Source organism: Acinetobacter sp. MF4640, assembly GCF_002018895.1.
In the GTDB taxonomy this organism is placed as follows: domain Bacteria; phylum Pseudomonadota; class Gammaproteobacteria; order Pseudomonadales; family Moraxellaceae; genus Acinetobacter; species Acinetobacter johnsonii.
Genome location: NZ_MVOM01000007.1, coordinates 1 through 57,671 on the forward strand (window position 1 = coordinate 1; position 57,671 = coordinate 57,671).

General features: G+C 42.8%; 55 protein-coding genes (1 of these 55 running past the window's edge). 23 read left to right on the forward strand and 32 right to left on the reverse strand.

Going from position 1 to position 57,671, the window contains the following annotated elements; all coding sequences use genetic code 11:
- Positions 1-588: 588 nt before the first annotated feature.
- From MF4640_RS03465 to MF4640_RS03490, 6 genes are all read left to right on the forward strand, one after another.
- Entirely contained in the window at positions 589-1,491 is a 903-nt protein-coding gene (locus MF4640_RS03465) for a VacJ family lipoprotein (RefSeq protein WP_078388697.1), read from the forward strand.
- Between the two features lie 98 nt (positions 1,492-1,589).
- Positions 1,590-2,558 (forward strand): RsbU family protein phosphatase GigA, encoded by a 969-nt coding sequence (gene gigA / locus MF4640_RS03470; protein ID WP_078388698.1) that lies wholly within the window; start codon positions 1,590-1,592, stop codon positions 2,556-2,558.
- 112 nt (positions 2,559-2,670) lie between these two features.
- A complete protein-coding gene (gigB, locus tag MF4640_RS03475) occupies positions 2,671-3,192 on the forward strand; it encodes an anti-anti-sigma factor GigB (protein WP_004692241.1) in 522 nt (173 codons plus the stop codon).
- A 23-nt stretch (positions 3,193-3,215) separates the two neighbouring features.
- Positions 3,216-4,040, forward strand: coding sequence for a carbon-nitrogen hydrolase family protein (locus MF4640_RS03480; protein WP_078388699.1), 825 nt, complete (start codon positions 3,216-3,218; stop codon positions 4,038-4,040).
- Positions 4,041-4,384: 344 nt separating this feature from the next.
- The gene (locus MF4640_RS03485; RefSeq protein WP_078388700.1) at positions 4,385-4,810 is read left to right on the forward strand and encodes an organic hydroperoxide resistance protein; all 426 of its coding nucleotides are present in this window, start codon (positions 4,385-4,387) and stop codon (positions 4,808-4,810) included.
- 103 nt (positions 4,811-4,913) lie between these two features.
- Positions 4,914-5,507, forward strand: a complete 594-nt coding sequence (locus MF4640_RS03490; RefSeq protein WP_078388701.1) for a hypothetical protein — start codon at positions 4,914-4,916, stop codon at positions 5,505-5,507.
- A gap of 46 nt (positions 5,508-5,553) precedes the next feature.
- Here the strand turns inward: MF4640_RS03490 and gspE are convergent, their stop codons facing one another.
- The gene (gspE, locus tag MF4640_RS03495) at positions 5,554-7,041 is read right to left on the reverse strand and encodes a type II secretion system ATPase GspE (RefSeq protein ID WP_078388702.1); all 1,488 of its coding nucleotides are present in this window, start codon (positions 7,039-7,041) and stop codon (positions 5,554-5,556) included.
- Between the two features lie 114 nt (positions 7,042-7,155).
- Here gspE and MF4640_RS03500 point away from each other — a divergent pair, with 114 nt between their 5' ends.
- Both MF4640_RS03500 and MF4640_RS03505 read left to right on the forward strand, forming a co-directional pair.
- Positions 7,156-7,968: a hypothetical protein gene (locus MF4640_RS03500; RefSeq protein ID WP_078388703.1), complete on the forward strand. Its 813-nt coding sequence runs from the start codon at positions 7,156-7,158 to the stop codon at positions 7,966-7,968.
- 9 nt (positions 7,969-7,977) lie between these two features.
- Positions 7,978-8,901 carry a mechanosensitive ion channel family protein gene (locus MF4640_RS03505; protein WP_004692251.1) on the forward strand — a complete coding sequence of 308 codons (924 nt, stop codon included), beginning with the start codon at positions 7,978-7,980 and terminating at the stop codon, positions 8,899-8,901.
- Between the two features lie 49 nt (positions 8,902-8,950).
- On the opposite strand, the gene MF4640_RS03510 is transcribed toward MF4640_RS03505, so the two are convergent.
- Positions 8,951-11,647 carry a DUF2339 domain-containing protein gene (locus tag MF4640_RS03510; RefSeq protein ID WP_078388704.1) on the reverse strand — a complete coding sequence of 899 codons (2,697 nt, stop codon included), beginning with the start codon at positions 11,645-11,647 and terminating at the stop codon, positions 8,951-8,953.
- Positions 11,648-11,809: 162 nt separating this feature from the next.
- Between MF4640_RS03510 and polA the strand changes: the two genes are divergently transcribed.
- The gene (gene polA / locus MF4640_RS03515) at positions 11,810-14,575 is read left to right on the forward strand and encodes a DNA polymerase I (protein ID WP_078388705.1); all 2,766 of its coding nucleotides are present in this window, start codon (positions 11,810-11,812) and stop codon (positions 14,573-14,575) included.
- A gap of 141 nt (positions 14,576-14,716) precedes the next feature.
- On the opposite strand, the gene MF4640_RS03520 is transcribed toward polA, so the two are convergent.
- The 5 genes from MF4640_RS03520 to ppx are packed head-to-tail and all read right to left on the reverse strand — an operon-like array spanning position 14,717 to position 19,832.
- Positions 14,717-15,286: a YggT family protein gene (locus MF4640_RS03520; protein ID WP_004979206.1), complete on the reverse strand. Its 570-nt coding sequence runs from the start codon at positions 15,284-15,286 to the stop codon at positions 14,717-14,719.
- Positions 15,287-15,311: 25 nt separating this feature from the next.
- On the reverse strand, positions 15,312-16,142 hold the full coding sequence (gene proC / locus MF4640_RS03525; protein WP_078388706.1) for a pyrroline-5-carboxylate reductase: 831 nt from the start codon (positions 16,140-16,142) through the stop codon (positions 15,312-15,314).
- A gap of 28 nt (positions 16,143-16,170) precedes the next feature.
- Entirely contained in the window at positions 16,171-17,517 is a 1,347-nt protein-coding gene (gene tilS / locus MF4640_RS03530; RefSeq protein ID WP_078388707.1) for a tRNA lysidine(34) synthetase TilS, read from the reverse strand.
- Positions 17,454-18,278: an acetyl-CoA carboxylase carboxyltransferase subunit alpha gene (locus MF4640_RS03535; protein WP_078388708.1), complete on the reverse strand. Its 825-nt coding sequence runs from the start codon at positions 18,276-18,278 to the stop codon at positions 17,454-17,456. The genes tilS and MF4640_RS03535 overlap by 64 nt, the downstream gene beginning before the upstream one ends.
- 30 nt (positions 18,279-18,308) lie before the next feature.
- Positions 18,309-19,832, reverse strand: coding sequence for an exopolyphosphatase (gene ppx / locus MF4640_RS03540; RefSeq protein WP_004692262.1), 1,524 nt, complete (start codon positions 19,830-19,832; stop codon positions 18,309-18,311).
- A gap of 263 nt (positions 19,833-20,095) precedes the next feature.
- Between ppx and trxA the strand changes: the two genes are divergently transcribed.
- The 3 genes from trxA to MF4640_RS03555 all read left to right on the forward strand — a co-directional run bounded on the left by trxA (position 20,096) and on the right by MF4640_RS03555 (position 22,676).
- Positions 20,096-20,422, forward strand: a complete 327-nt coding sequence (gene trxA, locus MF4640_RS03545; RefSeq protein WP_078388709.1) for a thioredoxin — start codon at positions 20,096-20,098, stop codon at positions 20,420-20,422.
- Positions 20,423-20,753: 331 nt separating this feature from the next.
- A complete protein-coding gene (rho, locus tag MF4640_RS03550; protein ID WP_078388710.1) occupies positions 20,754-22,022 on the forward strand; it encodes a transcription termination factor Rho in 1,269 nt (422 codons plus the stop codon).
- A gap of 411 nt (positions 22,023-22,433) precedes the next feature.
- The gene (locus tag MF4640_RS03555) at positions 22,434-22,676 is read left to right on the forward strand and encodes a hypothetical protein (protein WP_078388711.1); all 243 of its coding nucleotides are present in this window, start codon (positions 22,434-22,436) and stop codon (positions 22,674-22,676) included.
- Between the two features lie 141 nt (positions 22,677-22,817).
- Here MF4640_RS03555 and MF4640_RS03560 read toward each other — a convergent pair whose 3' ends face one another.
- The 3 genes from MF4640_RS03560 to pheS all read right to left on the reverse strand — a co-directional run bounded on the left by MF4640_RS03560 (position 22,818) and on the right by pheS (position 26,610).
- Positions 22,818-23,114, reverse strand: coding sequence for an integration host factor subunit alpha (locus tag MF4640_RS03560; protein WP_004649746.1), 297 nt, complete (start codon positions 23,112-23,114; stop codon positions 22,818-22,820).
- Positions 23,111-25,492 carry a phenylalanine--tRNA ligase subunit beta gene (gene pheT / locus MF4640_RS03565; RefSeq protein WP_078388712.1) on the reverse strand — a complete coding sequence of 794 codons (2,382 nt, stop codon included), beginning with the start codon at positions 25,490-25,492 and terminating at the stop codon, positions 23,111-23,113. The genes MF4640_RS03560 and pheT overlap by 4 nt, the downstream gene beginning before the upstream one ends.
- A 137-nt stretch (positions 25,493-25,629) precedes the next feature.
- Positions 25,630-26,610 (reverse strand): phenylalanine--tRNA ligase subunit alpha, encoded by a 981-nt coding sequence (pheS, locus tag MF4640_RS03570; protein ID WP_004979194.1) that lies wholly within the window; start codon positions 26,608-26,610, stop codon positions 25,630-25,632.
- 157 nt (positions 26,611-26,767) lie between these two features.
- Between pheS and MF4640_RS03575 the strand changes: the two genes are divergently transcribed.
- A complete protein-coding gene (locus MF4640_RS03575; RefSeq protein WP_078388713.1) occupies positions 26,768-27,784 on the forward strand; it encodes a hypothetical protein in 1,017 nt (338 codons plus the stop codon).
- 61 nt (positions 27,785-27,845) lie between these two features.
- On the opposite strand, the gene MF4640_RS03580 is transcribed toward MF4640_RS03575, so the two are convergent.
- The 4 genes from MF4640_RS03580 to rpmI form a co-directional block, all read right to left on the reverse strand.
- Entirely contained in the window at positions 27,846-28,058 is a 213-nt protein-coding gene (locus MF4640_RS03580; RefSeq protein WP_078388714.1) for a hypothetical protein, read from the reverse strand.
- Between the two features lie 129 nt (positions 28,059-28,187).
- A complete protein-coding gene (locus tag MF4640_RS03585; RefSeq protein ID WP_078388715.1) occupies positions 28,188-28,739 on the reverse strand; it encodes an adenylate kinase in 552 nt (183 codons plus the stop codon).
- A 152-nt stretch (positions 28,740-28,891) separates the two neighbouring features.
- Positions 28,892-29,251 carry a 50S ribosomal protein L20 gene (gene rplT, locus MF4640_RS03590; protein ID WP_004692276.1) on the reverse strand — a complete coding sequence of 120 codons (360 nt, stop codon included), beginning with the start codon at positions 29,249-29,251 and terminating at the stop codon, positions 28,892-28,894.
- A gap of 11 nt (positions 29,252-29,262) precedes the next feature.
- The gene (gene rpmI / locus MF4640_RS03595; RefSeq protein WP_004278281.1) at positions 29,263-29,457 is read right to left on the reverse strand and encodes a 50S ribosomal protein L35; all 195 of its coding nucleotides are present in this window, start codon (positions 29,455-29,457) and stop codon (positions 29,263-29,265) included.
- Between the two features lie 221 nt (positions 29,458-29,678).
- On the opposite strand from rpmI, the gene MF4640_RS03600 reads away from it, so the two are divergent.
- Positions 29,679-30,932 (forward strand): MFS transporter, encoded by a 1,254-nt coding sequence (locus MF4640_RS03600; protein ID WP_078388716.1) that lies wholly within the window; start codon positions 29,679-29,681, stop codon positions 30,930-30,932.
- Between the two features lie 104 nt (positions 30,933-31,036).
- Positions 31,037-31,768 (forward strand): energy transducer TonB, encoded by a 732-nt coding sequence (locus tag MF4640_RS03605; protein WP_078388717.1) that lies wholly within the window; start codon positions 31,037-31,039, stop codon positions 31,766-31,768.
- A gap of 104 nt (positions 31,769-31,872) precedes the next feature.
- On the opposite strand, the gene MF4640_RS03610 is transcribed toward MF4640_RS03605, so the two are convergent.
- From MF4640_RS03610 to MF4640_RS03620, 3 genes are all read right to left on the reverse strand, one after another.
- Positions 31,873-32,301, reverse strand: a complete 429-nt coding sequence (locus tag MF4640_RS03610) for a YqaA family protein (protein ID WP_078388718.1) — start codon at positions 32,299-32,301, stop codon at positions 31,873-31,875.
- A 1-nt stretch (position 32,302) separates the two neighbouring features.
- Complete coding sequence (locus MF4640_RS03615) at positions 32,303-32,596, reverse strand: hypothetical protein (protein WP_078388719.1); 294 nt, start codon at positions 32,594-32,596, stop codon at positions 32,303-32,305.
- Between the two features lie 115 nt (positions 32,597-32,711).
- Positions 32,712-33,332, reverse strand: coding sequence for a glutathione binding-like protein (locus MF4640_RS03620; protein ID WP_078388720.1), 621 nt, complete (start codon positions 33,330-33,332; stop codon positions 32,712-32,714).
- 323 nt (positions 33,333-33,655) lie between these two features.
- Between MF4640_RS03620 and MF4640_RS03625 the strand changes: the two genes are divergently transcribed.
- Positions 33,656-34,108 carry an Hsp20 family protein gene (locus MF4640_RS03625; protein WP_078388721.1) on the forward strand — a complete coding sequence of 151 codons (453 nt, stop codon included), beginning with the start codon at positions 33,656-33,658 and terminating at the stop codon, positions 34,106-34,108.
- 61 nt (positions 34,109-34,169) lie between these two features.
- On the opposite strand, the gene infC is transcribed toward MF4640_RS03625, so the two are convergent.
- Together infC and thrS are read right to left on the reverse strand one after the other, a co-directional pair.
- A complete protein-coding gene (gene infC / locus MF4640_RS03630) occupies positions 34,170-34,721 on the reverse strand; it encodes a translation initiation factor IF-3 (protein ID WP_050796974.1) in 552 nt (183 codons plus the stop codon).
- Positions 34,722-34,726: 5 nt separating this feature from the next.
- On the reverse strand, positions 34,727-36,649 hold the full coding sequence (gene thrS, locus MF4640_RS03635; RefSeq protein ID WP_005400751.1) for a threonine--tRNA ligase: 1,923 nt from the start codon (positions 36,647-36,649) through the stop codon (positions 34,727-34,729).
- Between the two features lie 509 nt (positions 36,650-37,158).
- Between thrS and MF4640_RS03640 the strand changes: the two genes are divergently transcribed.
- A complete protein-coding gene (locus tag MF4640_RS03640) occupies positions 37,159-38,802 on the forward strand; it encodes an acyl-CoA synthetase (RefSeq protein WP_078388758.1) in 1,644 nt (547 codons plus the stop codon).
- Positions 38,803-38,880: 78 nt separating this feature from the next.
- Here MF4640_RS03640 and yjgA read toward each other — a convergent pair whose 3' ends face one another.
- From yjgA to mazG, 9 genes are all read right to left on the reverse strand, one after another.
- Complete coding sequence (gene yjgA, locus MF4640_RS03645) at positions 38,881-39,414, reverse strand: ribosome biogenesis factor YjgA (RefSeq protein ID WP_078388722.1); 534 nt, start codon at positions 39,412-39,414, stop codon at positions 38,881-38,883.
- A gap of 2 nt (positions 39,415-39,416) precedes the next feature.
- Positions 39,417-39,686 carry an HPr family phosphocarrier protein gene (locus tag MF4640_RS03650; protein ID WP_010325935.1) on the reverse strand — a complete coding sequence of 90 codons (270 nt, stop codon included), beginning with the start codon at positions 39,684-39,686 and terminating at the stop codon, positions 39,417-39,419.
- On the reverse strand, positions 39,683-40,534 hold the full coding sequence (gene rapZ, locus MF4640_RS03655; protein ID WP_004692298.1) for an RNase adapter RapZ: 852 nt from the start codon (positions 40,532-40,534) through the stop codon (positions 39,683-39,685). Before rapZ ends, MF4640_RS03650 begins: the two co-directional genes overlap by 4 nt.
- 26 nt (positions 40,535-40,560) lie before the next feature.
- Positions 40,561-41,403, reverse strand: coding sequence for a pantoate--beta-alanine ligase (panC, locus tag MF4640_RS03660; RefSeq protein ID WP_078388723.1), 843 nt, complete (start codon positions 41,401-41,403; stop codon positions 40,561-40,563).
- Between the two features lie 3 nt (positions 41,404-41,406).
- Positions 41,407-42,216: a 3-methyl-2-oxobutanoate hydroxymethyltransferase gene (gene panB, locus MF4640_RS03665; RefSeq protein WP_004692301.1), complete on the reverse strand. Its 810-nt coding sequence runs from the start codon at positions 42,214-42,216 to the stop codon at positions 41,407-41,409.
- A gap of 36 nt (positions 42,217-42,252) precedes the next feature.
- Complete coding sequence (gene folK, locus MF4640_RS03670; protein WP_078388724.1) at positions 42,253-42,741, reverse strand: 2-amino-4-hydroxy-6-hydroxymethyldihydropteridine diphosphokinase; 489 nt, start codon at positions 42,739-42,741, stop codon at positions 42,253-42,255.
- Positions 42,738-44,207, reverse strand: a complete 1,470-nt coding sequence (gene pcnB, locus MF4640_RS03675) for a polynucleotide adenylyltransferase PcnB (protein ID WP_078388725.1) — start codon at positions 44,205-44,207, stop codon at positions 42,738-42,740. Before pcnB ends, folK begins: the two co-directional genes overlap by 4 nt.
- Positions 44,208-44,344: 137 nt before the next feature.
- Positions 44,345-44,743 carry a ComEA family DNA-binding protein gene (locus MF4640_RS03680; protein WP_078388726.1) on the reverse strand — a complete coding sequence of 133 codons (399 nt, stop codon included), beginning with the start codon at positions 44,741-44,743 and terminating at the stop codon, positions 44,345-44,347.
- An 18-nt stretch (positions 44,744-44,761) separates the two neighbouring features.
- Positions 44,762-45,523 carry a nucleoside triphosphate pyrophosphohydrolase gene (mazG, locus tag MF4640_RS03685; RefSeq protein WP_078388727.1) on the reverse strand — a complete coding sequence of 254 codons (762 nt, stop codon included), beginning with the start codon at positions 45,521-45,523 and terminating at the stop codon, positions 44,762-44,764.
- Between the two features lie 118 nt (positions 45,524-45,641).
- On the opposite strand from mazG, the gene MF4640_RS03690 reads away from it, so the two are divergent.
- The gene (locus MF4640_RS03690; protein ID WP_078388728.1) at positions 45,642-46,409 is read left to right on the forward strand and encodes an SDR family oxidoreductase; all 768 of its coding nucleotides are present in this window, start codon (positions 45,642-45,644) and stop codon (positions 46,407-46,409) included.
- Between the two features lie 39 nt (positions 46,410-46,448).
- Here MF4640_RS03690 and MF4640_RS03695 read toward each other — a convergent pair whose 3' ends face one another.
- Genes MF4640_RS03695 through cysM form a run of 4 tightly spaced genes read right to left on the reverse strand, consistent with a single transcriptional unit; the run spans position 46,449 to position 51,957 of the window.
- Positions 46,449-48,755, reverse strand: coding sequence for a RelA/SpoT family protein (locus MF4640_RS03695; protein ID WP_004979149.1), 2,307 nt, complete (start codon positions 48,753-48,755; stop codon positions 46,449-46,451).
- A 33-nt stretch (positions 48,756-48,788) separates the two neighbouring features.
- Positions 48,789-50,177 (reverse strand): 23S rRNA (uracil(1939)-C(5))-methyltransferase RlmD, encoded by a 1,389-nt coding sequence (gene rlmD / locus MF4640_RS03700; protein ID WP_078388729.1) that lies wholly within the window; start codon positions 50,175-50,177, stop codon positions 48,789-48,791.
- A gap of 6 nt (positions 50,178-50,183) precedes the next feature.
- Positions 50,184-51,005, reverse strand: coding sequence for a 3'-5' exonuclease (locus MF4640_RS03705; protein ID WP_004692313.1), 822 nt, complete (start codon positions 51,003-51,005; stop codon positions 50,184-50,186).
- Positions 51,006-51,027: 22 nt separating this feature from the next.
- A complete protein-coding gene (cysM, locus tag MF4640_RS03710; RefSeq protein WP_004692314.1) occupies positions 51,028-51,957 on the reverse strand; it encodes a cysteine synthase CysM in 930 nt (309 codons plus the stop codon).
- 153 nt (positions 51,958-52,110) lie between these two features.
- Here cysM and MF4640_RS03715 point away from each other — a divergent pair, with 153 nt between their 5' ends.
- From MF4640_RS03715 to rsfS, 5 genes are all read left to right on the forward strand, one after another.
- Entirely contained in the window at positions 52,111-54,924 is a 2,814-nt protein-coding gene (locus MF4640_RS03715; protein ID WP_078388730.1) for an ATP-binding protein, read from the forward strand.
- Positions 54,925-55,037: 113 nt separating this feature from the next.
- A complete protein-coding gene (locus tag MF4640_RS03720) occupies positions 55,038-55,826 on the forward strand; it encodes a crotonase/enoyl-CoA hydratase family protein (protein ID WP_005400765.1) in 789 nt (262 codons plus the stop codon).
- A 34-nt stretch (positions 55,827-55,860) separates the two neighbouring features.
- On the forward strand, positions 55,861-56,736 hold the full coding sequence (locus tag MF4640_RS03725; protein ID WP_078388731.1) for an NAD(P)-dependent oxidoreductase: 876 nt from the start codon (positions 55,861-55,863) through the stop codon (positions 56,734-56,736).
- Positions 56,737-56,751: 15 nt separating this feature from the next.
- Positions 56,752-57,546, forward strand: coding sequence for a hydroxypyruvate isomerase family protein (locus MF4640_RS03730; RefSeq protein ID WP_078388732.1), 795 nt, complete (start codon positions 56,752-56,754; stop codon positions 57,544-57,546).
- 75 nt (positions 57,547-57,621) lie between these two features.
- On the forward strand, positions 57,622-57,671 hold the beginning of the coding sequence (gene rsfS, locus MF4640_RS03735; RefSeq protein WP_004692321.1) for a ribosome silencing factor. The gene runs 355 nt beyond the window's last position; only the first 50 of its 405 coding nucleotides appear in the window; its start codon is at positions 57,622-57,624; its stop codon lies off the right edge, out of view.

Below are 57,671 nucleotides of genomic sequence, written 5' to 3' on the forward strand. Positions count from 1 at the left end.
CAGCGTTCAATCTGAGCCATGATCAAACTCTTCAGTTAAAAATCATTAGTAGCTTATGGCTACAAATCTTGGCTCATCAATTTTCTGACAAATATTTCTCAAATAAACTTCGAGTAATTTTTACCATTCAATCAATGAAATATTTTCGATCGATCAATCAGTAAAAATCCACACAAGTTGTTCTTCATAATCTCTTAATGATCTTCTTGCTGATTCGTCACCAGCAAGCTAGGTCGGCTATACTACTCTCTTTCAAGAGAAAGTCAACTGGTTTTGTTAATTATTTTTAAACCTATTCAAGACTTCCAGATTCTACCGCTTGGGCTAAATCCTTGTTTCTCAACAAGTTTTAATCAACATCACCGCCGATGGATGTGCATTCTACAGCATTTCACACCCAACACAACCCCCTTTCTTCAATTATTTATAAAAAAACTTCCACTTGTTTATTTATTCAGCAAAATGTCGCTTTTTTACTAACATTTCTTAAAATTTGATTTAACAATGAGCAATAAAGAGCTGTTAAGATAGTTAAAAGATTATTTTTTTAATTCACCTGCTGATTATAAAGTTCCGGAACTCTTTTATATGCAACACATTCGCCACTTATGTGCTGGTCTACTCTTTGTAGGCTTTACAACATTTGCATTTGCTGAAGATGTAGCGCCTACAGCTGCCAGCGAAATAGATACCAGTGCTGATCCGCAAACAGCTCAATCTTCTTCGCTTAAAGAATTAAAAAATATTAAAGCAAAAGATTTAAAAGTAGATGCCAATGCAGCACAACCTGATAATGTAAAAGATCCGCTTCAACCTTTAAATAGACAAATTTTTGCCGTCAATGATGCTTTAGACCGTGTGATCGTTCGCCCAATTGCGGTGGAATATAAAGAAAAGATCCCTTCACCGATTCGTGACTCTTATAGTGGCTTCCGTAAAAACCTCGGTGAACCTTGGAATGCGGTAAACCAACTTATACAAGGTCGTCCTGGCCGCGCCGCAAAAACTTTAGGTCGATTTACCATTAATACGGTAACCACTTTAGGCTTTGCAGATCCTGCTTCGCGTTTGGGTTTAGAAACTGAAGATGAAAATTTTGGTACAACCCTTGGCTATTGGGGTGTTCCATCTGGCCCATACCTAGTACTTCCTGTTTTTGGGCCAAGTACTTTCCGTGATGGCTTTGGCTTGGTTATTGACGGCTATGCACGCCCACAAAGATACATATTAGAAGATGAAGAAGGCCTGTATTGGGCGGAACAGACTTTACGTGGTATTGATGTGCGATCACAACTGATTGATATTGAGGGTGCGATTCAAGGCGACAAATATTCCTCAATTCGTGATATTTATTTACAACGTAAAAACTTCATTATTGCTGAGAAAAAAGGCCAAGAAGCTGAAGGGATGTTCATTGATGATGTCGGTGATGATGATTCTTCTAGCTCTCCATCAACCAATGAATCGCATCAAATGTTAGATACGGAATAACAATGTATTGCAGCTAGAGTTGAATTTTTTTTCTCTAGCTGTAATTTGCTTGTTATAGTAAAGCAATAGCTTAATGCTAAGGATAAGCCATTTTTTTTATGTATTTCATTCAACCTTCTCGCCATATTCCATATTTAGAACAGGTGCTAGATACACTACCAAGTGTGCAAATGATTCGCATAGAAGACATTGATCTTTATGACCCGACTATTATTGCTATTGCCGATATCCAAGATTATTTAGATTATAAATGGACACTGCCTACCATTGTCCTTGCCTTTGAAAATGAAGGTAGTGCTTTAGCCCAAGCTTGGGAATTAGGTGCTTTAGCAGGTTGGATGTGGAATAAACTGCCCAGTAACCCACAGCAATCCTTACTCAAAATTGATGCTCAATATAAGCGTAATCAAGACAGTCGCGATCTGCCTTCCGCAGCAGAGTTACAAAAACGACTTTTACCAAACCCTATAGAACTCCAAAACTACACCGTTGAAACGTTTTTTCAGCCTTCTGCTTATTTGTCTGGAGACTGGTTTGATTATTGGAAAATTAGCGATAAAGAAGTGATGTTCTATTTGGCTGATGTATCTGGTCATGGGGTCACCAGTAGCTTATTAACCTCTTGGATGGCGGCTTTTCATGGTCGTGCCAAAACACCGCGTGGGTTAATTAAGAAACTCAATGGCATGTTGGTTCAAGAGAATATTGAAAAGCATATCACCATGATTGCAGGGATTTTAAACCTCGAAACACATCAACTTCGTTGGTCGAGTGCAGGACACTATCCCCCCGCAATTATCTTTGAGCCAAATCAAGCTCCTAAAATATTACATACCAGTAGTTTTCCTCTGGGCCTGACTGAAGAGCTGGAAGTTGAAGAGCATGAATGTGTGCTCAACCGCCATGCCCGCTTCATTATTTGTTCCGATGGTGCACTCGAACCTTTCAATGGTGGACTGAATGATCAGTTCACACAATTGGTCTATCATTTGCAAAATCAATCCTTTGAAGCACCAGAGCATGTTGCAGACGATATTGCTATATTAAGTTTACGTCGAATGAATTAATCAAATTATCAATAACTTATTACAATATCCTATCTTCTAAGACTGTTAGATACTTGAGTAAGTATTTGCCCTATGGGATAATTTCCTATCCTTCTCTGCAAATGGCATTTATATGTCAACAGGTCATGTTGAATATGCAAGCTTGAATGGAACGCATATTTTTAAGCTTATTGGCGAAGTGCGTGCCCAATCTTGTATCAGTCTAGACAAACTTTTAAACCGTATTGAACAACAGTCAAATGTTGTTGGTGCAATCGTAGATTTAACCCAAACTACATTCATCGACAGCACAGTGTTAGGCATTTTGGCAAAGTTAGGCTTAAAGCTTAAACAGATCCATAATATCCAAGCTGTCATGTTGTCCACCAACTCTGATATCACTACCTTAGCCAACAGTATGGGGCTAGGGCAGGTTTTTGTGATTTTAAACTACTGTGGCGATCCAAACGTTTGTACCCTCGAACTGATGGAAGAGCACATTACACATCGTAATATGTTAAACACCGTACTAGATGCACATAAAACTTTGATGGAACTGAATCAAAGTAATCAAAATATGTTTGAACCTTTGGTCAAACAGTTGCAAAAAGAACAAGACAGCCTCGATCAAGTGTCACAGCAACAAAACGCATAACAACAAATTTTGTAGGCCCATTTATGACTTTACTTTCTGTTGTACAGATGAACTCTCAAAATGACATTGAAGCAAACTTCCTTGTCATTGAGTCTCTCATTCAACAAAGTAAAGCAAATGGTGCTGAACTTATTGTGTTCCCCGAAAACTTCGTTTGTTTTGCCGCAGGTAAACAACGTGAGACCGCAGCACAGTTTGAAGACATTCAAAAGCGTTTAGAAAATCTTGCTCATCAATATCAGATCTGGATCGTCGCAGGTACTCTCCCATGCCCGTTCCGTCCAGATGGTTCTGTTATTGAAGATGGTCGTGTTCGTACAGTCAGTCTTTGCATTAGCCCTGAACGGACCGAAGCACGTTATGACAAAATTCATTTGTTTGACGTACAAGTTAGCGATGCTGTGGGTGGCTACCAAGAATCTAAGTTTTTTGAACCTGGTACAGATGTCGTTGTGGCAAAAACACCTTTTGGTAATATTGGCTTAATGGTTTGCTATGACTTACGCTTTCCTGAACTGGCTTTAACTTTACGCGCGCGTGGTGCAAATATTTTGACTGCTCCTGCTGCATTTACCTACACCACGGGGCAAATGCACTGGCAGTTATTATTACAAGCCCGTGCGATGGATAGCCAAAGCATCGTGTTAGGCGCAGCGCAACAAGGTTGGCATGGTGAAAAGAGACAAACTTGGGGACATGCAGCAGCAACCAATAGCCGTGGTCAAGTTTTGGATTTGATTCTTAACCCAGGCGCGCAGTTGATTACTGTACCTTTTGACTTGGCAGAACAAGTTCAAATCCGTGAAAGCATGCCGTTGATGCAACACCGAAAATTAGTGCAGTTTTAATCACGCTGCGATCGTTTAAAACAAGGTTATTCTTCGAACAAAAACTTCATATTGATTCACTACTGCTCTTTCATTGAGTATCTCTAGCTCTCATAAAATACATGACTCTATTTACCTTTAAAAATTAATAATCGCTCGAATCGCTCTCAGTTTTCATTCACATCGACAAGCCCTGATTGCGAATGTTAAAAAACGATAATAGCATTCTATATCATTGATTTTTAATTAACTAAACCTTCAACCTAATCGTAAGCACACTCTGTATAAATTTACAAAAACACTGCTTATTCTTTCTGCAATTTAGGACAGGATAAGAACTCAAATACAATATTCTGGGAATCACAATGTCTTTAGAAAAAGTAGTTTATACAGCACATGCTAAAGCGACAGGTGGCCGTGATGGTCGCGCAACCTCTTCTGATGGAATTTTAGATGTAAAACTCACCGTTCCTAAAGAAATGGGCGGCGCAGGTGGTGGAACGAACCCTGAACAGCTTTTTGCCGCAGGTTATTCTGCATGTTTTCTAGGTGCAATGAAGTTTGTTGCTAACCGTGACCAATTAAAAATTACACCTGATGTTTATATCGAAGGTGATGTAGGTATTGGCCCGATTCCAACAGGCTTTGGTATTCAAGTGACCTTGAACATTCACTTAGAAGGTTTAGAGCATGCAGAAGCGCAAAAATTAGTGGATGCAGCACATATTGTTTGCCCTTATTCAAATGCAACGCGTGGCAATATTGATGTGACGTTGAATGTGATTGTTTAATTTTTAAATGAACATCCACTTAAAAAGAAAGACTAATTTTTAGGTGGATTTAATTTATTCAAATATTCTATATTGACTTAAACAATGTAGAAAAACACCTAAAATGAAACGTGACAAATCAAATGATGAAACTTTTCTTCAACTGACTAATATTGCAAATAATTTCAAATCGACTGAAGAAAATTATCTCCTTTCCTATCCTTATTTTTTAAATTACTTCCAAAATTTAGAATCTATCAATTTAGAGAATTTGGTTATCGGAATAAGTTTTACTTATTCTTGGATGCCCACGATCCTAAAAGCGCTAAATCTTAAAAATACAGAAAAAGTTGTCTTCATCTTAAATGAAGTCAAAAAAGGCAAACTTATCGATGAACAACAACTTACAACGCTAAAAACTACCTTTAACAATTCACTTGTTGGTACATCAAAACTCTTACATTTTATAAACCCAAAGCAATATGCGATTTGGGACAGCAGTGTTTTTAGATTTCTAAACAATGTAGAACCACATAAATACAGACTAGAAAAGCCCAGAGCTTATATTGAGTATTTAAAGCTGATCGAAGAGCTAAAAAATGAAAAAGCATTTACAGCATTTTTTGAGTTAATGAAACAAAAAGTTGGTTATGACATTACGGAATACAGAGCACTGGAACTTGCATTTTTTAAAGGCACTCCATTTCAAAATAAATGAGCCCACTAAAATTTCATTTTTTAAATTTAATCTTTAGCTTTATTCATTACTCTGCCGCTTCATTAGTCACACGTAATACTTCTTCCAGTGTGGTTTTCCCAGCCAACACTTTACGCAAACCATCATCACGAATAGAGCCTGAGTGTTGTCGGGCATAACTTTCTAATTCATATTCAGCGGCATTGCCATGAACTAAACGGCGCATCTGATCGTCCACAGCGACAATTTCATAAATCGCCGTCCGCCCTGTAAAACCTGTATGTGCACAACGTTCACAGCCATTCGGTTGAGGTAACTGAAGTTCTGCTTTTGGATTCAAATGCTGAAACAGTTGTGTTTCAAAAGTATCGGCTTCATGCCATGTCACACAGTGACTACATAAGGTTCGCACTAAACGCTGTGCAATGACACCAATCAAAGAACTCGACAGTAAAAATGGTTCAATGCCCATGTCTTTTAAACGAGTGACCGCACCAATGGCCGTATTGGTATGCAGTGTAGATAAAACCAAATGCCCTGTGAGCGATGCTTGTACCGCAATTTCAGCCGTTTCCAAGTCACGGATTTCACCCACCATGACTACATCAGGGTCTTGACGCAACATGGCCTTTAAGGCTCTCGCAAAAGTCATATCGACTTTGGTGTTGACTTGTGTCTGTCCAATCCCTTCCAGTTGATATTCAATCGGGTCTTCTGCGGTCAAAATATTTTTCGATCCGTCATTGAGGTCCGAAAGTGCTGCATAAAGCGTTGTGGTTTTACCCGAACCTGTTGGCCCAGTGACCAAAATAATCCCGTGTGGTCGATGCACCAATTGGGTTAAACGCTCATAGTCAGGTTTCAATAAGCCCAAATGGGTCATGTTCAAACGACCGGCTTGTTTATCTAATAAACGCATCACCACACGTTCGCCATGTGATGAGGGTAAAGTCGATACACGCACATCCACTTCACGCCCGGCTAAACGCAGTGAAATACGCCCATCTTGCGGAATCCGTTTTTCCGCAATATCCAGTTTTGCCATGACTTTAATACGAGACACCAACAGCGGTGCTAGTTCACGGCGTGGTTGCACAATTTCACGTAATTGCCCATCGACACGTAAACGCACCGATAGTTTCTTTTCAAAGGCTTCAATATGAATATCAGATGCGCCAACACGAATGGCTTCAGACAATAACGCATTAATCAAACGAACAATTGGAGCATCATCTTCTTGATCCATCAGATCTTCAGCTTCAGGCACTTGGTCGGCTAAACTGAGTAAATCGGGGTGATCCTCTAAACCTGCGGCCACTTGTTGTGATTCGCCACTATCCCCAGCATAACTACTGCTTAAAAGCTGGTGAAATTCTTCATCACTACACAGTTGATGTTGTGCTGCCACACCTAAAAAACGACGTGCCTCTTGCAAAGCCAACAACGGGGTACTTTCACGGCGCACAATAAAGGCTTGATCGCCTTCGTAACGTAACAGCACGCCATGACGCTTCGCAAAACTATAGGGAATTTGTAATTGTTTAAGCACTTGCATCTTAAAATTATAATAATGATGAAAAATATTATTTTGAGTGTACTCTAAGCATATGACAGCGTGAAGTCTGTTTTTCACTGATTTGCAATATAAGGAAATGTGCTGTTGCCTAATATGAATGAACTGTTTGAATCGGATAGCCCCAATTTAAAATGGTGGGGGGAATACAACTTTGAGTTGAATCAAGCCCGTGCGTGGCAGTTCGGCTCATTACTTTTTCGCCTCACCCGCGGTCTACAAGAGTGGCGTTTAGAGTTTCATCGTCCTCAAGTTCAATATGACTATGAGCAAAAATGGCATGCGATAGAAGACCCACATTTCGCCTTTCCACAACCCGTTGAAATTAAACGTTACATGTTTAAAAACACCCATCATACGATTCAGCTGATGCCACGTTTGGCCGATCGTTCAGTGGTGATTAAACCTGTCGATCCGATTTATATTCCAGCGGGTCAGCGCGGGACGCTGTATATCAGCACTCCATTATGGATTTCGGGTTTTATTCAAGGTCAGCGCGATCCCCTATTTGATATTCCTGTGATTTTACCCAAAGAAACTTGGTTTGGGCCAAACCACCGTACAGGTGAAATTGCCTACGCTACGGCTGTCGATGGTCGAACTGAATTGCATCAACTCAAACCACGTGCATTTCGTGCAGTGACGCCCATTGAGTTCCACAACACCAGCCATTTACAACTGCGTTTTGACCGCATGAACGTACCTGTTTCAGCCCTGCCTTTATTTTATAGTGAAAGTACGGATCGACTTTGGACATCGCAAATTAAAGTCTTACATGAAGGCGCCGATCGGCCACCGCGAATCCGTATCGAGAACCGTACGCCTCCGCATGCAGGCAAAGTGATTTATGTGCATCCACCGCGCTCTTCGGCGAGCGCATTATTTAATATGTTTGATTCATTCTTCTAAGGGGGACAGATGCCAAACTCAAATATTCCCCAAGAAATTACCAGTAGCCTAAAAGGCATTTTTACCAACATCAATACAGAACGACTAACGGAAATCTTAATTGCCTTAGTGCTGTGTTTTGTTGGGTTTCTCTTGGCACGTCTGGTTTCAAATACCTTTATCCGAACCATTGGCACCAAGTTTAACGCCCACCAACGACTGGTCTGGCGTCGTGGTATTTTTTACTTTATTTTTCTAATTTTTGTGATGGCCAGCCTCAAAGAAGCTGGTTTTAAACTCAGTGTGTTCTTAGGCGCCGCAGGTATTTTGACGGTTGCTTTGGGTTTTGCCTCACAAACCTCAGCATCCAACTTAATCAGTGGGTTGTTCCTGATTGGTGAAGGTTCTTTTGAAATTGGTGACACCATTTCAATCACCCTTATTCGTGGCAATACCATTGAAGGTGAAGTCATTTCAATTGACCTCCTCTCGGTTAAGCTACTCACTCAGGACAACATTTATGTACGACTACCAAATGAACAACTGATTCGAGCGCCTGTTCACAACCTCTCTAAGTTTCCAATACGGCGTATTCCCATCACCCTAGCGATTAACTTTCATGAGAACATCATTAAAGTACGTGAAGTGCTGATTGATGTGGCTAATAAATATCCTTTGGTGCTTGCAGACCCTAAACCTGCCGTCACCGTCACCGCCTTTCGTGAGTCTTCGATTGAGTTACTGTTTGCCGTGTGGTGTCAGCAAGAACACTTTTTGCAAGTGCGTGATGAAATGCAGGAACGTATTCGTAATGGTTTCTTAGATAACCAAATCGAAATTCCTGTGCCGAAAATGGGTTTTGTCGATCATCCGCTTTCGCGTCCATTATCCAATGAAGAAATTGATCAATATGCCAATGCGCAAGCCTTGAAACGAGAACCGAATATCAAATAAATAGCCTCAGCTCCTTATGATCCCTGCAGACATAAGGAGCTGAATTTGTTTAATTGGTCTTTTCCTCAAGTTCAGGCATCGGTGCAATATACGCAATCACCAACATCACCAAACCTGCACCTAAAAATGAAATCACGCGGGTGAGTGTCCCAATGTGAGATAAGTCAAACAAGACCAATTTCAGCGTCACAAGAACTAAAATACACCCACCAAAAATCCACAATGAACGCAAGTTCCGTTTGGTCGCCGTCAGCATGCAAATGAAAGCCAAACTGACCCAAAGCAAAGTAAAGCTCAGTTGCACCAAGGCGTTTTCCCACATTTTCCAGTCATTATAGGGTGTTGCAAAATAGACATGCAGCGCACGCAGCACCACATAACTACTGAGCCAAAGTAGACTCGACATCATCAAAATGGCACCCAGACTTTTTTCCAAACCCGCTTTCATTTGTAAATTCAGCATCCAAATGAAACCAATCAGCATCGCAATACTAACTAAGTCGAATGGATTGAAAATGGGTAACCAGTACCCTGCAAAAGCTTGTTGGCTAAAGATCTGAGAACACACGATCCAAAACAACATGAGCACTAAGGTATTGCGTGCTTGCCAAAACTGTCTCCATCGCGTTTGAGTCGGTTGTGTGTAGCACCATGCAGCAAAGGCCAGCGGTAAAATGACCATGCTCAAATACGGCATACTTGGAATGAGGGTTAAGCTGGTCAGCGCTAAACTCAGTAAAGCCCCCAAACTCACCCACTCCTGCTCATCCTCTACGCCCTGTAACGGGCGCAACCACAGCAACGTGAGTAATCCACTTGTTAAAGCAAAGAAGAGGCGATCTAAACCAGACGACCACATAATGATGCCATCATGGCTCAATCCCACCAAGAAAATGAAGGCAACGGCATACAGCGGAATCAGGCCAATCCATTTGGGTAATAGCCATGACCAACTGGCTTTGCGGTAGAGCAACCATTCATTCAGTACTGTATATAAAAGCACAATAATCAGCAGTGCCATCGTTACCTGACTTTTACTGTCGATTTCATCCAAAAGTAGGATAAACAACATGCTGGTTGCTGAAAGCAGTTGTAAGCAAAAAAAGGCAATGGTGGCAAAAGACAACTGTTGTCTAAAGCGCTCTACACTGTTGGCAACGGCAACCACAGCAAAATAACTCAGACATAGCGCCCAATAGACTTCCGTTGGAAAACGATTAAGCTCCACCACATAGTACAGGCTTGAGAGCCCTGCCATGGCCAATAAGCCCATCGCCAAATAACGACTCAGGGCAGAGTTTCGATATAAGGCATACATAAAGATCAGTGCACCCTCAATACTCCAACCCACCACACCCCACTGATCAGGCAGTAAAATAGGGGGAATCAGTGCCAAGAAGACCAAAGTCAAACTGAGATAACTTTGCGCAATCAGCTCAACGCTATGGGTTCTTTTTAGCAGTTGATAAAGCATGGCATAGAGCGCTGCAAAACTCAGACTAAAGCCTGCCTGCCAAATCGTTTCCTCAAAATACATCACATACAAAAAAGCAAAAGCAACAATAGGGGCAGCAAAAATCAAAGCCACATCCAAAATCGGTTTTAACTTAAACTGAGTTAAATCCTCACGCGCCAACAGTTGACTATAACGAAAACTCAACCAAATAAAGACCGCACTATGTGCCAAAACCAACACGGCCAGCATGTCTCGCTCAGACGCTTTACCCTGATAAAAGGCATAAGCTCCGCCTACGACCACCGTCATTAAAAAAGCAATTTGGTTAAGGACTTTCCACGGCCTGAACGTGCTTAAAACAGCAACCGCAATATTGATGACCAAATAGTAGGCCACCAGTTCTATCGCAGTGGCATTCCGTACAGGCAAAGTAAAAGGTGCCAAATAAGCAATGATCAGTGCCATCAACGCCAGCTCAATCGACTGCTGTTTTAAACTGAGCCAAAGTGTAAGCGCCATCACCACCACAAAGCACAGGCTTGCAATCACTAAACTTGCAATCACACCGTTGTAGTAAGCAAAAAATAAAGTCAAAAATAAACCTGACAGTCCAAGTGCTTCCAAAGCCAAAGCAAAACTACGGTTCTTTTGTAGGAGCGCATAACCAAAGACCACAACGCCCAGACTTACCGCAGCAACGAGACTCAGTTTAACAGCAAGACTCAACTGCCAATGTTCGGTGGCAAAGCGTAATAATAAAATAAGCCCAATCAGCAGTATCACAATCGCAACTTTTAAGACAGGATTGCCCTGCCAAAGCCAGCGTTTCACTTGCTCACTGAGACTTAAATCATCTGTGTTGTTTAGAGTAGTGGGTAAAGAGGGAGAATTTTCAGATTCTGTGAATCGGTCAGATATCACCTGATATGGCTGTGCTTGCACGGATAACAATAGATATTCTAGATGACGCAACCATCGAAAGAAAAAGAACAACCAGCCACTGATCCCCAATCCAATGAGTCCGCCCCATTGTCCCACCATACCGATCAAAATGACGAAAGCAGCAAGGTAAAGCGGCACTTTTGACGTTGGCTGAAAAGCAATGCCCCGTTGTTCCGCCAACCTCGCACTGGGGTTTTCAATGCTATCGACATAGTGCATAACACTCATGATCAAAGCAATTCCACACAATGCACTCAACAGCGGTACAGCCAGAAACCATGCTGCAATAGCAACAATCGTGAGCCCCATCAACCACATCATGCGAATTTCACGCTGTCCAGTTTGCATCCGTTCTCAATCTCTTTTTCTCATCTTCAAATAATACATCAGCTTGTAGTGCATCTTTAAGCGCATAACCGTAACCATCTATGCCAATCGGTACATCAATACACTTTGTTCTGCGTCAAAATCACGTACAATAAACGGGTTATTTGGATAAGGAATCTTGCAATGCCACCATTTGTCTTGGTCGATGGCTCATACTTTTTATTTCGTGCTTTTCATGCTTTGCCACCGCTCACCACGTCAACTGGCTTACATACCAATGCAATTCGTGGGGCAATTTCTGCCATCCAAAAACTGATGCGTCGTACCCAGCCAACACATATGGCGGTCATTTTTGATACACCAGAACCAACTTTTCGTCATGTGCTATCACCAATTTATAAAGGTGACCGCCCAAGCATGCCTGAGGAATTATCAGAACAAATTCCATATTTGCATGCCTTAATTCGTGCTTTGGGTATCCCCTTGTACATGCTCCCAGGTGCAGAAGCAGATGACATCATCGGGACATTAGCCAAACGTGCGGAAGCCGCGGGACAGCAAGTGCTGATTTCCACAGGCGATAAAGACATGGCACAGTTGGTGACCGATAAAGTCACCTTAGAAGACAGCTTTAAAGACAAGCCGATGGATGTGAATGGCGTGTTTGAAAAGTTTGGGGTGTGGCCAAACCAAATTATTGACTATCTGACCTTAATGGGCGATGCCTCTGACGGCATTATGGGGGTTCCGGGTGTCGGGGCTAAAACTGCAGCAAAACTATTAACAGAATATGGCTCAATTGGTGGCATTTTAGAAAATGTCGATCAAATTAAAGGCAAAGTCGGTCAAAACATCAAAGAACATGCCGATGGAATTGCGCTTGATCACCAACTGGCAAGTATTGTCTGTGACTTGGAGACAGGATTGACCTTTGACGATCTGAAACTCCAAGATCCGAATACCGAAGCCTTACGTTCACTGTATACCGAGCTTGAATTCCGTCAGCAGTTGCAATCGCTCGATCATCCAAACAATCCCAATAGTGCAACCTACAAACAAGCGACGCAACACATTGCCAAATCAGCGCAGTCTGAAACCGTCATCAATACAGAAGATCAGGCCGTTCAAAGCAGTGTCGATGACCAACTGGGTCAAGCGAATTACCATACTGTGCTCAGTGCAGAACAGTGGACTCAATTATTCAAACGTTTAAGTACAGAAAAACGTTTTGCCTTTGATACTGAAACCACCAGTTTAGACTATCGCATAGCGCAAATTGTTGGTTTCTCGGTCGCGTTCGATGCGCAAGATGCATATTACGTTCCACTTGCGCATGATTATGAAAATGCACCTGCGCAGTTAGATCGTGAACAGATCTTGGCGCAAATTAAACCTATTTTAGAAGATGAGTCGGTTCAGAAAATCGGTCATCATTTGAAATATGATGCACATGTCTTAGAAAATCATGGCATTGAGCTAAAAGGCTGGTATTTCGATACCATGTTGGCATCTTATGTACTCAATGCTGTGGCGACTCGTCACGGGATGGATGACGTTTCGCGTCTCTACCTCAGCCACTTAACCACGACATTTGAACAAGTGGCAGGTAAAGGTGCAAAACAGAAAACCTTTAACCAAATTGAGATCGAAACCGCCGCGCACTATGCCGCTGAAGATGCCCATGTAACCTATCGCCTATTTGAAGTGCTCGATGCCAAACTACAAAAGCATCCCGAACTGGTCAATATCTTGCACAATGTCGAAATGCCAGTTGCCCGTGTCCTGACCATCATGGAAGAAAATGGCATTGAATTGGATCTAGGCTTCCTTGACCAACTTGGTGTTGAGTTTGCCAATACCATGGCCAACCTTGAAAGCCAAATTACCGAACTGGCAGGACAAAGTTTCAATGTCAGCTCGCCTAAGCAAGTCGGTGAAATTCTGTTTGATAAACTCGGACTCAAGGGCGGCAAAAAAACCGCAACAGGTCAGTACAGTACCTCTGAAAGTGTTTTAGAAAAGATTGACCACCCAATTACCGAGCTAATTTTGGACTATCGCGGTTTATCCAAACTAAAAAGCACCTATACCGATGGCTTATTAAAACAAGCCAACAGTGATACCCATCGTGTGCATACCAGTTACCACCAAGCACTGACCGCAACTGGTCGTCTGTCTTCGACCGACCCCAACTTACAGAACATTCCTGTGCGTGAGGAAATTGGGCGTCAAATTCGTAAAGCCTTTATTGCACCACAAGGTCGCGTATTATTGGCAGCCGATTATTCACAAATTGAACTGCGTTTAATGGCGCATTTCTCACAAGATGAAGCCTTGGTCGATGCCTTTAATCATGGACAAGATGTACACCGTCGTACAGCGGCTGAAGTCTTAGGTGTTGCACTTGAAGATGTCACGTCAGACCAACGTCGTCAGGCCAAAGCAGTCAACTTCGGTCTACTCTACGGCATGTCTGAGTTTGGCTTAACCCGTCAACTCGGTTTTAGCCGCGAAGAATCGCGTGGCTATATTGCGAAATACTTCCAACGTTATCCGGGCGTGCTCGACTATATGGAACGTACCCGTCAAATTGCACGTGAACAAGGTTTTGTCGAAACCATTTTAGGCCGTCGCTTGTATACGCCCGATATTATGGCAAGCAATAAAATAATCAAACAAGCGGCTGAACGTGCCGCAATTAATGCACCGCTGCAAGGTTCTGCTGCGGACATTATTAAAATGGCGATGATTACAGTTGATCAAATGCTGCCTAAAAATCAAGCCAAAATGCTACTTCAAGTACACGATGAATTGGTTTTTGAAGTCGATAAAAGTATTGCTGATGAACTGGCTTCGAAACTGGCAGACGTGATGCAATCTGTTTTGAAAATTTCTGTGCCATTGTTGGTTGAAGTCGGCAAAGGTCGAAACTGGGATGAAGCCCACTAAAACATTTGCACCTTCCTCCTCCTAGGAGGAAGGCTGGGATGAAGCTCATTTACTTCCTAGAAGAAATATCAACGTCTTCACCTAAAAATTTCAACAACAAAAAAGGACTCACAATCGAGTCCTTTTTTATTCGCTAAAAGCTTATAAACCAGTGAGCAGAACAATCGCCACTTCATTCATAATCATTTCAGCTATATACAGCGCCAAGAACGCCACGATTGGAGAAAGATCAATCATCCCCATATTGGGCAATAAACGGCGAAACGGTGCCAATAATGGTTCAGCAAGCTCTTGAATCACTTCGATATAAGGCGAGCGTGATTGCGTAAACATCACCACCCAACTTAAAATAATCGTTGCAAAAATTAGGTAACGACAAAAACGAATCAAGTCCTGAATCATGGTCACAAAAGTTAGAATGACCAAATGCACAGGACTATTCGGCATCGCTCCAGAGAGATACATGACGCCAAAAATTTTCAGTAAGTACAATAAAACCAAAAGCACTAAAGCCGCTAAGTTAACGCGGCCTTTCGCTACATTTGGAAAAATACGACCAAACATATCCACAATTTTTGTGGCTTTTACGGTCGACATCACCACTGGGTTATAAAAGTTAACCGCTGCCAACTGCATGAGAAAGCGGAAGAACACCAGTAAAATTGCAACGTTAATAATGATGCCAAAAATTAGCGCAGAGTTTGCACCCATACCTGAACTTTCCTAAATAAAACGATTATTTGCTACTTTCACTCAGCTCTTGAGCAAGTTCCTGACTGCGCTTTTGAGCAGCAGCCAATGCAGCTTGGATATTTTGTGAAATTTGTGCACGATCAAACACTTCAAGTGCCGCTTGAGTTGTACCATTCGGTGAAGTGACATTTTTACGCAATTCAGCTGGTGTATTTGAGCTCGTGATTGCCATTTGTGCCGCACCCAATGCAGTTTGCAACGTCAACGCCGTTGCCACTTTTTCATCTAGACCGAGGTTTTTACCTGCACGGATCATGCTTTCCATCATATAGAAAAAATACGCAGGACCTGAACCAGACACCGCAGTCACAGCATCAATTTGCGCTTCCTCGCCTACCCATAAAGTCAAACCTGTCGCAGCAAGTACTTGGCTCGCCAAATCACGGTCTTCTTTATCTACAGCATCAGTGGCATATAAACCATGCGCACCTGTTTGTACTAAAGCAGGCGTATTGGGCATCACACGAACAATACGATTACTGCCAGCTAATGCAGCAATCGTTGCAATTTCAGCACCCGCAACAATCGAAATAATCAACTTACCGTCAAATAAACCGTTTAATGGCTTTAAAACATTGGCTAAAACTTGAGGTTTAACCGCTAAGACCACGACATCGGCTTCACGAATAGCAGATGCGTTATCCTCAGTCACCACCAAGTCTTTTTCAGCCAATAAATGACGAACTTGTTCAACAGGATCAGAAACCGTAATGCGAGTTGAAGGTAAACCACGTGAAATCAAGCCACCAATGAGGGCTTGAGCCATGTTACCACCGCCGATAAAACAAATATTACGATTCAACACTGCGCTCATGATTATTTCTCTATCCTGAATTTTTTAACTAAGCGATTAAATTTGGTTGCCATCCACCCGCTTCACAATAAGCCGACTCGACCAACCAAAATCCTTTAGGCGTAAAAACACCAAGCATAACATTATCTATGCTTAATATTTGTATTGTATGACGTTGCCACGGAAAAATTTGTGCGCTCTGAATGGCTTTTTTCAACGGCCATGCCCCAACACGTCCATACAAATGCAATTTTTCTCCACCTAAACGTGGTTTTATCTGTAAAGGCTGCTCTAATAATGCAGAAGACAGTCCATATTTTTGTGTTTCAATGCGAAATTGCCCTGAAGCCAATGCATAAGCTTGATCTAAACTAAACCGTTGCTCAATTGACTCAATCGTCTGAAATTGTTCCGCCAAATACTCGGCTTTACTGACACGAAAGAGCTGTTGTTGATAGCGTACATAATAATATTGGTTCCAATGCAATGCGGCTTGAGCATCCACTTTGGATTCAATCACTTCATCAAACAAGCGTTGCACCATATCAAAAGCAGGACGATATATATCCTCACCTTTCATCCAAGCGGACAACAACTGTCGCTGTCTCGGGGCAGATAACTGACGAAATGAGGTTAAGTTTAAAACCGCAGCATTCCCGCAACTGGCCCAATCTTGGGCCAACACATCAGCCAAAATCGTTTCGGCATCTTGCATCAAATAACTGGTGCGTGCCAAAGCTTGTTGCATTTTCGGAAAGCGTTGTTCTAAAATTGGCCACAATTCGGCTCGGCACCATGCCCGATCATAACTGGTATCAAAATTGGTTTGGTCTTGAATATTTCTTAGTTGCATCTCAGCGGCCCACAGCTCAATTTGCTGTCTGGACAAAGCCAATAGCGGGCGCCAAATTGTAAATTGCTCTCGTATGTCGATGCTCTGCATGGCAGCAAGTCCATGAATCCCCGCACCAGAGAGTAAACGGAGTAAAACGGTTTCGGCTTGATCTTGTTGATGATGGGCGAGAACTAAAATTTCATTGGCAAGAAGATGCTTCTGAAAGGCCGCATAACGTGCACTACGCGCTTGGCTTTCTACATTGCCTAGATCAACATCCACCGCTTGAATCACACATGGGACATCCAAGACATAACATTGTTCTTGAACAAAGCTACCCCACTGCGGACTAACATCCTGCAATTGATGATCAATATAGATGGCGCGAATGCGCTTGGGAAATAAATGAGACATCAAATGCAGTAGCAGCATGGAATCCATGCCACCACTACATCCGATTAAAAAATGAGGCTGTTCAGGCGTATCCTGAAACTCAGTTAAGACACTAGCCCTAAATTGTCGCTGCCAAACTTCATTAAACGTTGGTAACGTGCTTCGCATCGTTCATTCGCATCCATTGGTTGCAACTCAGCCAATGCATCTTTTAAAACGGTTTTTAAAGCATGCATGACTTGTTCTGGGTTGAGATGAGCGCCCTCACCTTCATCGACCACATATTCAACAATACCAATTTTCTGTAGTTTTTCAGCAGTCAATGCCAAAGCTTCGCTGGCTTGTTCTGCTTTTTCAGCTGTTTTCCATAAAATAGATGCACAGCCTTCAGGTGAAATGACTGAATAAATACTATGGGATAACATCACCACACGGTCAGCCACACCAATGCCCAGTGCGCCACCTGAACCGCCTTCACCGAGTACAGTTGCAATTACAGGCACTTTCAAGCTTGAAAGTTGTGCCAAAGATGTTGCAATTGCTTCAGCCTGACCACGTTCTTCTGCACCCACACCTGGATATGCACCCATGGTGTCAATAAAGGTAAAGACGGGTAGATTAAAACGTTCAGCCATATCGAGTAAACGTTGTGATTTACGGTAACCTTCTGGGTTACTCATACCAAAGTTATGTTGTAACTTTTCACGCGTACTGCGACCACGGTGTTGACCCACAATCATGACTGGCTGACCATCAAAGCGAGCTAATCCACCGATCATTGCACCATCATCACCAAATAAGCGATCACCATGCAAAGCATCAAATTCGGTAAAAATTTCACTCACATAATCTAAAAATTGCGGACGCTCAGGATGACGTGCAATTTGAACCGTCGTCCATGCTTTGGATTGCGCAGCTTTATTCTTCATAGCTCAACCATAAATCCCTAATTGACCAATTTATTCATCGACAAATTGTTCTGATTGGATATCCAGCTCAACATCCCAATGCTTAAATTGCGCTTGCTCATCATGCAAGTCTGCAACCAGCAAAGGCCATTGCGCGGCATTACCAGAAACACTCAACTGCCATTGTTGCGCATTGCCTACTGTTAATTCAATGGCAGGAAGCATCTGATCGCTACGACTATGATTGAGTAAAACTGCGAGGCGAAGTAACAAACACAGATAGACTAATTTGTTGCCACCGACCTTCATCACATCAACACGTGCGTCACTGCGCAGCTTACGACGGTGATGGGCCACCAAATGTGATAGATGGTTTTGATCAATTTGCGAGAATCCCGCAATGTCAGAATGTTGCAATAAATATGCGCCATGACGATGGTAGCCCGCATGGCTAATCGCTAAACCAATTTCATGCAGATAAGCCGCTCGACGCAGTAAATCACTGTCTTCTGTGGTTAATTTTAGCGAATCCGCCACACCATCAAACAAATGCTGAGCCATGTTCACGACCCGTTCAGCTTGTTTTGGATCGGCGTTATAACGGCCCATTAACGCTTGTACAGAACGATCTCGAATATCTTCATGTTGAAAACGTCCCAGCAAGTCGTACATCACCCCTTCACGCAGGGCACCATCCGAATACACCAGTTTATCCAGTTCGAGTACATCAAAAATGGCATACAAAATAGCGATTCCGGCTGGCAAAACTGCTCGACGGTCTTCTTTTAGGCCATCAAATTCCATCTCAGCGACGTGTTTATATTTGAGCAATTTTTCTTTGAGCTTATCTAAACCGTCACGGGTGAGTTCTTCTTTTTCATTACTCCAGCCCATATTCACGGTAATTTGACGACACGCTTTGATGGTTCCACTCGAACCGACCACCGTATCCCAACCCGCTTCTTTATAGGTATTGGCAATACCCGACAGCTCCTTACGTGCTGCAACCACGGCTTTATCAAAACTTTTTTGGTTAATTTCACCATCAACAAAGAAGGCTTTGGTAAATGCTACACAGCCCATTTGTAAAGATTCGGTATGAATGGGCTCAAATTCTTCACCAATAATCAACTCTGTCGACCCCCCACCAATATCAATCACAAGGCGGCGCCCACTGTTTACCATGGTATGAGATACACCCAAATAAATCAGTCGAGCCTCTTCACGACCCGCAATAATTTCGATGTGCTTCGGCAAAATTTCTGCCGCTTTTTGAATAAATTCATGTCCATTTTTGGCTTGGCGTAGCGCATTGGTCGCCACAATTCTTAAACGATTCGGCTGAACCGAACCTAAACGTCCGACAAAGCGAGATAAACAGGCCAAACCACGCTGCTGTGCGGCTTCTGTTAAGTTTTTGTTTTCATCTAAACCCGCTGCTAACTGTACTTTTTCTGACATTGACGCAACTTTTTTCACTTCGCCATGGTCCACTCGCGCAATCGCTAAGTGGAAGCTGTTCGACCCCATATCGATGGCAGCAAGTAACTCTTCATCAATCAAAAAATCAGACATGATTTAATATAAACCTATACAGAATTGTGCTTAGATTAATTCACCTCCATGCAATTTAAAAGCCATTTATGGTCAGAAATTGACGAGCTTTTAAAATTTCAGCATATATGACAATTGTGTTACACGATCAGTAACATCGTGAGCATCAATTAGACAAACTCAAACTAAAGGTTGAAAATTTAGGAATCCATCTACTCAGTGATAGCAGGCTATGACATACTATTAGCCATAAAACTATCCAAAAATTGAAACTGGAGTTATCCATGTCTGGCAATATCGTAAATACAACTGATACAAACTTCGACGCTGATGTACTGCAATCAGACGTTCCTGTGCTCGTTGACTTCTGGGCAGGTTGGTGTGCACCGTGTAAAGCCATTGCACCTGTATTAGAAGTATTGGCGAACGAATACGAAGGTAAAGTGAAAATTGTTAAAGTTGACGTCACTGCTTGCGAAGCAACGGCTGTGAACTATAACATCCGTAACATTCCTGCATTACTGATGTTCAAAAATGGAGAAGTTGTCGCTCAACAAGTGGGCGCTGCACCAAAATCGAAACTAACGGCTTTCATTGAAGAAAACATTTAAGCATCTGTTTAGATCAAAAAATGAAATACGCTGTTTAAACAACAGCGTATTTTTTTCGGCTATAAATTGACAAGTCTAACTTTCTCTCTTATATTGCATGATCAAGAGATAAAGGATTATTCAATCCTGCCATTTTCTTAAAAGACACAACACATAAGATCGCCGCTCGGCAATACAAATTGTTTTGACACATTTTTCTTTAAACAATGAATCAGTCCTCTGAATTGTTATTGTGCAAATACAATTGCGTTACTTCATTGCATGTCTGCGGCTAAATGTTGCTTCCTTTTCATCCTGTATTTTAGAATTTTTGATTCTTATCTGACCTCCTATGAATTTAACCGAACTCAAGAAAAAACCGATTGGCGAACTCATCAAAATTGCCGAATTTATGGGCCTGGAAGGAATGGCCCGTAATCGTAAGCAAGACATTATTTTTGCCATCTTAAAGCGCCATGCGATGAATGGCGAAGAGATCTTTGGTGATGGCGTTTTGGAAATTCTGTCAGATGGCTTCGGCTTCTTACGCACTGCAGCGGGTTCTTACCTTGCAGGCCCAGATGACATTTATGTTAGTCCATCTCAAATTCGTCGTTTCAATCTACGTACTGGCGACACCATTACAGGAACCATTCGTCCACCGAAAGAAGGCGAACGTTATTTTGCACTGTTAAAAGTGAACCAAATTAACTACGACACTCCTGAAAACTCACGCAATAAAATCTTGTTTGAAAACCTAACACCACTTTTCCCAACCGAGCAATTGGTGATGGAACTTGGTAATGGGACGACAGAAGATTTAACCGCACGTGTGGTTGACTTGGTTGCACCTATCGGTAAAGGCCAACGTTCAATTATCGTAGCACCGCCAAAAGCGGGTAAAACCATGTTGTTACAAAATATCGCTCAGTCGATCGTGCGTAACAACCCTGAATGCTTCCTCATCGTTCTTCTGATTGATGAACGTCCTGAAGAAGTGACAGAAATGGAACGTACTGTTCGTGGTGAAGTTATTGCATCAACGTTTGATGAATCTCCAGCTCGTCACGTTCAAGTGGCTGAAATGGTGATTGAAAAAGCAAAACGTTTGGTTGAGCACAAGAAAGACGTTGTGATTCTACTCGACTCCATTACCCGTTTAGCACGTGCTTACAACACGGTTGTGCCTTCATCTGGTAAGGTTTTAACTGGTGGTGTGGATGCACATGCGCTGGAACGCCCTAAGCGTTTCTTCGGTGCAGCACGTAATATTGAAGAAGGTGGCTCACTAACCATCATCTCTACTGCCCTGATTGAAACTGGCAGTAAAATGGATGAAGTGATCTACGAAGAATTTAAAGGTACAGGTAACCAAGAAATTACACTAGATCGCCGTATTGCGGAAAAACGTGTCTTCCCTGCGATGAACATCAAAAAGTCGGGCACCCGTCGCGAAGAGCGTCTAATGTCTGAAGACAATCTACGTAAGGTTTGGATTTTACGTAAGTTACTTCATACTCAAGATGAACTTGCAGCAATGGAGTTCTTACTTGATCGCATGAAAGAAACCAAAACCAACGATGATTTCTTTGATCAAATGAAGCGTAAAGCGACCAGCTAATCCGACCTGCTTTACCTAAAAAGGCTGTCTTAACGACAGCCTTTTTATTTGGTTGACTTAGCTTACACAAAGCAACATTTCACCCGATTCTCTGTAAACTTATTTGCAAGTTTTTGATAAACAAAAATTTGAAATAAATAACCTTCATCTTTTTAAATGTTTATTTGGCACTTCTCCAATACAAACCTCATCATTGATTGTTATTTTCTGTTAAAAAAGCCCTGTTTTTAGACCTTTTTTATCAATTTTTTCATCCCAGCTAGTAGCAATTCAAAATGCGCAGTGATAGCATATTTGCAGACCAGTTAGGCTGCTCCTGCATTGTTAGTCCCTAGCAAAATTAGGAACAATAAAAGCACACAACAGACTAACGTCGGTTTTTTTTAATCTCATATTTTAGAGAGTGATGCCATGTTATTCAAAAAAATTGCTATTGCTGCTGCAGTTGCTACTACTTTAGCTTTCGTTGGCTGTGCTAAGAAAGAAGAAGCTCCTGCTGCTGAAGCTGCATCTGAAGTTGCTGCTGCATCTGAAGCTGTTGAAGCTGCTTCTGAAGTTGCTGTAGACGCTTCTGAAGCTGCTTCTGAAGCTACTGTTGCTGCTTCTGAAGCTGTTGAAGCTGTTGAAGCTGCCGCTTCTGAAGCTGCTCACTAATCTTTTCGATTAGTAATAAAAAAAGAGAGCCCTTGGCTCTCTTTTTTTATGCTCAAAATTTATCAAAAAACGACGTTCCGTTATCTGGCAAGAATTTAATCAACCAAACGTCACCAAAATTTTAAGCAAAAAAAAAGCAGATCAATCGATCTGCTCATTTCCCACACGCTGGCGGAATTTCTGCCCTGCGCGGAAGGTCACTACACGGCGTGCAGAAATCGGAATTTCTTCACCCGTTTTCGGGTTACGACCTGGACGTTGACGTTTATCACGCAACTCAAAGTTACCGAAACCAGAAAGTTTAACTTGCTCACCAGAGATTAGCGCTTGGCTAATCTCATCAAAGAACAACTCGACCATTTGTTTAGCTTCACGACGGTTTAAACTCGTGAGCTCACTAAGATGGTCAGCCATTTCCGCTTTTGTTAATGCTGTCATGAAGCCCTCAATGTCGCCTGATAAGTGTTTTCCAACACTTGTAAAATATGATCCATACCGGATTTAATTTCAGCATCTTCGAGCGTACGTGATGGGTGTTGCCAAAGAAGTGCAAATGCCAATGAGCGCTTACCGTCTTCAACACCTTGCCCAGTGTACACATCGAACAACCAAGTCGAGTCTAAAAGCTCACCACCAGTTTTTTCGATAAGTTGCTGAATTTCACTTACATTTATCTTATCACTAATTAAAAGCGCAATATCACGTCTAACCGACGGAAAACGTGATAATTCTGTAAAATTAGATACATAAGTTTGCAAAACAGCCGATTGATCAAGTTCAGCCACCCAAGTTGTACTCAAATCCAGTGCATCTTCTAAAGATGGATGTAATCGACCAAAGTAACCAATAGATTGACCATCGACTAAAACCTCAGCAGACTGTCCTGGATGCAACCAGCTACGCTCAGAACGAACATAGTCTACTTGCACACGACCTGCTGCCAATACTTCTTCAATTTCACCTTTGAAATCAAAGAAATCCATAGCTTGAGGTTTAGCATGCCAAGTTTCTGAAGTTTTTGCACCTGTTGCAATCACTGCAAGGGTAGGAATTTGTTTCAAATCATGAATAGATTCAGCGTCTTGATAGTCAAAGCGTAAGCCTAGTTCAAAGAAACGTACACGACTTTGTTGGCGGTTTACGTTGTATTGCACACAAGGAATCAAACTAGAGAGCAGTGTTGAACGCATCACCGCTAAATCGCTTGAAATTGGGTTAGCCAAAGCCAAAGGATTCACAGCCGCATTGAGTTGCTTCTCAAGCTTTAAGTCTGCAAAGCTAAAGCTAATCGCTTCTTGATAACCCAAAGTCACGAGGGTTTGACGAAGCTGAGCTATTTCAAATTGGTCTTGATATTGAGCCAATTTCGCTTCAATTTTTGGCAAACTGATTTGAATATTGTCATAACCATGAATACGCGCGACTTCTTCAATCAGGTCTTGGTAGATCGCCATATCATAACGGTGTGAAGGCGGCACTACAGACCACTGGCCTTCTGCTTTAACCGTCACAGCACAACCTAAACGGGTTAATGCATCCGCAATAAATGCAGCATCTACGCGATAACCCAACAGTTGATCGACTTGTGTTTGTTCTAGCTCAATCGCTTCGCGCCTAGGCAAAACTTCAGCTTGTTCAGCAACAGTAATCGGACCAAATTCACCACCCGCCAAATCAGCAATCAATTGTGATGCACGATGCATTGCCAGCATTGGGAGTTCAAAATCCACGCCACGCTCATAACGCTGCGACGCATCGGTATGTAAGCCAAAGCTACGGGCACGACCTGCAATGGCTAATGGGGCAAAGAATGCAGACTCTAAGAAAATGTCTTGGGTTTCATCGGTAACAGATGAAGACAAGCCACCCATGATGCCTGCAATCGCCAATGCTTTTTCATCATCCGCAATCACCATGACTTTTTCATTGAGCTCAACTTCTTGTTCATTCAGTAGAACCAATTTCTCCGCCGTATTCGCTTGACGAACTTGGACTGAACCTTGAATTTTTGCCGCATCAAAAGCATGTAGCGGTTGACCCAACTCCATCAGTACATAGTTAGTAATATCAACCAAAATACTGTGCTGACGAATCCCTGAGCGAACCAAAGCGCGTTCCATCCACTCTGGGGTTGCTGCTTTGGTATTCACATTTTTAATTACACGACCTAAATAGCGTGGGCAGCCTTCAGTGCTCACCACAACTTTTTTCTCATCAGCAATGGTCGCAGCAACGGCATTAATTTCAGGTGCAGTCACAGTCAGTTGGTTAATCACCCCAATTTCACGGGCAATACCACGAATACTGAAACAGTCACCACGGTTTGGCGTGATGCTGATATCAATCACATGATCATCTAAATTTAAATATTCACGAATATCCGCACCTACGGGTGCATCAACGGCTAACTCTAAAAGACCATCAATTTTATCTTCTAGATCAATTTCAGACGCACCACATAGCATACCTTGTGATTCAATGCCACGAAGTTTGCCTTTCTTGATTTTGAAGTCACCTGGAAGCACAGCACCAATGGTCGCCACAGGGGCTTTCATACCGACACGTACGTTTGGCGCACCACAAACAATTTGTAAAGGTTCACCTGAACCAATATTCACCGTGGTCACACGTAAACGGTCTGCATCGGGATGTTGCTCTACAGTCAACACTTCACCAACAACCACGCCAGTAAACGGTTTTGCCGCAGGTGATAAATCATCGACCTCTAAACCCAGCATGGTCAGTTGGTCAGATAATGTATTGCTATCAACGGCTGGGTTAACCCATGTACGCAACCAATTTTCGCTAATTTTCATAAATTCAATGTCCTTAATCTCCCCTAACCCCTCTTTTAAAGAGAGGAAAACACACCACCGTTTTAGGTAGACCAGTCCCCCTTTATAAAGGGGGATTTAGGGGGATTTCAATAATTCTAAAATAACTGTTTAAACTATTAAGCAAATTGGCGTAAGAAACGCACATCGTTTTGGTAGAACATACGTAAGTCATTGATGCCATAACGAAGCATCGCAAAACGTTCCACACCTAGACCGAAAGCAAAGCCTTTGTATTTTTCAGGATCAATCCCTGCTGCCTGCAAGACATTTGGATGTACCATGCCACAACCAAGCACTTCTAACCATTTACCACGCTCATCCATAATATCCACTTCAGCACTTGGCTCTGTGAATGGGAAATAAGATGGACGGAAACGTACTTTTAAGTCTTTTTCGAAGAATTCATTTAATAGATTAACCAATAAACCTTTCAGTTCTGCAAAGCTAGTATTTTCAGCTACATACAAACCTTCAATTTGATGGAACATTGGCGAATGCGTTTGGTCAGAGTCACAACGATATACACGCCCCGGGCACACAATACGAATCGGGGGTTGCTGGGTTTCCATGGTACGAATCTGTACACCCGAAGTATGAGTACGTAGTAAATGTGTCGCATCGAAATAGAAAGTATCGTGCATTGCACGCGCAGGGTGATGCCCTGGAATATTTAAAGCTTCAAAGTTGTGATAGTCATCTTCAACTTCTGGCCCAGTTTCAATCACAAAGCCCGCTTTGGTAAAGAACTGACAAATACGCTCTTGTACTTGAGTAACAGGGTGAATACTACCAATCGTTTGACCACGACCCGGTAAAGTAATATCCACCGTTTCACTTGCAAGTTTTTGCGCCAACGCCGCTTGTTGTAATTGTGTTTGGCGTTCAGTTAAAGCACCGGTAATCGCTTCGCGGACTGCATGAATTTGCGCACCAAAATTTTTACGCTCTTCAGGGTCCATTTTACCTAAAGCTTTTGATTGCTCAGCGAGCTGGCTTTTCTTACCCGTAAACTGCACTCGTACTTGATCGAGTGTAGCAAGGTCCTCTGCTGCTGCAATCGCAGCAAGCGCTTCAGTGGTCAGGGCTTCCAGTGACATAGTAACTCTCAAAGCAACAATTTATAAAATTAATAAAACCCCATATTCTATCAGTTTTTAAGCACGTTGATGAAGCTCTACGATCAGGAAAATTTGTTTAGTACATGGTTTTATAATCAGGTTAAGATAGGGCCATCACAGAAGAGAACAACAAACGATGTCGCTTGATCCTATTTGGCAACAACAACTTACTTTAGTTACTTATGGCAATGAATATTTACGCCACAACCTAAGTTTCCAACGTTGGTTAGAACATGCCATTTTTGACCGACATTGCTTTCAGTTTCGTGATCTGAATAGCCAACATTTGCTGGCTCAGCATTTTCAGGTCTGGCTTGAAGCCTTAAAAAAACAAGGGGTCAAACAGCTCAGTCTGCATAGCTCAACATTGCTAGCAGATGAAAAGAACCCCAACTCAAATATTGAACTCCTCGCTACACCACATATTATTGTGAGCCATCAAGCACAGCAAAAAACTGCTTGGATTTTTGGTAAAGAACTGGCTGAGTGGTACAGCGCTGAACATGATTTTATAGTTCCAAAGGCACAACAAAGCTCAATCCGTAGCGAAAATTTATGGCGTTTTGAACTGAATCACAAACTCAGCAAACGCATTGAAGCGGATTTACAAACGCCGAAATGGGATGAAATCGAGAACTTTACCGAACAAGAACTATTTAGTGCGCCATTTGCACAAGATTTAGTAGAGCCAGAGACGGCAAACTTACCTTACTATGGGCAACAAGATGCCACAGATGCAGTCCACCGTCTCGCTCTTTTACCAACAGATTACGCTGCTGATTATGCACACCAAACGCTGTATCGTTTAGATACACTATCAGCATTGATCCAGACTAAGATTCAACATCCTTATAATGCAGAAGGCCAAGTACTCACGCCAGATGAGCAATTGAACTTACGTCATTTTGAGCAAAAGATTGATGATTTAAGTACCAAGTTTATCGTAAAAGTGGCCAATCACTATCAAACCGCGCAGCTCACACCCAAAGACACAACTACACCACTGGATGCACGTAATCATCCAACACCTAAATTAAGTGCGATAGAGAGCAAGCCTCATGAAATACACCATAAATCGGGGAAAACTGGGGTGTTTGCTTTAATCGTGATTACGATTTTGATCTGCCTAGTTGGCTATTATTTTGGCTTATAAGTTATTACCGAGATATCTAAGCGCTCCTCTCAATGAGCGCTTTTTTATGGATTCAATTTCTTTAGGCAGTAATTAGAAGATTGAAGGGCCGAATCTTGATTTGTACCTTATGCTGATTGGCATGTTGATTAATATAATGATTAACTGAAACCACCTCGCCTTCTAGCTCCGCATCAGGTCCATACATAATTTTAACTGACTCGCCTTTTCTGGGAATCATTTCTAATTCCACCGTAATACTTCCCTGTCCCATCCCAGTAATTTCTGCAAGCATATCCTGCTCCTTTTCTTTTTAATCTTTTTATTTATTAGGCATCGACCACCTTTGAGATTAAAGCAGATTTATGTAACTAAAGCTTAACAATTCATCTTGATCGCTGAGTATGCACTGATATTTTTTTATTTAAACGTTATGCTTTTCAACAGCCAACTGGTCTAAAAAACGACTCACCTGTTTTGGTGTCTTTAAATGAATCCACTGTATATGTTGATATTCAGGCATCTGCATCATTTTTAAGTATTTCTGTCGGTTTTTAGCATGTGTTTTGATCATCCACCAAATAATCGAGTCCCGACCAAACATCCGTAGCAAGCTTTCCCGATTATTCGAGTTTTTCCATAAATCCTGTTGCGCCCATGCCCGCTGAACCGCACGCTTCACAGAACGGTAAAGATTGACTGGAAACGGTAAGTCCAACCAAATGACAGTATCAATTTCCGCCCATTTCACAGGAATGGCGCGGGTATAGTTACCATCGATCACATAGCCCTGTGTCGCCTTTTGTACTTCCGACTCAATCTTGGCAAAGAACACCTCATCGGGACATTCTTGCCAGTCGTCTAACCAAAACAAATTATCCAACTCAATATAATGCAAATCTAACTTTTCGGCCAAAGCTCTGGAAAATGTAGATTTTCCTGTAGCAGAAGTTCCTACGACATTGATTCTTTTCATTGTACTGGCCTAACGCTGATGCGGTCTTTCTTATCATATGTAATTATGGTTGTATCACAGTCTCACCTTTGACCCATAAAAAATTTGATTCAAAAAATAATCGGCCATAAAAAAGACCGCTAAAAAGCGGTCTTTCTTTAAGTCTTAAAGACTTATGCAGCTAATGCATCTTTAGCTTTAGAAGCTAAAGCAGCAAATGCAACTGCGTCATGCATAGCGATGTCAGCAAGTACGCGACGGTCGATAATCACTTGAGCTTTTTTCAAGCCAGCGATCATACGGCTGTACGATAAACCATTTAGACGAGCACCAGCATTAATACGCGCAATCCATAGAGCACGGAATTGACGTTTTTTCTGACGACGGTCACGGTAAGCGTATTGACCCGCTTTGATTACTGCTTGGAACGCTACGCGATATACGCGTGAACGAGCGCCGTAGTAACCTTTAGCACGAGCAAGAATTTTTTTATGACGGCGATGAGCCTGTACACCACGTTTTACACGAGCCATTTATAATCTCCTTAGATGTATGGGCACATACGACGAACTGAAGCAACGTCACTCACGTGAACCATTACACAGCCGCGTAATTGACGAATACGCTTAGCAGATTTTTTGGTCAAAATGTGGCGTTTGAACGCTTGTTTACGCTTGAAACCGTTAGCAGTAGCTTTAAAACGCTTAGCTGCACCACGGCGAGTTTTCATCTTAGGCATAACAACCTCTTTTGAACACCTGTTCGGAACGTTTGCACCATTGCAAAACGACCTGCAGGTAAGGGAGCGAATATTCTAATCGAACTTTGTCTAAAACAAAAGCAAATAATCAACAATAAAAGCAAGCTTAGTTTATTTCCCGATAAGCTTTAAGCGATGAATTTATAACCGAGGTTTAGTCCAAGTCGTATAATGCCTCATCCATTCCATACTGTACCCTTATGAACGCTACACAGGATGCTTTTGCCGCACTCCGATACCGAGACTTTTCTATTGTTACACTCAATCAATTTTGCCTGACGCTTGCCATTTTAATCCAGGAAATTATTGTGGCGTATTCTTTGTATAAAATCACCAAAGACTCACTCACTCTAGGCTTGATTGGTCTGGCAGAAGCAATCCCCTTTATTGCGCTCTCCTTATGGGGCGGCTATTTTGCCGATCGCTTTAATAAGCAGACCATCATGAAAATCTGCTTATTCTTTGCCATTCCTCTTCCCTTAGTTTTATGGGGGTTATTTCATGCTTATGGCTTAAAGCACATTGAAGTCTCCACCCTGTCAGGGGGTGTCTATGCCGTGATCTTTGGCCTAGGAACAATTCGGGGGTTCTATAATCCATCTGCAACATCACTCAAACCTTTTTTAATTCCTCGGGAAATTTATGCTAATGGTGCCACATGGACCACCATTGGTTGGCAAAGCGGGGTGATTATCGGCCCGATGCTCGGTGGATTTATGCTGGCGTTTTTAGGCCGTGAAACCAGTTTCATCAGTGTAGCTATACTGCTCAGCCTATGCTTCTTACTCGTCAATCTTTTAAGCAAACGCACTTTTCCTAAAATTGAAACGAAACGTGTACTACAAAGTTTAGGTGTAGGTTTTCGCTTTATTGCTAAAACTAAAATCGTCCTCTGGGCCATCTCACTCGACTTAGTTTCAGTGCTGTTCGGCGGTGTGATCGCTTTACTCCCGATCTTTGCTGAAGATATTTTGAAAATTGGGCCTGAAGGATTGGGCTATTTACGGGCAGCACCATCGATTGGTGCACTCATCACCATGATTGAGCTGACGCGTTTTCCGCCCACCCGACATGCATGGCGCAATATGCTGCTTGCTGTTGCAGGTTTTGGCCTATTCACCTTATTGTTCGCTTACTCAAACTACCTCTGGTTGTCTTTGTTTGCTCTTGCTATGACGGGTGCATGTGACAGTATTTCAGTGGTAATTCGTCAGACCATTTTACAAATTTATCCTCCTGAGAATATGCGAGGCCGTGTTGCAGCGGTAAATGGCATGTTTGTGTCGAGTAGTAATGAACTGGGAGCATTTGAGTCAGGTCTTGCAGCAAAATATTTAGGCCCTGTGATTGCAACGGTTTTTGGCGGCAGCATGACGCTCTTGGTGGTCGCACTCAGTTGGGCTAAAACCAAAGACTTATTTGGTGTAGACATCACCCAAGCCGAGCAAAAATAGTTTTAATTTAACAATATAACTTGCGAGTCTTTCTAATTCAGGAAATACTCGCAACAATTATTTAAGTCATGCGCACTGGATGCGTTATAAAAGAAATCGATCATATGAAACCACTCTTCTTGCTCGCATTATCTACACTGCCCTTTCATCTCAGTCATGCAGCTCAGCCACCATTAGAACTCACCATTCAAAAAAGTTCAGCTCAATCGGCGCATTTGACCACGCGTATTCAATGGGTAGATTTTCCCAAACCCCAATATAAAAATAGTGATTTAAACCAGCAAAACCGTGCAGCGATTATTCGTGTGTATGCAGATGAAACAGGTGATGTAACCAAAGCGACAGTCCAAGAAACAACTGGACTCAAAGCTTTGGATGAAAAGCTGGTAAATGCCGTGCTTCAAGCCAAAGTAAAACCGTTTATAGAGGACGACACCGCTTTAGCTGTCATTGGTTATCAAGTTTTTAATTTAAACTTGACCCCAGATGATGCCGAAGCATGTAGCTATAGCTTTGACTCGAAGAATTGGCGTGCGCAACAACAGCAGCAAAAAGTGCCTTTTCAATATCAGGCTCAACCTACGCTTGCGCTAGATTCAACCCAGTTAAATGATCATGACCGTCAAATTAAATTTAGCTTTAAAGCCGATAAACACGGCAACATCAAGAAGCCTAAAATTATCAAAGGTTCAGGTATTTACGCGCTTGATCAACAAGTTTTACAAGCCGTTGCAAACAGCAAAGTCAGTGTTAAACGCACGGCAAGTACACTGTGGCTCTATAAAAAGTCTAAATTTAAAGATGCAATTGAATTCGATCTGAATGCTTGTCGTTAAAAATTTAGCATGACACGAGTTTTCACTCACTCGTGTCATCTCTATATCAACTTTAAACCCATTCAGCCAATATAAGCATGTGGCCAGTTGGTCTCTGAAAATAATTAGAACTGACTAAACATCCAATACACAAAAAGATAGCGTCCTATTTTTGCAATACTCACCATCACGACAAAACGAACAAAGTGTTCCTTGAGTAATCCTGCAATGAGGGTAATCGGATCACCAATAACGGGCACCCAACTGAGCAATAAAGACCAAAAACCATATTTTTGATAAATGCCCTGCGCCTGCAACATCTTTTGCTCTGAGACGGGAAACCATTTTTTGTTTTTGTATTGCTCAACTTTCAAGCCGAGCCACCAATTCACACAGCTACCTAAGATATTACCTAGACTGGCAACAGCTACCAATAACCACACTGGATACTGCGTCTGAGCCAACAATCCCACCAAGACTGCTTCTGACTGTAATGGAAGCAGTGTCGCCGCCCCAAAAGCAGAAAGGAAAAGTAGTCCTAAGGCCCACATCATTTTATGATTTTAAACCCAGCTTTTTCTTGGTTGAGCTATAGGCAAAACTTGACCAGATCAATGCCAGAATCAACAAAGACCAACGTGACCATGAATATTTATTGGCAATCGGTTCAATTGCAGCACGCAGTACCACCTGATCTTTAGTATTCAGCAGTTCAATGATTTTTTGAATGTGTACCGCTTCAGCTACAAATAGCACCAAACATCCTGCAATCCCCACAATAATACTGAGATAGATTTTAGGATTCGCTTCAATAATACGGGTTAAATTGAGGAAAAACTCTTTTTTCATTACGCTGATGTCCAAACAACCTTTCAACAAAAAAGCCACCCATCGGTGGCTTTAAAGAATGGCTTATACCTTGAAGGCGCTAAGCTTAACACAGTTCAAGTCAGCGCTTCTGTAACTAATTAACTCGAAGCGCCAACGCACGCTGAACCGCAGGACGCGCTTGAATACGCTCCATATAAGCCTTCACATTTGGATAGTCATTTATGTCAATTTGCTGCCACTCATAACGCAAAATCCATGGGAAAATTGCCATATCCGCTATCGAATACTCTCCAGCCACATAGTTTTGACCAAAAAGCTGCTTGTCGAGTACACCATACAAGCGTTTGGTTTCATTGACATAGCGTTCAGTTGCATACGCAATACGTTCGGGAGCAAATTTACTAAAGTGATGGTTCTGTCCAAGCATTGGACCGAAGCCACCCATTTGCCACATCAACCACTGCTCAACCTCAACACGAGACTGTTCATCGCTTGGATAAAACTGCCCTGTTTTACGCCCTAAATACTGCAAAATCGCCCCTGACTCAAACACAGAAATGGCTTCACCTTTAGGACCATCTTGATCCACAATCGCAGGGATTTTATTGTTGGGTGAAATGCGTAGAAAGTCGGGTTGGAACTGATCATTTTCTAAAATATTGATGGGAAAGACTTGATACTCCAAACCCATCTCTTCTAATGCAATGCTAATTTTATGTCCGTTGGGTGTTCCCCAATAGTACAAATCGATCATGTGGTTATCCTGTTACTTTTCTCGTTTTAGTTCATATTGTCGAGGTTTAATACTGTTTATAGCATGATTCCATGCTTAGAAACATCAGGTTAAACTGAAATTGAAATCCTAAAATATGCATGATTAACTTCATATAAATAGAATAATTATCAACCAAAGAGAATTTTAAAAAAATCTTTTTTTTAATCTTGAAATTTTATAGAGCATCCAAATATTAAAAGTACAGCAAACATCCACACCGATTATTGCTGTGACAACCATGCTAACCGAGTCGCATAGGTTGCTTATTTATATCACTTTTCCTAATAGTGGAGGTTTTATCAATGAGTAATTTAAGCTTAATGCCATTATTCCGTCGTAGTATCGGCTTTGACCGTTTAAACGATTTGTTTGATCATGCAATGCTCAGTGAAGCACCACATTATCCTGCGTACAATATTGAAAAAGTCGGTGATGATCATTACCGCATTGTCGTAGCTGCGACTGGTTTTAACCAAGATGAGCTCGCGATTGACTTAGAGAATCAGGTACTTAATATTTCAGGTCAACATGCTGATCAGACCAAAGACAATCATGCTGAGTTCTTGCATAAAGGTATCACACAGCGTTCATTTAAATTATCTTTACGTTTAGATGAACACATTGAAGTACAAGAGGCCAATTATGAAAATGGCTTACTCACCATCCAGCTACAACGGATTGTTCCAGAAGAAAAAGCGCCATGCCGAATTCCAATCGGACAGAAGAAATTAACAACTGAAAACACTTCGGCATAGTCAATCAACAAAATAAAAAAAGCACTGCATATGCAGTGCTTTTTTTAAGATCAATGGATCATTACTTTTTCTTTTTAGGACCAAGCAACATACCCATTTGACGACCTTCCATTTTTGGTGATTGCTCAACAACACCAATTTCAGCCACATCTGCTTCAACTTTTTGAAGTTGAGCCAAACCAAGCTGTTGGTGCGCCATTTCACGACCACGGAAACGAAGAGTAATTTTTACTTTGTTGCCTTCTTCAAGGAACTTAGTGATTGCACGTAGTTTTACGTTGTAATCACCAACATCAGTACCCGGGCGGAGTTTGATTTCTTTCACCTGTACTTGATGCTGTTTTTTCTTCGCTTCTTTCTGCTTTTGCTTTAGATCAAACAAATGCTTGTTGAAGTCCATGATTTTACAAACAGGCGGTTCAGCGTTTGCTACGATCTCAACAAGATCAAGCTCAACACTTTCAGCAGCGCGTAATGCTTCTGCCAAGCTAACAATACCTTTTTGCTCACCATTTTCGTCTACAAGACGGACTTCTTTCGCACGAATTTCATCATTCAAAGCAGGACGGTTTGATTTGTTACCGCCCTGTTGATTACGGTCAGGCTGTTTAATCGCTGTTACTCCACAATGTACCGGCCGCGTTCGGCAACGGCTGCTTTTACTAGGTCAACGAAAGCGTCGATTGACATAGTACCCAAATTTGTTCCTGAGCGGGTACGCACGTTCACTGTACCTTCCTCTACCTCACGATCCCCAAGTACCAGTAAGTAAGGAATACGCTCTAATGTACGTTCACGAATCTTAAAGCCGATTTTCTCATTTCTCAAGTCTGAAATCGCACGGAGACCGTTTTCTTTAAGTTTAGCGACGACTGACTCACATGCTTCTGCTTGTGAATCGGTAATGTTCATCACACATGCTTGGATTGGTGTTAACCAAGGTGGCATAAAGCCCGCATAGTGTTCGATTAGTATACCAATAAAACGTTCAAAACTGCCAAGTATTGCACGGTGCAACATTACCGGTTGATCACGATCATTGTCTTCAGTGACATATGACGCATCTAAACGTTCTGGCAAATTGAAGTCACATTGGATTGTACCACATTGCCATACACGGCCTAAGCAGTCTTTCAGTGAGAATTCAATTTTCGGACCATAAAATGCGCCTTCACCCGGTTGAAGTTCCCACTCCAAACCAGCAGCATCTAAAGCATCTGCTAAAGATTTTTCAGCCATATCCCAAAGTGCATCATCACCCACACGTTTCTCTGGACGTGTAGACAACTTCATTTGCACGTCTTCGAAACCGAAGTCTTTATACACATCTAAAGTCAGTTGAATGAAGTCAGCCACTTCTTGACCAATTTGCTCTTTGGTACAGAAAATGTGTGCATCATCTTGAGTAAAGCCACGAACACGCATAATGCCGTGCAATGAACCCGATGGTTCGTTACGGTGACATGAGCCAAACTCAGCCAAACGAATTGGCAAATCGCGGTATGATTTTAAACCTTGGTTGAACACTTGTACGTGACAAGGACAGTTCATCGGCTTAATTGCATAGTTACGGCTTTCTGAATGCGTCGTGAACATGCCATCTGCATAGTTTGCAGCATGGCCTGATTTTTCCCAAAGCGTGAAATCAACCACTTGTGGGGTACGAATTTCGAGGTAGCCATTGTCTTGTTGTACTTTGCGCATGTATTGTTCAAGTACTTGATAAATGGTCCAACCGTTTGGATGCCAGAACACCATACCTGGTGCTTCTTCTTGCATATGGAACAGGTCTAAAGCTTTACCAATTTTACGGTGGTCACGCTTTTCAGCTTCTTCAATACGTTTGATATACGCTGCAAGCTGTTTTTTGTCTGCCCACGCTGTACCATAAATACGTTGTAACTGTTCATTCTTCGCATCGCCACGCCAGTAAGCGCCTGACATTTTAGTCAACTTGAATGCTTTTAAAAATTTAGTATTTGGCACGTGTGGACCACGGCACATATCCAAATAATCTTGATGGTAGTACAAGCCCATTTCTGTTTCTTCAGGCATGTCTGCAATCAAGCGTAATTTATAATCTTCACCACGCGCTGTGAATTCTGCAATCACCTCATCACGTGGTGTCATTTTTTTGATGACATCATAGTCTTGATCGATGAGCTTTTTCATGCGCTCTTCAATGGCTAGCATGTCTTCTGGCGTAAATGGCTTTGCGCTAAAAATATCGTAATAGAAGCCATCTTCAATGACAGGACCAATCACCATTTTCGCTTCAGGGAACAATTGCTTAACCGCATGTCCCACCAAGTGAGCGCAAGAGTGACGAATGATTTCGACACCTTCTTCGTCTTTAGGCGTAATAATTTGAAGGCTGGCATCCGTGGTAATCAAGTCAGATGCATCAACTAAACGACCATCGACTTTTCCTGCAACTGTATTTTTCGCAAGACCCGGACCGATGCTCAGTGCAACGTCCATCACAGATACAGCTTGATCAAATTGTTTTTGATCGCCATTTGGCAAAGTGATAATTGGCATAAAAAATCCTTAAGGAGTGATGCCCCGTACCATGGAGCATATCACCGCGAGATTATGATCGAGGTAAAACCTCAAAAGATAAAAACGGTGGATAAATAAAATCAGTCGAATTTTACACGTGTTATCCACAGGATTAAACCTTTTCCCCTATAAAATTCACGTTTCAGCGCATTTTGAATTTATTTGCCAGTCCCACAGCATCACTAAAATGAGGGAATTGATGTGCCGCAATCCTTATCGCTACATTTTATAATGACTCTATCGGTCACTTTTTATTGAACAATACAGCAACACAAGCATACACATTTTGCTTAAAAAGCAGGCTAAAATCTAACTAAAAGGGTTTATATCGCACAGAATCCATAGATTCAGTTTAGATAAACTAAACAAAAAAAATTCAATAAATTCATCTAAAAAGAGCAACTCGACTAAAGCATAAATGCAAGATGGCTGAAAAATGCATATCTTTTAATCAATGGAAAAATAATACTGAATTTGGAGTGATCAACATGGTGAGTGCTTATGATGAGTTACCAAGAACCCCCGCAAACTTTGTGGCTTTGTCACCGCTGCGTTATTTAGAACGAGCTGCTTATATTTACCCTCATCAAGATGCCATCATTCATGGGCACCGCCATATTTCATGGCGTGAAACTTACCTTCGCTGCTGCCAATTTGCCTCACAATTACAAAAACTGGGAATCACAAAAAACGATACTGTCTCTGTTTTGCTGCCCAATGTCCCTGCAATGATCGAAGCACATTTTGCAGTCCCAATGGCAGGTGCTGTCCTCAACACATTGAACACGCGCTTAGATGCCAAAACCATCGCATTTATGCTTGATCATGCAGAAACCAAAGTCTTATTGGTGGATCCAGAGTTTGCATCGGTTGCACAAGAAGCCTTGGCTTTGGTCGGACGCGATATTTTCGTGATTGATGTAGATGATGCTGAGTACGAAAACTGTTTTGCAGCCCCGATTGGGCAAATCGAGTATGAAGACTGGTTAACCGAAGGCGATGACAACTTTGAATGGCATTTACCTCAAGATGAATGGGATGCCATTAGCCTTAACTACACCTCTGGCACCACAGGCAACCCAAAAGGCGTGGTTTATCACCACCGTGGCGCTTATATCAATGCAGCCAGTAACATCATTGCTTGCGGCATGACACCACGTGCGACCTACTTGTGGACCTTACCTTTATTCCACTGTAACGGCTGGTGCTTTGCATGGACCATGGCAGCCAATGGGGGCACCAATATCTGTTTACGTAAAATTGACCCTGAACTCATTTTCAAAGTCATCGCTGAGCATAAAGTCGATTATTTCTGTGGTGCGCCAATTGTGCTATCCATGCTGATCAACACCCCTGAAGAGCAACGGATCCACTTTGAGCATCGCGTTGAAGTGATGGTGGCAGGTGCTGCACCTCCTGCTGCAATCATTGAAGGCATGCGCCATATTGGTATAAATGTCACCCATGTTTATGGACTGACTGAAACCTATGGACCTTCTGCGCTTTGTGCCTCTCAAGCGGGTTGGTCTGACTTATCTATTCAGGAACAAGCGCAGTTGCACTCACGCCAAGGTGTACCTTACCCACTGCAAGATAATATGAAAGTGCTGGATCCAGACACGATGCAACCTGTACCGCATGACGGTCAAACTATGGGTGAAATTATGTTCCGAGGTAACATTGTGATGAAAGGTTATCTCAAAAACCCTGAAGCCACGGCAGAAGCCTTTGCTGGTGGTTGGTTCCATACAGGCGATCTTGCCGTTTGCCAACCTGATGGCTATGCCAAAATTACTGACCGCTCTAAAGATGTCATTATTTCTGGAGGTGAGAATATTTCATCACTAGAAGTTGAAGAAATTCTCTATCAACATCCTGCTATTTTAACGGCTGCGGTGGTCGCGAAACCCGATCCTCGCTGGCAAGAAGTGCCATGCGCATTTATTGAACTCAAAGCAGGGAAAGAAACCACACCTGAGGAAATCATTGAATTCTGTAAGCAACATCTGGCACGTTTTAAAGTACCGAAAGATGTAGTGATTACAGAAATTCCAAAAACGTCGACAGGCAAGTTACAAAAATTTGTTCTACGCGATTGGGCCAAAGAGCGTGCAACGGGCGAGTTTAGCTAAACATTCAGCAGTCTATACAAGCAAATATTCTCAAATAAAAAAGCGACCTTGAAGGTCGCTTTTTTATGTCTAAATGACTTAATTATCTGAAATTAAAGCCACTTGCTGAATGTAGTTAAACAACTTCAAACGCGAAGCTTTAAGTTGTTCTTCATCCGTCTGTTGTTTCATATCACGGTGAATACGCAATACATGCTGACGAATGGTATGACGTTCCGCGGCATTATAAGTTTTGGAAAACTCATTAATGACCACATCACCATCTTTGATCATACGATCAACCCAACGCTGCAATTGAGCGGTTTTTTTCGCGCCTTGTTGCGGTGTCAAATAAGACAAAATCACCGTTTCATCTTCATTACGCAACAACTTACCAATGCGTAAAAATTGGCGACGACGAGCTTCATTTGATGTAATCAGTTTCACATCCAAAAGAGCTTCAATCAAACGCTCTTCAACAGGTAAGTTTTGAATTTGTTTAGTGTTCAACTCTGCAAGTTGAGAACCCAAAGATGCCATACGTTGTACGGCTTTTTTCTGTTCAGTTTTACTTGCACGTCCTTCTAAAGATTCAAAGTCTTCTTCAGTAAAACTATGCGGTCGACGTGCCACGATTAATCTGCCTCGTAAAATTTTGCTGCAAATAGTGCCTGAATCTCAGATAAAGCTTGTTCTTCATCTGCGCCTTCAAGCACCAAGCGTAAAGTGGTGCCCTTTCCTGCGCCTAGCATCAGGAGGGACATAATATTTTTGGCATCCACCAATTTGTCTCCTTTTCCAATTTGGATTGAAGAACGGAATTTGGTGGTCACTTCAATGAGCTTGCCAGATGCACGCGCATGTAACCCTAGTTTATTAATTACGTCAACAGTTGTATCAATCATGCCCAGTGCTTCATTTCTCGGTGGAGGACCTGAATAGACCATTTTGCCTCAAGGGCTTTTTTTAGTCTATCCACAATATATACAGAGCGATGCTGCCCACCCGTACAACCAATTGACACGGTCATATAGTGACGATGCCCTTCAGCAAAAGCTGGTAACCATTTATCTAAAAACTTATAAATATCTTGGAACATTTCGTGCGTTTGCTCACTTTGTTCCAAAAATTTTTGCACAGGGGCATCCAGTCCTGAATACTTCCGCAGTTCTAAATCCCAATGGGGATTGGGTAAATGTCGAACATCAAACACATAGTCAGCATCTAACGGAATGCCATGTTTAAAGCCGAAAGACTGCAAAATCAAAATCAGGTTATCCGACTGCCCCAACTTTGACAGCAAGGTATGCTTTAAATCGTGCACACTTTTATCGGTGGTATCAATATGCACAGTTGAGCGCAAATTAATCGGCAATAAAAGGGTTTTTTCTTCTTGAATACACTGGTTCAAACTTTGAAAGCGTGTCGCCAGCGGATGCGGACGACGTGAAGCACTAAAGCGCGCAATCAGCTCTTGATCACGTGTGGTCAAATAAATAATATCGACCGTACCATGCCTTTGCAATTGTTCAAACACCAAGTCGAACTCTTGCAAATCTGCACGTGTACTGCGTACATCCACACCAAGCGCCAACTGCTCAAGGTTGTTTTCCCGATCCAGCTTAGCCACAATCTCTGGGAGTAAGGCCAAAGGCAAATTATCAATACAGTAATAACCAAGATCTTCCAATACTTGTAATGCAGAGGATTTACCTGAACCAGACTGTCCTGTAACAATTAAAATGCGCTTCATCTTAATCCTTTGAGAGGTGAGCTTGCCTAAATATGTTTCACTTTCAAGTTATCAATTAAACGAGTTGCCCCGAGTTTTGCCGCAACAAAAAGCACCACATCTTGGTCAAACGCATCCAATTTCTGCAATGCAGGTGTGCGTGCTTCCACATAATCCACAACAAAACCAGCCTGTGTCAATGTCGCCTTTATATTTGCTAACACATCAACTAAAGCGGTACCAGTTTGTAGCGACTGTTCTGCCGCTTTTAAACTTTGATAAATGATCGGTGCTTTTTGACGGTTTTCTTCGCTTAAATAACCATTACGGGAACTTAAAGCCAAACCATCTTCTGCACGTGCAATTGCCACACCCATCACTTCAAGCGGCATATTCAAATCACGAACAAACTGACGAATCACAGCCAACTGTTGATAGTCTTTTTCACCAAAGAAAGCAAAATTAGGTTGCACAATATTGAACAGTTTCGTCACCACAACGGCGACACCATCAAAATGACCTGGGCGTTGTAGACCACACAAATCATTGGTGATATCTGAAACAGTAATATTGGTCAAACGTGGACTGTTGCCATACATTTGCTCAACCGATGGTGCAAACACGATGTCACAACCAACCTCGGCCAACAAGCGCTGATCTTGCTCCAAGGTGCGTGGGTAACTGTCAAAATCTTCATTGGGTCCAAATTGAATCGGATTCACAAAAATGCTAACTACAACCACATCACAGAGTTTTTTCGCTTCGCGCACAAGGTTCAAATGTCCCTGATGCAAGTTCCCCATGGTCGGGACGAAACCAATACTTTTTCGAGCCGTTCGCGCAGGGTTCAATGATGCTGATAGGCCTTGGATCGTGGTTTCAGTTTTCATGTTTTACAGCTCGACTTGGAATGTTTGTTCTTTTGCAGGGAATGAGCTATCAAGCACCGCTGCATGGTATGCCTTGAACGCATCCAAAATCGCCGTTTCCCCTGCTTGTTCTTTCATAAAGTTACGCACAAATTTTGCAACACGACCAAAAGTCAGTCCAAGCATGTCTTGTACTACCAAGACTTGACCATCGGTATCCACACCTGCGCCAATGCCAATGACAGGTACATGTGGGAACAACTCACTAATTTCTTTACCGAGCTGCGCAGGCACACACTCTAATAACAACACCGCAGCGCCCGCATCAACCACCGCTTGGCAGTCCGCAATCAGTTGGTCTGCCGCTTCACGTGTACGTGCTTGTAATTTATAGCCACCAAACACATGTACAGACTGTGGAGTTAAACCTAAGTGTACACATACAGGAATACCATTGCGTGTCAAAACCTGAACCGTTTCAGCCAGCCACGCACCACCTTCAACTTTGACCATTTGTGCGCCCGCTTGCATCACCACTTTTGAGCTTTGCAAAGCATCATTTAAGGTGGCATAGCTCATAAACGGTAAATCGGTCATGATCAAGGCATGCTGGTTACCACGGCGTACAGCTGCGGTATGGTAAGCCATATCTTCAACCGTAACAGGCAAAGTGGAGTCACGACCTTGAATCGCCATACCTAGTGAATCACCAATTAAAATCGTATCAATTTCAGCAAGTTCCATTGCCTTTGCCATGCTCGCATCATAGCAAGTCAGGCAGGAAAATTTGCGACCTTCTGCTTTAAATTTTCTTAAGTCATTTAAACTAATCATCAAACCATTCCTTTCAACATCTTTAGCTCGGCTAAATTAAATCTCTGCCCAATTGCCTGCATCCAGCACGCTCAACGTAGGTTGTTGTACAGCAGGCAACTGTTTCAACGCAATACCATCAATGTGTAAATCTGGGTCTAAATCCAGCAATGGAATCAACACAAAATCACGTTCCATTACACCAACATGAGGCACAACTAAACGTTCATGCTGAATTTTTTCTTCTGCATAGATCAGTAAATCTAAATCTAAAGTGCGCTCACCCCAATGGCGTAAACGTACACGTCCCGACTCTTGTTCAAAACGTTGCAATTCATCCAGCAAAGCCAACGGCGCCAAGTTTGTGCTGAGTTGCACCACGGCATTTAAATAATTAGGCTGGTCTTGTGGTCCCATCGGTGGGCTTTGATACAGCTTGGAGGTTTTTACATCTCCTAGACTGGCCAACTTGTGCACCGCTTCAGTCAAAATCACTTTAGAGTCGCCTAAGTTGCTACCTAGACCAATGTACGTGACGATGCTCATTGTGTCGGTCCAAAAATCACGCTGCTTAAATCACGCTGAACACGTTTACGTTTTAAAATTGGATGATCTGCACTAATCTCGGTTGAGCTGTGACCTGTTCCCTTACCAGTCTGGGTACGAGCTTCAGCGTGTTGCTTCGGTTTACGTGCACGACGACTACGCGATTCTTGCTCTTGCACCAGAGGCTCAATTTCATGACTTACCGTTTTGGCAATCGCCGCTTCTTCAGCACTTGCTTTACCACTGCGACGTGATTTTGCACGTTGGCGATTATATTGACTAATGGCACGTTCTTTTTCATCGGTGCTCATCAACTGATAGGCATCCCACCACTGTCCCATGCCGAGCGTACCCTCATCACCGGATTTTTCACGAAGCAACAAGAAGTCAAAGCCTGCACGGAAACGTGCATGGCTAGATAAGGCTTGAATTTGCTGTGCTTTCGGATTGAGTAAACGCGTTTGCATTTCCCACACTTCACGAATGAAGGTTTCGGCAAAGCGCGGAATAATAGTCCGCGTGGCTTGGCGTTTTAATACATCAAGTCCCGCTTGTGCACGAGCTTCAGCCGCAACCATACCTTTACTGCTATAAAACTCACAACGCTCTAAGAACGGCTGCCATAACAACACCGCATAGAAAAATGCAGGGTTGATGGTTTTGCCCACTTGAATGCGCTGATCGGTATTTTTAGCGGCACGTTCAATAAATGGGGTGATATTCGGTTGGATATCTGCAAATAACTGCTTCCAAATGCCGAAATCGATCAACATTGGCAACACACGATTTAAATGTCCCATCGTGAACAACTTCTGAGATTCATCATATAAACGGTGCGGCGAAACATCACGCAGTAACTGCGTCATTTCCAAGGTAAAAACGTCAAGAATTTGCTGATCAATTGAGAAACCTAATTTTGCAGCAAAACGTAAAGTCCGCAGCATTCGCACAGGATCTTCTTCAAAACGTGTTTGTGCATCGCCCAGTAGACGTAAGGTTTTATTTTTAATGTCATCCACAGCATGACAGAAATCTAAGACAACGCCCTTACGTGGCTGATAGTACATTGCATTAATTGAAAAATCACGGCGAGCAAAGTCTTGCTCTATCGTACCCCAATTGTTATCACGCAAAATCATGCCTTGCGCAGAGGTGACTTCTTTCTTCGGCGGTGCACGGAAAGTTGCCACTTCAACCAACTCACGACCTGAATAGACATGAGCCAGCTCAAAACGGCGCCCGATAATACGGCAACGTCGTCCGAAAACTTCTTTTACCTGTGACGGTGTTGCATTGGTCACTGCATCAAAATCTTTGGGATTTAGGCCAAGCATCATGTCGCGAACACCGCCACCGACGATATACGCTTCATAGCCTGCCTTAGTTAATGCATCGATCACATCTAAAATGTAAGAAGGTAATTGAGCGGTTGATAAACCACATTTTGACGCGCGCAAAGTTTGCAAAAGCCGCTGTCTCCTACGCCTAAACGTAAAATTCTAAGATGACGCTAATCATATATCTAACACAATCAAAGGGCAATTTGATTATCGAAAGCAAAGCAGGATTCTGATCAATTCACGAATAAATGACACCGCTTTTTTCACAAGCCCAAACGGGTTTTATTTTTTGCAAAAATTGCCGGTCCAATCCCGCGCACCTGTTGTAGCTCATCAATAGATTTAAATGCCCCTTGTTTCTGGCGATAGGCCACGATTGCCTGTGCCTTTTTTAGACCCACACCCTGAAGCTGCTGTAACTGATCGACACTGGCTTGATTTAAACTAATTTTATTTGCGCTCGACACAGGTTGGGCCTGAACAGGAGACACAGCACGTTTCACGCTCTTGGGGGCTTGAATACGATCATCCCACGCCTGCTGCTCTGCTTTCCAGTTCTGGTAGTTCTGATCAAAAGACTGTGCATAACTGGTCGGCACCCAAGCCAATAAACTCAGTAATAGCAACGCGATGATCAACAAACTTACTTTTATTTTTATCAAGTCAAGCCACCATTTTTATTATTTCAGTTGTAATTTGGCTTGCTCCCACAGTTGATCCATTTCTTCTAAAGACATCTGCTCAATCTTTTTTTGTTGTTGCAAAGCCTGATCTTCAATGAAAGCAAAACGAGTACGAAATTTATGAATCGTACTCAAAAGCGACATTTCGCTTGAGACGCCCAGTTTACGCCCAACATTGATCATTGAAAATAAACAATCGCCAAATTCATCTGCTATTTCATCGGAATTTTGCTGTTGAACCGCATGTTTCAATTCAGCTAATTCTTCTTCAAGCTTGGTATAAGCGCCTGCTACATCAGGAAAGTCAAAACCGATTTGTGCTGCATTTTTTTGAATCTGTTCCGCTTGTTGTAAGGCTGGACCATGTTTGATGCTGTCTAATCGTGACTGTACCTTACCTTGTTTTTCCTGCTGTTTAATTTGCTTCCAAAGCTCGCCCACATCTTCGGCAGACAAAGCTAAAAACTGCTGTGCTTGAAAGACATGGGGATGACGACGGATCAGTTTTTCTGTGATGGCATGAACCACATCTTGAAAATTAAAAGCCCCTTGCTCGGCATACATCTGTGACTGGAAAACCACCTGTAGCAGTAAATCACCCAACTCATCACGCACCTCATCAGCGTTACCTGAACGCACAGCAGCTTCAACTTCATAAGCCTCTTCAATAGCATAGCGGGTTAAGCTTTCTGGGGTTTGCTGTTGATCCCATGGACATTTTTCACGTAACTCACGCATCACGTTCAGCAATTGTTCCATGTTTATCTCTCTTCAAAAATCATATTGATAAAAATGACATTATGACGGCATTCATTTGTTATGCTCAATCCAATCACAACAATAACATCAAGAAAAAGAGCAACAAGGAGCAGTTTCAATGCGCAGTATTTTGATTAGCGGTGCAGCCCAAGGTATTGGTGCAGCGATCGCCCGCTTATTTTATGCACATCAGTACAAAGTGGGAATTTATGACATCAATAGCGCTCAAGCCCAACAGCTGGCAGCCAGCCTCGGCCCGAATGCCAAAGCAGGACAGCTCGATGTTTCCAACTATCAAGACTGGCAAACTGCTTTAGCCGAGTTTGTCACATGGGCAGGCGAGCTCAATATCTTGGTCAATAATGCAGGAATTCTATTCTCAGGGCCTTTTGAACACACAGAGATCAGCGCACATCACAAAACCATGTCGATCAATGTCAATGGTGTACTGAATGGCTGCCACGCTGCATTACCCTACCTCAAACAAGCGAATTTTGCTCGTATCATCAACCTTTCATCGGCTTCAGCCATCTATGGTCAAGCTGATTTGGTCTCGTACTCTGCCAGTAAGTTTGCGGTACGCGGCATCACCGAAGGCTTAGATACCGAATGGCAGAAATATGGCATTCGCGTGTTGGATGTGATGCCTCTATTTGTACAAACTGCCATGGTGCAAGATATGCAAGCGAAGAGTATTCAAAACATGGGGGTACACTTAACTGCAGAAGATGTAGCGCAACACGTTTTCCAACGTGCTGTTGCAAAAGATACGACACTCACTGCAACGCATCAAGCCGTGGGTGCCAGAGCCAAGCTTTTATTTCAACTGAGTAAAATCAGCCCCCAATTTCTCAATCGCCTGACCAACTTGTACCTTTCCAAATAAAAAGAGCCTGCAATTGCAGGCTCTTTCTTTTCAATTCGCTTAGTTACCTTGCACCAAACGACGCGCACTAATGATGCCTGGTTGTTGCTCCAATCGTGCCAACAGTTTTGATAGTTGCGATAAACCTTTCACTTCAATCAACAATTTCATATTGGCAATACCGTCTGCTTCAGAGATGGTATTAACCTGACGAATATTGATTTGATCGGAGAAAATCACTTGAGTCAAATCTTTGAGCAAACCACGGCGATCATAAGCTTCCACCACAATTTGCACACTCTGACCACGCGTTGGCTGCATTTCCCAGTCGGCTTCTACTGCACGTTCAGGTTCATTTTGAATCATGCGTAAGTAGTCAGGACACGCCACTTTATGGATGCTCACCCCACGGTTCAAGGTGATATAACCCGCAATTGACTCACCATGCACAGGCTGACAACACTGCGCCACATGCAGCTCAACGTTATCTAAACCATCAATCAGAATGCCATGCGCTGACAAGGTATGACTAGCACGTGGATTCAACGTCGGCTTCAGCACCAGTTCAGGTTCGTCCTGATCCAAATGCATATGGCGGTTCACCTGATTGATCAAGGCATGCAGACTAATGTCACCATTGACCAGTGCAATCAGAATATCTTCACCCGCTTTGACATTGAAATGATTGCAGTAATCATTCAAATCAATACTTTTTGGGTGAATTGCCAAACGTGAAAGTTCTTTGTTGAGCAGGTCACGGCCCACTTCCAAGTTTTTGCTGCGGTCTTGTTGTCTAAACCAATGACGCAGCTTGTCACGCGCACGTGCCGTCTTGATATAACCTAAAGAGTTCACCAACCAATCACGGTTTGGCTCACGGTCTTTCTTGGTTAAAATCTCAACTTGCTCACCCGTTTTTAAGGTATAAGTCAGCGGAACATAACGCTGATTCACCCGCGCGGCATAACACTTATTACCGACTTGAGTGTGCACATGATAAGCAAAGTCGAGTACGGTCGAACCACGTGGGAGCTCTTTAATATCTCCATCACGGCTAAATACATAAATCTTCTCAAAGTCTTCAAAATCTTGAATTTGCTCAAAATTTTCAGAGTCTTCATCAGACTTATGTACATTCGCATCATTGCGCTCTTGATAGTGTTCAAGTACTGCACGCAATGAATGTAAACGATGGTTAAAAGAGCGATCGGTATTCTTACCACCCTCTTTATAGTTAAAGTGCGAACACACCCCAAGTTCTGCTTCTTCATGCATGCTCTTGGTACGAATCTGAACTTCCAGTGACTTATTTTCCGCAATCACAGCCGTATGCAGTGAGCGGTAACCATTGGCTTTCGGATTGGTAATATAGTCATCAAACTGATGCGGAATATGCCGCCAAATTTGGTGCACGATCCCCAACGAGTGATAGCACTCAGGAACCGTTTTAACCAAGACCCGAACGGCACGAATGTCATAGAGCTGATCGAAGCTCAGGTTCTTACTTTTCATTTTTCGATAAATCGAATAAATGTGTTTTACCCTGCCGCTAATTTCAGCTTCAATGCCATGCTCATTCAAAGATGCACGCAATGTATCAATCACAAACTGAATATATTGCTCACGCTCCAGTCGCTTTTCATTCAGCAGCGTCGCAATTTCTTTATAGCGATCGGGTGCTAAATAGCGAAAGGCTAAATCTTCCAGTTCCCACTTTAACTGCGCAATCCCTAAACGGTGTGCCAGAGGTGAGTAAATGGTTAAGATTTCTCGTGCTACACGCTCTTGACGTTCTTTAGATGAAGTCGCCAATTCACGCAGTGCATAAGTTCGCTCAGCCAATTTGATCAGTACAACGCGCACGTCTTCCGTCACTGAAATCAACATTTTATAAATGCCGTTTAAGTGCTCGCGCTGATTGTTATTAAAGTGATCTTCGAGGCGTTTATTCTGCTCAATGAGGTCGGACAACTTACCCATAGCCAAAGTGCCTTTGACCAGTGCATGCACTTGTTCGCCAAAATGCTCTTGCACTTCCGCCAATGGAATCACGCCTTCGCGTACACCACGATAGAGCATCGCAGCAGCCAAGGTGTCTTCATCGACATGTAAATGGGCCAGAATATCCGCCATTTCAATACCGGTATAAAAGGTATTGGAACGATGATTAACCGTGGTTTCTAACTCTTTTTGTAAAGTCAAATTGGCAACTTCTTCGAGTTGCTCAAGCTTCGCATCATCTAATATGCTTCGAACACGATCTAACCATTCAGCCAAATCATGTTGAGCTTGTTCGGCATGCTCTACAGTCGCCTCCTGAGACAACTCATTAAGTCGCCCAGGTAGTTGCTCACGTACTGTGACCATACCCTTCTCCTACACTTTTACGCTTCATATTCTTTAATCGTTTATCTCATTATCTTTTTCAAACAATGCTATCGACTCAACGTGACCTGTGTGGGTAAACATGTCCATCACACCGGCTTTGACTAATCGATAACCCTGTTGTACCAACAGCCCCGCATCCCTTGCGAGTGTCGCTGGATTACACGACACGTAAACGATTCTTTTTGCACCAAAGTTAGGCATATAATGCATTATTTCCTCTGCGCCTGCACGTGGAGGATCTATCAATAATGCATCAAATCCTTGATTTGCCCAAGAATGATGCGAGAAATCTTTTGTTAAATCTTGTGAAAAGAACTTCAACTGGCGAAGAGCATTACGTTCCGCATTTTCTGCACCACGTTGAACCATTTCTTCACTGCCTTCAACACCAACCACTTGTCCTGTTGCACCCACGCATCGAGCCAAAGGCAAAGAGAAATTTCCTAGACCACAGAACAAATCGAGAACACGTTCTCCTTGTTGTAAATCTAGCAAGTCACATGCCAATTTCACCATTTGCGGGTTAATGGTTGAGTTTACTTGAGTAAAGTCATGTGGGTTAAATCCAAATTCCACATCAAAATCATTTAAACGATAATGTAAACGCATCTCTGCATGTTCATCATCGACACGCTTTAAACTTTCTGGGCCCGCAGCTTGTAAATACAACTGCCACCCTTTGTCTAACGCAAATTGTTTTAATCGGTTGACATCCTCTGTGTTTAATTTTTCAGTATGTCGCACCGTGAGGGCGATGTCACAATCCCCCATAGCCAATTCTATATGACCAATGGCCGCTTTGGCTGTTAGACTTTGGAGTAACTGCTTCAAGCGTGTGATTGAACCAAACGCTTGATCTAACACCAAACAACGATCAATTGAAGTCAGTTTATTGGTTTGACGCTCTCGAAAACCGACCACCAACTTATCTTTATTGGGAATATAACGCACCCCAATGCGTGCTTTACGGCGGTAGTCTTCACGTAAAGAGCGCAAAGGCGGCAACCATTCTTCAGGTTGAATCCCCGCAAAATGCTGTAAATGCGATTGCAGTACATTTTGCTTTAAACGAATTTGTTCATCGGGGTGAATGTGTTGCATATTACAGCCACCACAGCTTTTAAAATGCGGACACTTCGGCTCAACCCGAAAAGCAGAGGCTTCACTAAGGAGTTGAACAGCGTCGGCTTCCTCTAAACGCTTTACCGCATGGGTAATCTGCGCTTTAACCATTTCACCCGGCAACGCATAGCTAATAAAGACTTTTTTACCCTGCTTGTCTGCAGGATGGTCTGGATGCGAACCATAGTGCGCTATGCCGCGTCCTTCATGCGAAAGTGACTCAACCTGAAAAATATAATTGGGCTGTTGAGTTGGACGAGGTTTGGCTCTATGTTTCATGTGTACCTAAAGATGGGAAGGGGAAAAATCAGCAGCGGTAAAGGCCGTCTGCTGTGAGGTCTCACGCCACACCGACAAAAAGTCTTGATGCTGCGGTTGAGCCTGTAAAAACTGGATGGTTTGATCGATAAAATGACGATGGTCTTGAGCTAACAATTGCCCTTTGAGCAAGAGCCAACGCAAATATACCAACCATGTATTTAGCACATCACCTTCACAATAACTGGTGAGTTTGAGCCATTCCTGCGCCCGAACATATTCAGGTACATGATACGCTCCATCACCTCGTTTACCGGGATACCCCAATAAATGGGCAACATCATCTAGCTTTTGGAAATGACGTCCATTAAACATTGCCATCACATCCATCAGGTCGATGTGACGCTGATGATAACGGTTCTGATAGTTATTATAGCGCTTTTGTGTGTCAATTTCGCCCTGATCGAACAAAGCAGGTGCAGTTAAACCATGATACATAGCACGAAGCATGATTACAGGTAAGTCAAACTGAGCACCATTCCAACTCACTAAAGTCGGTAAACGCTTATCAAATATAGATAAAAACTTACTGAGAATTTCTGCTTCCGAATATTGTTCACGGCTAAAAGAAAAGAGTTTCATCTGGCCTTGGTCATCCAGCCATAAGCCTGAAATACACACAATTTCATGCAAAGCCAAACGCTGAAAATCCATGCCTGACTCTTGGCGACGCAATTTGGTCAGTGCCGCCTCCAAATCAGCCTCAGGCAAATCTAAACCATATAAATGCGCCCCCGATCTCAAATCAGTCATGGTTTCAATATCAAAGGTGAGCACAGGTAGGCGCATAGCAGAACTCTCTTTTATTGTTTTATTCAGGATCGACCACAGAGAAAAGACCCGTCGATAAATAACGGTCACCACGGTCACAAATAATGCACGCAATGACGGCACCAGGGTTTTCTTCAGCAATTTTAATTGATGCCCACACCGCACCACCTGAAGAAGTTCCTGCGCTAATCCCTTCTTTTTGCGCCAATTTACGCATGGTTCTTTCTGCTTCAATTTGCGGAATATCAATAATCTGATCAATCCGACTGCGGTCAAAAATGGTCGGTAAATATTCTTCAGGCCAGCGGCGAATCCCTGCGATACTTGAACCATCCGATGGCTGTAGACCAATAATTTGAATGTCGGGGTTCATCTCTTTGAGATATTTAGAGACCCCCATAATGGTACCTGTAGTACCCATTGAACTCACAAAGTGAGTGATTTTGCCACCTGTTTGCTGCCAAAGTTCAGGCCCAGTCGTTAAATAATGGGCTTCAACATTATCAGGATTACCAAACTGGTTGAGTACGTGCCCTTTGCCTTCTTCTTGCATTTGCAAAGCCAAATCACGTGCACCTTCCATGCCCTGTTCTTTGGTCACTTCAATCAGTTCCGCGCCATAAGCACGCATTGCATCTTTACGTTCTTGGCTCATGTTGTTGGGCATAATCAGTTTCATCTGATAGCCACGCATCGCAGCAACCATCGCCAGTGCAATGCCGGTATTTCCACTGGTCGCTTCAATCAAGGTATCGCCCGGCTGGATTTGCCCTCGCTTTTCCGCTTGCATAATCATGTTATACGCGGGACGGTCCTTGACAGAACCTGCGGGGTTGTTGCCTTCTAACTTTGCCAATACTGTTGCTTGAGTGTGACTTGCCAGACGCTGTAAACGCACCAGTGGAGTTTTTCCAACATAGTGATCTAACAAAAATTCGTCTGCTTGAAAATCAGTGGATGTAGTACTCATTCTTTGCACCTTGATCGAGGTGCGCCTATTGTATGGAAAAATACCTGTCCCTGCACCCATTTAGCGTGCTTTTTCGTGAAAGTGATTAAAGCACCATCGATTTTTTATAAAGCGTGCTACACTTCAAAGCATAGGGAATAAATCACTTGCACCATGTCAAATATCAATAAAAAGTTATTTAATCGTCTGCACTTAAACCATGCTTATGGACAGCTCATTGCACTTATTTTTGTGCCGATTATGATCTTGGCTTGTGTAGGTGCATTACTGGTCATTACCGAAACTTCAAATGCCGCCAAAGCCCAGCAGCGACAAATGGCGATAGCGATTTTAACGCGCTACCAACTGGATGCAGAAGCAGCAATCAATTTGGTGAATGCCTCCCCTTGGCAGTATGAAAATGCACGTTATTTGATGCAAAAAATGTTAGATGAAAAACATCTGATTCGTGCCGCAATTATTGATGACAAAGGCAATAACAAACTCAGCATTGGCTACCAAGACCAAGCGCCGTGGCCTGCGCTGAAAAAAAATACTGATTTTTTTGGCCCAATGAATTTTAAAGGTAATACAGTATATGGTTTGCCCATCAACCAATTTACAGGCACGCCTGCGCAGTTGGTGGTTGAGTTAGATAACCAGCCCTTACAAATTGCCCGTTATCGCGTGTTGATTGTGTTGATTGCGACAGGTCTGTTGACACTATTACTACTTTTACTCTGTTTAAATTTCTACTCGCGTCGCTGGATTGCGCCGATGTATGAAATTCGCATGCAGCTGCAACGTTTAAATGCCGACACCCTCGATCAACACATGCTGATTAACAGCACCGGTGAATTACGCTTACTACAGCGCGATATTGCCAATGTGGTGAAACGCCTGCATTTTAGTTTTTTAGAATTGAAAGAACACACTGAGCAAACGGAAGACGATTTACGTCGAACCCTTGACACTTTAGAAGTGCAAAACATTACCTATCGTCAAGCGCGTGACCAAGCCATTTCAGCAAGTCAGTCCAAGTCTGTATTCTTGGCCAATATCAGCCATGAACTGCGCACGCCACTGAACAGTATTGATGGTTTTATTCACCTGTTACTGCGTCAAGACAACCTCAACAATGATCAAAACCTGTATTTACAAACCATCCGAAAATCATCTGCACACTTACTGGCACTGATTAATGATGTTTTAGATTTTTCAAAAATTGATGCAGGTAAACTAGAACTCGATACTGCAACTTTTGATTTAGAAGAAGCAATTTTTGATGTTATGGATATGCTGTCTCCTCTTGCTGCACAAAAGCATATCGATATGGCCTTTTACTATGCCGACAATGTGCCAAAGCATGTGGTTGGAGATGCCCTACGCTTCAAACAAATTTTAACCAACCTGATTTCCAATGCCATTAAGTTTACTCCTGATGGTGAGATCATCGTCCGCGCAAGAATGGAACAAGATGATATTGGACAGTGCCTATTGCACTTTAGTGTACAAGACAGCGGCATCGGACTCAGTGGAACCGACCGTAAAAAACTGTTTGAGTCTTTCTCGCAAGGCGATGCTTCGGTCACGCGTCAATTTGGCGGCACAGGTCTAGGCTTAGCGATTTCCAAACAGCTGGTGCATTTGATGCAGGGGCAAATTGGATTTGAGGACAACCAAGAACGCGCGCCAACCGAAAAAGGTTCCACCTTCTGGTTTACAGCCATGTTTATGGTCAATGAAGAAGATGAGTACGTTGAGCATCCTCAGTTTAGCGATATGCAAGTGGTCTCGTATTTGGCACATCCTGCAACGGCCAATATTCTGCGTCATTATCTTGAAGACTATGCTGTGGAACACATCGAATCGAGTTCAATTTTAGACTTGTTCAGCCACCTCAACAGACTGCCTCAAGATGTGGAAAATACATGGTTGATTGTTGATCACAGTGGTGATACCGAAGCCTTATTAAAAGAAATTCGTCAGCGTTATAGCGGTAACCTTGCGGTTTATGGTTACCAGATGTCACTCGATTTGACCACGCTGAATGAATATCGCGCACGACCACTATACCAACCGCTCAGTCGGAGTGCTTTGATTCAATTGCTCAGCAATCAACCGCTATTTGAAGAAGACGAAATGGAGTCCTTCAATGGTCAAGGCTTACATATTTTAGCGGTGGATGACCATCTCCCTAACCTGATTGTCCTTGAAGCCCTACTAGGCGAGTTGAATGTCACGACAACAAAAGCTTTAAGCGGTCAACAAGCCTTAGAGATTTTACAAGAGCGCGCTGAACACGACAGCAAAGCTTTTGATTTGGTGTTTATGGATATTCAAATGCCTGTCATGTCGGGTGTCGACACCACACGTGCCATTCGTGCGCTGGAGTCAACCATTGAAAACCATAAGCGTTTGCCCATCATTGCCCTCACCGCACATGCATTGGCCGATGAAAAACAAAAACTACTGCAAGTCGGCATGGACGACTATGTCACCAAACCAATTCAAATTGATCAGATCATTCAAATCCTGACCCATTGGACCACTGATCGCTTCAATAAAGGCTCGCCTGTTGAAAAAGCCATCGTGATTGAAGCACTTGATCCGAAGGTGCTCGACTGGCAGCAAAGCTTACAGTTGGCCGCCAATAAAGAAGACTTAGCGGTCGACTTATTGCGTATGTTAATGGACAGTTTTGATACTGAGCTACATGAAATGAAGCAGTTGATTGAAATGGAAGATTTCCCACAATTAGAACATGTGCTACACCGTCTGTATGGTGCAACACGCTATGTCGGTGTACCCAACTTACAAGAAGCAACAGGGACATTTGAACAGTTTGTTTCAACCTTACGTAAAGAGCGTCGTAAAGCAGATGAACAGTTTGTTCAAGAAACCATAAAGCGTTTCAATGAACTCAAAGTCGTGATTGAACAAGTACAACATGCGGCACAGCAAATTTTAATCAAACATAGCCCATAAAACATTCAAAAGAGCATGGCACCAAAGACAAGTTGCGACGTGACTCTTGGTGTCATTTATCCGCACGGGAGCTATGCTATGCTCCGTGCGAGCAAAAAATAAGAGTTCTCATCATGGCTTTACTTCGCATTGAAAACAAAAATGGCATTGCCACTGTTTCACTTAACCGTCCAGACAAACGCAATGCGATGAGTTTCGACCTGTTGCGCGAATTGGTTAAAACTGCTGAAAAAATTAAAAAAGACCGTAGCATTCGCTGTGTCATCCTTACTGGTGAAGCGCAAGTCTTTAGTGCAGGCATTGATCTTGCCGATTTGAACAATCCGAAGAATCGCGCCTATGCCGCGTGGGAACTGATCAAACCGGGACAAAGCCTCTTTCAAAAAGCCTTCCTGATTTGGCAAGAACTGCCTGTTCCTGTGATTGCCGCGATTGAAGGATTTTGCTTTGGCGCTGGTATGCAACTGGCTTTAGCGGCGGATATTCGTGTCGCACACCCTGCAACCCAAATGTCGATTATGGAAAGCCGTTGGGGACTGGTCCCGGATATGGGACTGACGCGCTCTTTGAAAGGTCTAATCGGACTAGATCTTGCCAAAGAATTAACGCTTACGGCGCGTATTTTCGATGCAACTTATGCCAAAGAAATTGGCTTAGTCACACATCTTGATGAATCACCGCTTGCTAAAGCTCAAGCCATTGCAGAAGAAATGTTACAACGCTCACCAGATGCGCTCATGGCCTCAAAATATGTGCTAGATGCCATGCAGCATGAGCCTAAAAAATCCTTACGTTTGGAAAAAATTTGGCAGCTCAAATTACTGTTAGGTAAAAATAGCCAAATCGCACGTAAAAAAGATAAACAACCCGACGTGCAGTATCTACCACGCCAATACAAATAACAGTATTTAAGCACTGACAATCAAAGAGGGTCCCATGAGTTTCGATCGACACACTAAAATTGCATTTCTCGGCATGGGACTCATGGGCAGCCGTATGGCCACCCGCTTACTTCAAGCGGGTTTCGAAGTCGCTGTATGGAACCGTACCCGCAGTGCCTGCGATGCACTCATTGATTTGGGGGCGACAGACTTAGCGCTACAAAACATTGCCGACTACCCTGTAGTTCTGACCTGTTTAGCCGACGACAAAGCCGCACTCAGCGTTTATGAACAAATCGAACCGTTTTTGACGGCGAAGCAAGTGATTATCGACTTTTCCAGTCTTTCGGTGGAGCAAACCCTGAGCCTTGCAGCACGTGCCGAACAAAAACAGGTGCAATGGATCGACTCGCCTGTTTCAGGGGGGATTGTCGGAGCAGAGCAAGGCACACTGGTGATCTTTGCAGGAGGCGATGCACAGACGATTCAAGACTTGTCTTTGATTTATAATATCTTGTCACAACGTGTCACCTGTATGGGCAATACTGGAACAGGACAAGCCACCAAAATTTGTAATCAACTGATTGTGGCAGCCAATAGCACGCTGATTGCAGAAGCAGTTGCTTTAGCAGCCAAAGCTGGCGTGGACACTCGCTTACTTGCACCTGCGCTTGCAGGCGGTTTTGCCGATTCGAAACCCTTTCAAATTTTAAGTCCACGTATGGCGACTCACCTGTTTGAGCCCGTACAGTGGAAAGTTCAAACCCTGTCCAAAGACTTGAACAATGCTGTGCAGCTTGCTGCGCAGCACCAACTCGACATTCCTGTTGCAGCGCGAGCACTTCAGCAATTGCAAGCACACCAACAACAAGGCTATGCTGAAGCTGATCTTGCCTCAGTCATATTACAAGTAGAACAACAAGCCAAATAAAATTAGGAGAAAATCATGACCAAACTTGCTGTAAATTTATCCATGATTTTTACCGAAGTACCGCTGCTTGAGCGTTTTGCTTTGGCTCAAACCGCAGGCTTTAAACATGTGGAAATCCAATTTCCCTATGAACTCAGCATTGAACAAATTCAAACTCAGCTTACGCTTCATAACTTAAGCCTCTGCCTCATTAACGTTCCTGCGGGCGACTTAATGACCGGTGGCAATGGGCTCGCAGGAGTCCCAGGCAAAGAGCTAGAGTTTCATCACGCTCTTCAGTTAGCAGTGCAATATGCCAGCGCACTCAAAGTGCCAAGTGTGAATATCCTTGCTGGCAAACAACCCCTAGATGCCGACCTACTGCCCTGTTTAAATACCTTATCCAAGAACCTGAAACTGGCCTGCCATATGTTCAGTGAACATGACATTCAGCCTGTATTTGAAATGATCAACGGCACCGATATGCCGCGCTTCTTAGTGCAAAATATTGCCCAAGCACAGGAAATGCTAGAAGCAGTACAACACCCTGCACTTAAAATGCAATACGACTGCTATCACATGGCCATGATGGGTGAAGATGTGTTGCAAGGACTACAAGAAAATATTCAAGCTATTGGTCACATCCAATTTGCAGACTGTCCGGGGCGGCATGAGCCAGATACTGCACAAATTATGTATGCAAATATTTTTGAATGGCTACAACACAGCAGTTATGACGGTTTTATTGCGGCTGAATATCGACCAAAAACTGTTTCAACTCAGTCCTTTGCATGGAAGGCAAAATACTTTGCTGCACATCCTCAAAGTTGAACCATTGCGGATTTGAAATTTTCGCCTAAAAACGCTATATTATAAGATGAGTTATTGTCCGGAAAAATTCCCTTTATGAATTTAGAACCATCGCCCAGCGCTTCTAATTCTCACGATTTCGCAAT

Bases quoted from the DNA above. Each gene is read 5' to 3' on its own strand.
- MF4640_RS03465 (WP_078388697.1), top strand. From the start codon at position 589: ATGCAACACATTCGCCACTTATGTGCTGGTCTACTCTTTGTAGGCTTT.
- gigA (WP_078388698.1), top strand. From the start codon at position 1,590: ATGTATTTCATTCAACCTTCTCGCCATATTCCATATTTAGAACAGGTG.
- gigB (WP_004692241.1), top strand. From the start codon at position 2,671: ATGTCAACAGGTCATGTTGAATATGCAAGCTTGAATGGAACGCATATT.
- MF4640_RS03480 (WP_078388699.1), top strand. From the start codon at position 3,216: ATGACTTTACTTTCTGTTGTACAGATGAACTCTCAAAATGACATTGAA.
- MF4640_RS03485 (WP_078388700.1), top strand. From the start codon at position 4,385: ATGTCTTTAGAAAAAGTAGTTTATACAGCACATGCTAAAGCGACAGGT.
- MF4640_RS03490 (WP_078388701.1), top strand. From the start codon at position 4,914: ATGAAACGTGACAAATCAAATGATGAAACTTTTCTTCAACTGACTAAT.
- gspE (WP_078388702.1), bottom strand. From the start codon at position 7,041: ATGCAAGTGCTTAAACAATTACAAATTCCCTATAGTTTTGCGAAGCGT.
- MF4640_RS03500 (WP_078388703.1), top strand. From the start codon at position 7,156: ATGAATGAACTGTTTGAATCGGATAGCCCCAATTTAAAATGGTGGGGG.
- MF4640_RS03505 (WP_004692251.1), top strand. From the start codon at position 7,978: ATGCCAAACTCAAATATTCCCCAAGAAATTACCAGTAGCCTAAAAGGC.
- MF4640_RS03510 (WP_078388704.1), bottom strand. From the start codon at position 11,647: ATGCAAACTGGACAGCGTGAAATTCGCATGATGTGGTTGATGGGGCTC.
- polA (WP_078388705.1), top strand. From the start codon at position 11,810: ATGCCACCATTTGTCTTGGTCGATGGCTCATACTTTTTATTTCGTGCT.
- MF4640_RS03520 (WP_004979206.1), bottom strand. From the start codon at position 15,286: ATGGGTGCAAACTCTGCGCTAATTTTTGGCATCATTATTAACGTTGCA.
- proC (WP_078388706.1), bottom strand. From the start codon at position 16,142: ATGAGCGCAGTGTTGAATCGTAATATTTGTTTTATCGGCGGTGGTAAC.
- tilS (WP_078388707.1), bottom strand. From the start codon at position 17,517: ATGCGAAGCACGTTACCAACGTTTAATGAAGTTTGGCAGCGACAATTT.
- MF4640_RS03535 (WP_078388708.1), bottom strand. From the start codon at position 18,278: ATGAAGAATAAAGCTGCGCAATCCAAAGCATGGACGACGGTTCAAATT.
- ppx (WP_004692262.1), bottom strand. From the start codon at position 19,832: ATGTCTGATTTTTTGATTGATGAAGAGTTACTTGCTGCCATCGATATG.
- trxA (WP_078388709.1), top strand. From the start codon at position 20,096: ATGTCTGGCAATATCGTAAATACAACTGATACAAACTTCGACGCTGAT.
- rho (WP_078388710.1), top strand. From the start codon at position 20,754: ATGAATTTAACCGAACTCAAGAAAAAACCGATTGGCGAACTCATCAAA.
- MF4640_RS03555 (WP_078388711.1), top strand. From the start codon at position 22,434: ATGTTATTCAAAAAAATTGCTATTGCTGCTGCAGTTGCTACTACTTTA.
- MF4640_RS03560 (WP_004649746.1), bottom strand. From the start codon at position 23,114: ATGACAGCATTAACAAAAGCGGAAATGGCTGACCATCTTAGTGAGCTC.
- pheT (WP_078388712.1), bottom strand. From the start codon at position 25,492: ATGAAAATTAGCGAAAATTGGTTGCGTACATGGGTTAACCCAGCCGTT.
- pheS (WP_004979194.1), bottom strand. From the start codon at position 26,610: ATGTCACTGGAAGCCCTGACCACTGAAGCGCTTGCTGCGATTGCAGCA.
- MF4640_RS03575 (WP_078388713.1), top strand. From the start codon at position 26,768: ATGTCGCTTGATCCTATTTGGCAACAACAACTTACTTTAGTTACTTAT.
- MF4640_RS03580 (WP_078388714.1), bottom strand. From the start codon at position 28,058: ATGCTTGCAGAAATTACTGGGATGGGACAGGGAAGTATTACGGTGGAA.
- MF4640_RS03585 (WP_078388715.1), bottom strand. From the start codon at position 28,739: ATGAAAAGAATCAATGTCGTAGGAACTTCTGCTACAGGAAAATCTACA.
- rplT (WP_004692276.1), bottom strand. From the start codon at position 29,251: ATGGCTCGTGTAAAACGTGGTGTACAGGCTCATCGCCGTCATAAAAAA.
- rpmI (WP_004278281.1), bottom strand. From the start codon at position 29,457: ATGCCTAAGATGAAAACTCGCCGTGGTGCAGCTAAGCGTTTTAAAGCT.
- MF4640_RS03600 (WP_078388716.1), top strand. From the start codon at position 29,679: ATGAACGCTACACAGGATGCTTTTGCCGCACTCCGATACCGAGACTTT.
- MF4640_RS03605 (WP_078388717.1), top strand. From the start codon at position 31,037: ATGAAACCACTCTTCTTGCTCGCATTATCTACACTGCCCTTTCATCTC.
- MF4640_RS03610 (WP_078388718.1), bottom strand. From the start codon at position 32,301: ATGATGTGGGCCTTAGGACTACTTTTCCTTTCTGCTTTTGGGGCGGCG.
- MF4640_RS03615 (WP_078388719.1), bottom strand. From the start codon at position 32,596: ATGAAAAAAGAGTTTTTCCTCAATTTAACCCGTATTATTGAAGCGAAT.
- MF4640_RS03620 (WP_078388720.1), bottom strand. From the start codon at position 33,332: ATGATCGATTTGTACTATTGGGGAACACCCAACGGACATAAAATTAGC.
- MF4640_RS03625 (WP_078388721.1), top strand. From the start codon at position 33,656: ATGAGTAATTTAAGCTTAATGCCATTATTCCGTCGTAGTATCGGCTTT.
- thrS (WP_005400751.1), bottom strand. From the start codon at position 36,649: ATGCCAATTATCACTTTGCCAAATGGCGATCAAAAACAATTTGATCAA.
- MF4640_RS03640 (WP_078388758.1), top strand. From the start codon at position 37,159: ATGGTGAGTGCTTATGATGAGTTACCAAGAACCCCCGCAAACTTTGTG.
- MF4640_RS03650 (WP_010325935.1), bottom strand. From the start codon at position 39,686: ATGATTGATACAACTGTTGACGTAATTAATAAACTAGGGTTACATGCG.
- rapZ (WP_004692298.1), bottom strand. From the start codon at position 40,534: ATGAAGCGCATTTTAATTGTTACAGGACAGTCTGGTTCAGGTAAATCC.
- panC (WP_078388723.1), bottom strand. From the start codon at position 41,403: ATGAAAACTGAAACCACGATCCAAGGCCTATCAGCATCATTGAACCCT.
- panB (WP_004692301.1), bottom strand. From the start codon at position 42,216: ATGATTAGTTTAAATGACTTAAGAAAATTTAAAGCAGAAGGTCGCAAA.
- folK (WP_078388724.1), bottom strand. From the start codon at position 42,741: ATGAGCATCGTCACGTACATTGGTCTAGGTAGCAACTTAGGCGACTCT.
- mazG (WP_078388727.1), bottom strand. From the start codon at position 45,523: ATGGAACAATTGCTGAACGTGATGCGTGAGTTACGTGAAAAATGTCCA.
- MF4640_RS03690 (WP_078388728.1), top strand. From the start codon at position 45,642: ATGCGCAGTATTTTGATTAGCGGTGCAGCCCAAGGTATTGGTGCAGCG.
- MF4640_RS03695 (WP_004979149.1), bottom strand. From the start codon at position 48,755: ATGGTCACAGTACGTGAGCAACTACCTGGGCGACTTAATGAGTTGTCT.
- rlmD (WP_078388729.1), bottom strand. From the start codon at position 50,177: ATGAAACATAGAGCCAAACCTCGTCCAACTCAACAGCCCAATTATATT.
- MF4640_RS03705 (WP_004692313.1), bottom strand. From the start codon at position 51,005: ATGCGCCTACCTGTGCTCACCTTTGATATTGAAACCATGACTGATTTG.
- cysM (WP_004692314.1), bottom strand. From the start codon at position 51,957: ATGAGTACTACATCCACTGATTTTCAAGCAGACGAATTTTTGTTAGAT.
- MF4640_RS03715 (WP_078388730.1), top strand. From the start codon at position 52,111: ATGTCAAATATCAATAAAAAGTTATTTAATCGTCTGCACTTAAACCAT.
- MF4640_RS03720 (WP_005400765.1), top strand. From the start codon at position 55,038: ATGGCTTTACTTCGCATTGAAAACAAAAATGGCATTGCCACTGTTTCA.
- MF4640_RS03725 (WP_078388731.1), top strand. From the start codon at position 55,861: ATGAGTTTCGATCGACACACTAAAATTGCATTTCTCGGCATGGGACTC.
- MF4640_RS03730 (WP_078388732.1), top strand. From the start codon at position 56,752: ATGACCAAACTTGCTGTAAATTTATCCATGATTTTTACCGAAGTACCG.